General features: G+C 58.6%; 52 protein-coding genes and 2 pseudogenes (2 of these 54 only partly in view). 23 read left to right on the plus strand and 31 right to left on the minus strand.

Annotated features, from left to right (window positions below):
* A protein-coding gene (locus GS620_RS07485) for an indolepyruvate ferredoxin oxidoreductase family protein (RefSeq protein WP_171614961.1) crosses the window boundary here: on the plus strand, positions 1–1,705 show its end. The gene continues 1,757 nt to the left of window position 1, outside the view; only the last 1,705 of its 3,462 coding nucleotides appear in the window; its start codon lies off the left edge, out of view; its stop codon occupies positions 1,703–1,705.
* A gap of 280 nt (positions 1,706–1,985) precedes the next feature.
* Here GS620_RS07485 and GS620_RS07490 read toward each other — a convergent pair whose 3' ends face one another.
* The 15 genes from GS620_RS07490 to GS620_RS07560 form a co-directional block, all read right to left on the minus strand.
* Positions 1,986–2,681, minus strand: a complete 696-nt coding sequence (locus tag GS620_RS07490) for an RraA family protein (RefSeq protein ID WP_171614963.1) — start codon at positions 2,679–2,681, stop codon at positions 1,986–1,988.
* A complete protein-coding gene (locus GS620_RS07495; RefSeq protein WP_171205936.1) occupies positions 2,678–3,373 on the minus strand; it encodes an alpha/beta fold hydrolase in 696 nt (231 codons plus the stop codon). Before GS620_RS07495 ends, GS620_RS07490 begins: the two co-directional genes overlap by 4 nt.
* Entirely contained in the window at positions 3,370–4,494 is a 1,125-nt protein-coding gene (locus tag GS620_RS07500; protein ID WP_171614965.1) for a cobalamin-independent methionine synthase II family protein, read from the minus strand. The genes GS620_RS07495 and GS620_RS07500 overlap by 4 nt, the downstream gene beginning before the upstream one ends.
* A 10-nt stretch (positions 4,495–4,504) precedes the next feature.
* Positions 4,505–5,107 carry a trans-aconitate 2-methyltransferase gene (locus tag GS620_RS07505; protein ID WP_171118386.1) on the minus strand — a complete coding sequence of 201 codons (603 nt, stop codon included), beginning with the start codon at positions 5,105–5,107 and terminating at the stop codon, positions 4,505–4,507.
* A complete protein-coding gene (locus GS620_RS07510) occupies positions 5,104–6,069 on the minus strand; it encodes a cupin (RefSeq protein WP_171205938.1) in 966 nt (321 codons plus the stop codon). Before GS620_RS07510 ends, GS620_RS07505 begins: the two co-directional genes overlap by 4 nt.
* Positions 6,070–6,260: 191 nt before the next feature.
* Entirely contained in the window at positions 6,261–7,250 is a 990-nt protein-coding gene (locus GS620_RS07515; protein WP_171205939.1) for an ester cyclase, read from the minus strand.
* Positions 7,247–8,290 carry a LacI family DNA-binding transcriptional regulator gene (locus GS620_RS07520; RefSeq protein ID WP_216597841.1) on the minus strand — a complete coding sequence of 348 codons (1,044 nt, stop codon included), beginning with the start codon at positions 8,288–8,290 and terminating at the stop codon, positions 7,247–7,249. Before GS620_RS07520 ends, GS620_RS07515 begins: the two co-directional genes overlap by 4 nt.
* Positions 8,290–9,054 (minus strand): SDR family NAD(P)-dependent oxidoreductase, encoded by a 765-nt coding sequence (locus GS620_RS07525; RefSeq protein ID WP_171614967.1) that lies wholly within the window; start codon positions 9,052–9,054, stop codon positions 8,290–8,292. Before GS620_RS07525 ends, GS620_RS07520 begins: the two co-directional genes overlap by 1 nt.
* The gene (locus GS620_RS07530; protein ID WP_171170232.1) at positions 9,054–10,106 is read right to left on the minus strand and encodes an ester cyclase; all 1,053 of its coding nucleotides are present in this window, start codon (positions 10,104–10,106) and stop codon (positions 9,054–9,056) included. The genes GS620_RS07525 and GS620_RS07530 overlap by 1 nt, the downstream gene beginning before the upstream one ends.
* Positions 10,103–11,434 (minus strand): histidinol dehydrogenase, encoded by a 1,332-nt coding sequence (gene hisD, locus GS620_RS07535; RefSeq protein ID WP_171170235.1) that lies wholly within the window; start codon positions 11,432–11,434, stop codon positions 10,103–10,105. The genes GS620_RS07530 and hisD overlap by 4 nt, the downstream gene beginning before the upstream one ends.
* Before the next feature lie 11 nt (positions 11,435–11,445).
* Positions 11,446–11,976, minus strand: coding sequence for an ester cyclase (locus tag GS620_RS07540; protein WP_171118397.1), 531 nt, complete (start codon positions 11,974–11,976; stop codon positions 11,446–11,448).
* A 127-nt stretch (positions 11,977–12,103) separates the two neighbouring features.
* On the minus strand, positions 12,104–13,258 hold the full coding sequence (locus tag GS620_RS07545; RefSeq protein ID WP_171205943.1) for a carbohydrate ABC transporter permease: 1,155 nt from the start codon (positions 13,256–13,258) through the stop codon (positions 12,104–12,106).
* 1 nt (position 13,259) lies between these two features.
* Positions 13,260–14,282, minus strand: coding sequence for a carbohydrate ABC transporter permease (locus tag GS620_RS07550; protein WP_152460108.1), 1,023 nt, complete (start codon positions 14,280–14,282; stop codon positions 13,260–13,262).
* A 66-nt stretch (positions 14,283–14,348) separates the two neighbouring features.
* Complete coding sequence (locus GS620_RS07555) at positions 14,349–15,560, minus strand: ABC transporter substrate-binding protein (protein ID WP_152460109.1); 1,212 nt, start codon at positions 15,558–15,560, stop codon at positions 14,349–14,351.
* 75 nt (positions 15,561–15,635) lie between these two features.
* Positions 15,636–16,682, minus strand: coding sequence for an ABC transporter ATP-binding protein (locus GS620_RS07560; protein ID WP_152460110.1), 1,047 nt, complete (start codon positions 16,680–16,682; stop codon positions 15,636–15,638).
* A gap of 152 nt (positions 16,683–16,834) precedes the next feature.
* Here GS620_RS07560 and GS620_RS07565 point away from each other — a divergent pair, with 152 nt between their 5' ends.
* Together GS620_RS07565 and GS620_RS07570 are read left to right on the plus strand one after the other, a co-directional pair.
* Positions 16,835–17,848: a nuclear transport factor 2 family protein gene (locus tag GS620_RS07565; RefSeq protein ID WP_171614969.1), complete on the plus strand. Its 1,014-nt coding sequence runs from the start codon at positions 16,835–16,837 to the stop codon at positions 17,846–17,848.
* On the plus strand, positions 17,845–18,717 hold the full coding sequence (locus tag GS620_RS07570) for an amidohydrolase (protein ID WP_171614971.1): 873 nt from the start codon (positions 17,845–17,847) through the stop codon (positions 18,715–18,717). Before GS620_RS07565 ends, GS620_RS07570 begins: the two co-directional genes overlap by 4 nt.
* A gap of 98 nt (positions 18,718–18,815) precedes the next feature.
* On the opposite strand, the gene GS620_RS07575 is transcribed toward GS620_RS07570, so the two are convergent.
* Genes GS620_RS07575 through GS620_RS07590 form a run of 4 tightly spaced genes read right to left on the minus strand, consistent with a single transcriptional unit; the run spans position 18,816 to position 24,425 of the window.
* A complete protein-coding gene (locus tag GS620_RS07575) occupies positions 18,816–19,853 on the minus strand; it encodes an ACP S-malonyltransferase (RefSeq protein ID WP_171614973.1) in 1,038 nt (345 codons plus the stop codon).
* Positions 19,850–22,039: a thiamine pyrophosphate-dependent enzyme gene (locus GS620_RS07580; protein WP_171614975.1), complete on the minus strand. Its 2,190-nt coding sequence runs from the start codon at positions 22,037–22,039 to the stop codon at positions 19,850–19,852. Before GS620_RS07580 ends, GS620_RS07575 begins: the two co-directional genes overlap by 4 nt.
* 11 nt (positions 22,040–22,050) lie before the next feature.
* Positions 22,051–23,253: an acyl-CoA dehydrogenase gene (locus GS620_RS07585; RefSeq protein ID WP_171614977.1), complete on the minus strand. Its 1,203-nt coding sequence runs from the start codon at positions 23,251–23,253 to the stop codon at positions 22,051–22,053.
* Entirely contained in the window at positions 23,250–24,425 is a 1,176-nt protein-coding gene (locus tag GS620_RS07590; protein ID WP_171614979.1) for a pyridoxal phosphate-dependent aminotransferase, read from the minus strand. Before GS620_RS07590 ends, GS620_RS07585 begins: the two co-directional genes overlap by 4 nt.
* Before the next feature lie 98 nt (positions 24,426–24,523).
* Between GS620_RS07590 and GS620_RS07595 the strand changes: the two genes are divergently transcribed.
* Positions 24,524–25,420, plus strand: coding sequence for a LysR family transcriptional regulator (locus tag GS620_RS07595; protein ID WP_171614982.1), 897 nt, complete (start codon positions 24,524–24,526; stop codon positions 25,418–25,420).
* A gap of 44 nt (positions 25,421–25,464) precedes the next feature.
* Here GS620_RS07595 and GS620_RS07600 read toward each other — a convergent pair whose 3' ends face one another.
* Complete coding sequence (locus tag GS620_RS07600) at positions 25,465–26,340, minus strand: LysR family transcriptional regulator (RefSeq protein ID WP_171614983.1); 876 nt, start codon at positions 26,338–26,340, stop codon at positions 25,465–25,467.
* 132 nt (positions 26,341–26,472) lie between these two features.
* Between GS620_RS07600 and GS620_RS07605 the strand changes: the two genes are divergently transcribed.
* The 13 genes and pseudogenes from GS620_RS07605 (at position 26,473) to GS620_RS07665 (ending at position 37,849) form a co-directional block, all read left to right on the plus strand.
* Complete coding sequence (locus tag GS620_RS07605; protein ID WP_171205952.1) at positions 26,473–27,438, plus strand: NAD(P)-dependent oxidoreductase; 966 nt, start codon at positions 26,473–26,475, stop codon at positions 27,436–27,438.
* Between the two features lie 35 nt (positions 27,439–27,473).
* A complete protein-coding gene (locus GS620_RS07610) occupies positions 27,474–27,686 on the plus strand; it encodes a hypothetical protein (RefSeq protein ID WP_171205953.1) in 213 nt (70 codons plus the stop codon).
* A 98-nt stretch (positions 27,687–27,784) separates the two neighbouring features.
* Positions 27,785–28,816, plus strand: coding sequence for a sterol desaturase family protein (locus tag GS620_RS22260; protein WP_171614985.1), 1,032 nt, complete (start codon positions 27,785–27,787; stop codon positions 28,814–28,816).
* A gap of 168 nt (positions 28,817–28,984) precedes the next feature.
* Positions 28,985–29,800: a PaaX family transcriptional regulator C-terminal domain-containing protein gene (locus GS620_RS07620; protein WP_152460121.1), complete on the plus strand. Its 816-nt coding sequence runs from the start codon at positions 28,985–28,987 to the stop codon at positions 29,798–29,800.
* A 234-nt stretch (positions 29,801–30,034) separates the two neighbouring features.
* Positions 30,035–31,237, plus strand: coding sequence for a 3-oxoadipyl-CoA thiolase (gene pcaF, locus GS620_RS07625; protein WP_171614987.1), 1,203 nt, complete (start codon positions 30,035–30,037; stop codon positions 31,235–31,237).
* 15 nt (positions 31,238–31,252) lie between these two features.
* The gene (paaA, locus tag GS620_RS07630) at positions 31,253–32,230 is read left to right on the plus strand and encodes a 1,2-phenylacetyl-CoA epoxidase subunit PaaA (RefSeq protein ID WP_171118422.1); all 978 of its coding nucleotides are present in this window, start codon (positions 31,253–31,255) and stop codon (positions 32,228–32,230) included.
* Positions 32,231–32,253: 23 nt separating this feature from the next.
* Positions 32,254–32,538, plus strand: a complete 285-nt coding sequence (gene paaB / locus GS620_RS07635) for a 1,2-phenylacetyl-CoA epoxidase subunit PaaB (protein WP_171118424.1) — start codon at positions 32,254–32,256, stop codon at positions 32,536–32,538.
* The gene (gene paaC / locus GS620_RS07640) at positions 32,538–33,296 is read left to right on the plus strand and encodes a 1,2-phenylacetyl-CoA epoxidase subunit PaaC (protein WP_171331284.1); all 759 of its coding nucleotides are present in this window, start codon (positions 32,538–32,540) and stop codon (positions 33,294–33,296) included. The genes paaB and paaC overlap by 1 nt, the downstream gene beginning before the upstream one ends.
* A gap of 6 nt (positions 33,297–33,302) precedes the next feature.
* Positions 33,303–33,761, plus strand: coding sequence for a 1,2-phenylacetyl-CoA epoxidase subunit PaaD (paaD, locus tag GS620_RS07645; protein WP_171118426.1), 459 nt, complete (start codon positions 33,303–33,305; stop codon positions 33,759–33,761).
* Positions 33,762–33,774: 13 nt separating this feature from the next.
* Positions 33,775–34,848: a 1,2-phenylacetyl-CoA epoxidase subunit PaaE gene (gene paaE / locus GS620_RS07650; RefSeq protein ID WP_171614989.1), complete on the plus strand. Its 1,074-nt coding sequence runs from the start codon at positions 33,775–33,777 to the stop codon at positions 34,846–34,848.
* 13 nt (positions 34,849–34,861) lie between these two features.
* Positions 34,862–35,623 carry a Phenylacetic acid catabolic protein gene (locus GS620_RS07655; protein WP_171614991.1) on the plus strand — a complete coding sequence of 254 codons (762 nt, stop codon included), beginning with the start codon at positions 34,862–34,864 and terminating at the stop codon, positions 35,621–35,623.
* Between the two features lie 15 nt (positions 35,624–35,638).
* Positions 35,639–35,962, plus strand: a pseudogene (locus GS620_RS07660) (transposase); the annotation flags it as partial.
* Between the two features lie 255 nt (positions 35,963–36,217).
* Positions 36,218–37,849 carry a bifunctional aspartate transaminase/aspartate 4-decarboxylase gene (locus GS620_RS07665; protein WP_171614995.1) on the plus strand — a complete coding sequence of 544 codons (1,632 nt, stop codon included), beginning with the start codon at positions 36,218–36,220 and terminating at the stop codon, positions 37,847–37,849.
* 117 nt (positions 37,850–37,966) lie between these two features.
* On the opposite strand, the gene aspT is transcribed toward GS620_RS07665, so the two are convergent.
* From aspT to GS620_RS07680, 3 genes and pseudogenes are all read right to left on the minus strand, one after another.
* Positions 37,967–39,667: an aspartate-alanine antiporter gene (gene aspT, locus GS620_RS07670; RefSeq protein WP_171614997.1), complete on the minus strand. Its 1,701-nt coding sequence runs from the start codon at positions 39,665–39,667 to the stop codon at positions 37,967–37,969.
* A gap of 182 nt (positions 39,668–39,849) precedes the next feature.
* Positions 39,850–40,504, minus strand: a pseudogene (locus GS620_RS07675) (IS5/IS1182 family transposase).
* A 205-nt stretch (positions 40,505–40,709) separates the two neighbouring features.
* Positions 40,710–41,801 (minus strand): zinc ABC transporter substrate-binding protein, encoded by a 1,092-nt coding sequence (locus GS620_RS07680; protein ID WP_171614999.1) that lies wholly within the window; start codon positions 41,799–41,801, stop codon positions 40,710–40,712.
* Positions 41,802–41,858: 57 nt separating this feature from the next.
* On the opposite strand from GS620_RS07680, the gene GS620_RS07685 reads away from it, so the two are divergent.
* Genes GS620_RS07685 through GS620_RS07695 form a run of 3 tightly spaced genes read left to right on the plus strand, consistent with a single transcriptional unit; the run spans position 41,859 to position 43,911 of the window.
* The gene (locus GS620_RS07685) at positions 41,859–42,371 is read left to right on the plus strand and encodes a Fur family transcriptional regulator (protein ID WP_171119062.1); all 513 of its coding nucleotides are present in this window, start codon (positions 41,859–41,861) and stop codon (positions 42,369–42,371) included.
* Between the two features lie 2 nt (positions 42,372–42,373).
* Complete coding sequence (locus GS620_RS07690; RefSeq protein ID WP_171615001.1) at positions 42,374–43,114, plus strand: metal ABC transporter ATP-binding protein; 741 nt, start codon at positions 42,374–42,376, stop codon at positions 43,112–43,114.
* Entirely contained in the window at positions 43,114–43,911 is a 798-nt protein-coding gene (locus GS620_RS07695; RefSeq protein WP_171232476.1) for a metal ABC transporter permease, read from the plus strand. The genes GS620_RS07690 and GS620_RS07695 overlap by 1 nt, the downstream gene beginning before the upstream one ends.
* Before the next feature lie 123 nt (positions 43,912–44,034).
* Here the strand turns inward: GS620_RS07695 and GS620_RS07700 are convergent, their stop codons facing one another.
* The 8 genes from GS620_RS07700 to GS620_RS07735 all read right to left on the minus strand — a co-directional run bounded on the left by GS620_RS07700 (position 44,035) and on the right by GS620_RS07735 (position 53,764).
* The gene (locus GS620_RS07700; protein WP_152460134.1) at positions 44,035–45,108 is read right to left on the minus strand and encodes a BMP family ABC transporter substrate-binding protein; all 1,074 of its coding nucleotides are present in this window, start codon (positions 45,106–45,108) and stop codon (positions 44,035–44,037) included.
* Between the two features lie 31 nt (positions 45,109–45,139).
* Positions 45,140–46,060 carry an ABC transporter permease gene (locus GS620_RS07705; RefSeq protein WP_171615003.1) on the minus strand — a complete coding sequence of 307 codons (921 nt, stop codon included), beginning with the start codon at positions 46,058–46,060 and terminating at the stop codon, positions 45,140–45,142.
* A gap of 3 nt (positions 46,061–46,063) precedes the next feature.
* On the minus strand, positions 46,064–47,146 hold the full coding sequence (locus GS620_RS07710; RefSeq protein WP_152460136.1) for an ABC transporter permease: 1,083 nt from the start codon (positions 47,144–47,146) through the stop codon (positions 46,064–46,066).
* A gap of 63 nt (positions 47,147–47,209) precedes the next feature.
* On the minus strand, positions 47,210–48,727 hold the full coding sequence (locus tag GS620_RS07715) for an ABC transporter ATP-binding protein (RefSeq protein WP_171172721.1): 1,518 nt from the start codon (positions 48,725–48,727) through the stop codon (positions 47,210–47,212).
* Positions 48,724–49,659 (minus strand): xanthine dehydrogenase accessory protein XdhC, encoded by a 936-nt coding sequence (gene xdhC / locus GS620_RS07720; protein WP_171615005.1) that lies wholly within the window; start codon positions 49,657–49,659, stop codon positions 48,724–48,726. The genes GS620_RS07715 and xdhC overlap by 4 nt, the downstream gene beginning before the upstream one ends.
* Positions 49,659–52,061 (minus strand): xanthine dehydrogenase molybdopterin binding subunit, encoded by a 2,403-nt coding sequence (gene xdhB / locus GS620_RS07725; protein WP_171615013.1) that lies wholly within the window; start codon positions 52,059–52,061, stop codon positions 49,659–49,661. Before xdhB ends, xdhC begins: the two co-directional genes overlap by 1 nt.
* Positions 52,058–53,419, minus strand: coding sequence for a xanthine dehydrogenase small subunit (xdhA, locus tag GS620_RS07730; RefSeq protein WP_171615015.1), 1,362 nt, complete (start codon positions 53,417–53,419; stop codon positions 52,058–52,060). The genes xdhB and xdhA overlap by 4 nt, the downstream gene beginning before the upstream one ends.
* Before the next feature lie 180 nt (positions 53,420–53,599).
* A complete protein-coding gene (locus tag GS620_RS07735; protein WP_171615017.1) occupies positions 53,600–53,764 on the minus strand; it encodes a hypothetical protein in 165 nt (54 codons plus the stop codon).
* Here GS620_RS07735 and dnaE point away from each other — a divergent pair.
* From dnaE to GS620_RS07750, 3 genes are all read left to right on the plus strand, one after another.
* Positions 53,763–57,263, plus strand: coding sequence for a DNA polymerase III subunit alpha (gene dnaE, locus GS620_RS07740; RefSeq protein WP_171615019.1), 3,501 nt, complete (start codon positions 53,763–53,765; stop codon positions 57,261–57,263). The genes GS620_RS07735 and dnaE overlap by 2 nt on opposite strands.
* A gap of 85 nt (positions 57,264–57,348) precedes the next feature.
* The gene (locus GS620_RS07745; protein ID WP_171119082.1) at positions 57,349–57,567 is read left to right on the plus strand and encodes a hypothetical protein; all 219 of its coding nucleotides are present in this window, start codon (positions 57,349–57,351) and stop codon (positions 57,565–57,567) included.
* 16 nt (positions 57,568–57,583) lie between these two features.
* Positions 57,584–57,671, plus strand: partial view of a hypothetical protein gene (locus GS620_RS07750; protein WP_253283557.1) — the start only. It continues 281 nt past the right edge of the window; 88 of the gene's 369 nt are visible here — the first part of the coding sequence; it begins with the start codon at positions 57,584–57,586; its stop codon lies beyond the right edge, outside the window.

Raw genomic sequence — 57,671 nt, forward strand, 5'->3', positions numbered from 1 at the left:
GGATGCCGTGCAGCGTGAGCTGCGTGACATCCAAGGTGTGACGGTTTTGATCTACGAGCAGACCTGCGCCACCGAGAAACGCCGTCGCCGCAAGCGTGGCAAAACAGAAGACCCCAAGCGGTTTGCTTTCATCAACCCAGCAGTGTGCGAAGGCTGCGGCGATTGCTCGGTCGAAAGCAACTGTCTGAGTATCGAACCCTTGGAAACCCCATTGGGCCGCAAGCGAAAGGTCAACCTGAACTCTTGCAACAAGGACTTTTCCTGCCTGAACGGGTTTTGCCCCAGTTTCATTACTGTGGAAGGGGCGGTGCGGCGAAAGGAACCCAGGCAGAAACTGGATATCCCGTCGCTTCTTGCCAAGGTTCCCGACCCGCAGCTTCCTGACCTGCACGCGCCGTACGATCTTTTGGTCGGTGGGGTCGGCGGCACCGGTGTCGTAACGGTGGGCGCCGTTCTGACGATGGCGGCGCATTTGGAAGGCAAAGGCGCCAGCGTGCTGGATTTCACCGGGTTCGCCCAGAAATTCGGTACGGTTGTCGGCTATGTTCGCATTGCCCGCACGCCCGAAGAAATCAATCAGGTCCGAATTGAGGCCAAAAGCGCCGACGCCGTCATCGGGTGTGACGTGGTCGTGTCTTCGGCGCCCAAAGCCTCGGTTCACTACCGCAAGGGCACAAAAGTCGTACTGAACCGTGCGGAAATGCCAACAGGCGACCTTGTTCTGCACCGCGATGCCCAACTCAAGGTCGACGAAAGAGAAGCGCTGATACGCCGGACCGTCGGCGAAGAAAATGTCTTCGCGTTGGATGCAAACCAGTTGGCCGTGGATTTGCTGGGGGATTCGGTCTTTGCCAATACCTTGCTGTTTGGTGTCGCGTGGCAGCTGGGGAACATTCCGATCAGTGAGGTTGCAATCAAACAGGCGATCAAGCTCAATGGAACCGCGATCGAGGCCAACATCATGGCCTTTGATCTGGGGCGGGTGATCGCTGCAAACCCGCAGATGCTGAATGCGAAGGAGAAGAGCTTTTCGCAAGAAACATCGCAGCAGATAATCGATTACCGGTCCGATGATTTGGCGACCTATCACGATGACGCTTATGCGCAACAGTACCGGGATCGCCTGACCCGTCTGTCAGCAGCACTGCCTGACCAGATACGCGAGGAAGCGCTTTCGCTTGCGGCAAAATCCCTGTTTCGCCTCATGGCAATCAAAGACGAATACGAGGTTGCTCGGTTGCTGACATCGCAACAATTCGAGAAACAATTGCGGTCCGAGTTCGAAGGGGATTTTCGGATCAAATACCACCTCGCGCCACCGGTTCTGAGCGGTCGCAAGGATGCACGCGGGCGACCGCGTAAGCGAAGCTATGGTGGTTGGATGACCCCCGTTCTGAGGCTTCTTTCGCGTGCACGCAGGCTTCGCGGCGGCTGGCTTGATCCATTCCGGTTATCAAGGGACCGCAAGCTTGAAAACGAAACCCTGGCCTGGTTTTTGGCTGTCTTGGATCGCATCGAAGAAGTCAGCCCCGAGCTGGAGGCGGAAACCTGCCTGAAGATCCTGTCAGCGCCGCTGGATATCCGCGGTTTTGGCCCGGTGCGCGAAGCAGCAACACAAACCGTACGTGCAGATGTAGATGCCATGCTGAACGTGATCGGAGAACAGCGAAGGGATGCGCAGGGCGCCGCTTCTCACAAGGTTTGATTGTTCTTTCGGGAAACTGTCTGGAAACGCGGATTGTACGCGGGGCTGAACGGATCTGAACCCCCTTACGCTCCGGTGTAATGGACTGCTGTCTGAAACGGTCCGGTTTGCGTTCGGGCTTCACCGGCAGCGGCGCGACGCCGCCACCGGACAGACAGATTTGGGTAACCCTTTGTCACGGGCATTGCGTTGGCAGAGGCCGTCCTGCTCTGGGTGGACGAGCAAGGGGCTTGTAAGTGCATTTCACCCAGCCGGCTTTCATTGTCTCCGACCCTTGTGATCAGACCCGTGCTTTTTCAAAGGCGGCCCAGGCGGTTTCGAATGCTTCGAAATCAAACGCGGGCTCGCGGGCTGCGTCCAGAACAATACGTTCTGTCGCCAAAAGCTTATGGATTGCAGCTTCCAATTGATCAACGACATCATTCGGTATGACCAATGCGCCATGACGATCGGCGTGAACAAGATCACCGGGGTCAACTGTCAGACCAAAAATCGAAACCTGAGTGTCAATCTCGCGGACGTGGACGAAACCATGGCTCGGTCCGATGGAACCAGCGACAACCGGGAACCCTTGGGGCAAATCCCCGAGATCCCGCATGACACCATTGGTCAGAGCGCCAGACATGCCGAAACCCTTGTGAACCGTCGTATTGATCTCACCCCAATAAGCGCCGATGCAATCGGGATAATCCAGATCCTTGATCACGGCGATTGAAGGGCCGGGTGCCTCGGCCATGTACTTGTAATAGGCCATACGTCGGGCTTTGATGACTTCGGGCGGTTCGGTCGGGGGATTGACCGCAGCAATTTTGGCGGTGCGCGCATAGCCGACGATGGCAGGCCCTTCGGGGGCCGAGCTGAGCATGGTGCCACGCGTGAACCTGTCGAACCCGCGCCTGCCCTGTGCCACCTCGATGGCATTGCAGACAGTTGGCGTATCGACTTTGCGAAGCAAAGACAAAAGGGACGGTGTCATGTGTCCTCCAGCCAGCGGGACAGCGCCGCTGTTGTTTTTTCAGGTTGTTCCAATGTCGGGAGATGGCCCGCGTCGCCGATGATCTCAAGCGCGCTTCGTGGCAGCAGATCATGCATAAGTCGGTGGCGTTCAACTGGGCAAAGCCGGTCTTCACGTCCGCACAAGACCAGAGCCTTTCCGGTATAAGCCGTCAGCGTCTCGCTTTGGTCCGGTCGGTTCATAAGCGCCTTGGACTGACGTATGAAAACGTCAGGGCCCAGGTCGGTGGCCATTGCCATGCACAGATCCAGAATCGCCCCCCGGTTCGGTCCGTCAGCCAGATAACCGGGCTTCATCTCGTCACGCATCACGGTCCTCATCTGACCGTTGCGAACGGCGGATATCTGCGGCGTGCGACGCGCTTTTACCTCTGGCTTTTCTGCCATTGGATTGGTGTCAAGCAAGGCCAGACGCGAAACACGTTCGGGGGCTTGGCGCGTTACCTCCATGGCCACGATACCCCCCATGGACAGCCCGGCCAGCGCGAAGACCGGCGGCGCATTTCCAAGGATATCCTGGGCCATGGCCTCTATGCTGTCGTGATGAGACAACGGAAAGGTCATCACGGGCATTCTGCCCGACAGAGCATTGATCTGGGGGCCAAAAAGCCGGGCATCACACATCATGCCCGGCAACAAGATCAGAGGTTTCATGCCGAAGCCAGCTTTGCCCCTTCGGACAACGCCGCCAGCTTGGCATAGGCGATCTGGGGATCGACGGCGCCGAAACCCGCAAAAGTGCCAAAGCCGCAATCGCTGCCCGCGATCACCCGGTCCGGTCCCACGATTTCCGTGAACCGGTCAATCCGTTGGGCCACAAGTTCGGGATGTTCGACGAAATTGGTCGTGGTGTCGACCACGCCGGGCACCAGAACCTTGTCATCGGGAATCTCGGCCTTGCGGTCCCGGAAGACAGTCCATTCATGGGCATGCCGCGGATTGGACGTTTCGAACAGGACATAGCGCGACTTGGTTGCCATCAGGGTGCTGAAGACCTTGTCCATGGCGATGTCACAGCAATGCGGGCCTTCGTAGTTGCCCCAGCAAATATGTACCCGTACCCGATCCTGCGGGACGTTCTGAAGCGCATGGTTCAGGGCCTCGACATGCATGTCGGCAATCTTGATGAACGCCTCATCCGACAGGTCGGTGAACAGCATGTGGCGCGACAGGGCAAGATCGGGGCAATCCAGTTGCAGGTCCAACCCGGCGGCGACGATGGTTTCGTATTCGTCCTTCATCGCGTCGGCCAACGCTGCCAGATAGGCCTCTCGCGTAGGGTAGAAATCATTCTGCAAAAACAACGAGATCACTCCGGGAGACGCGGCATTCATGAAACCGCGCTCGGCCCCGTGTTGAGCCATGGCCGCTTTGAGGTTGGCGATGTCCTTTTGTAACTCACCATGCCCTTTTGATCGCACCTCACCCGTGCACATCGGCCTTGCGTATTGTGGCGTACCGCCGTCATCGGCCAGTCTTTGCAGAAAGCCGGGGAACATCTTCAAGTCTGCCGGTGCATTGCGAGGGCTGTCGCCCGAAAACCCGGTGTAGCGATCTTTGACATAGGTCGCATAGGAGATTTTCGAAGTTTCGCCGTCGCTGACGATATCAACACCGGCTTCGACCTGTTTGCGCACCGTTTCGGCCACGGCGTTGGCCATGCAGGTATCAAAGGCGCCTGTGTCATAAGGTTCGCCGTTTTCGCGGGCAAAAATAAAATCCACGACGTCCTGCGTTCGGGGCAGAGAGCCAACATGTGTTGTTTTTACGGTCATGGGGACCTCCTTAAATTTTTCGTGCCATCAGGATCGTGTGGCTTTGGGCCTCTGGATCTTCGGCCAGGTATCCGGTCATTTGCAGCCCGTTTTTCTCAAGACACCCGGCGTAACCGGCCGGGGACAGCGAGGCGTGGTAGACAAGCTCTGATCCCACTGTGCCGCTGACCTCTCCGGCACGAGGTCCGACGGTCAGCATGAGCATTCCCTTGGGTCGCAAATGGCGCGCCATCCGGGCGATACAGTCTTTCTGCTCGTCCGCCGTAAGGTGGAAAAAGCTGTTCCAGGCAATGATGCCGTCGAACTGTTGATCCAGTTCAAAACTCCGCATATCCGCGTTGCGCCAGTCGCCATCGGGCCAACGGTCGCGGGCAATGGCAAGCATGGCGTCGGAAAAATCGATACCCGTGACGTCAAACCCTTCGGCCATGAACCAACGGGCAATCGGGTCGCCCGAACCACAGCCCAGGTCCAATACGCGGTCACCCGGCTTCAGGCTGGCCGTGAAGCGCGCCAACCAGCGCGCTTCGAACAGGGCCTTGGAACGGCGCCTGTCATATTCGGTCGCCTGCCGTTCATAAACGGCGTGGGTGTCATTCGGGTCCGCGTTCATCCTGTCCAGGTCGCTCCTGCCGGGTCATCGGTTGCGGTGATGCGGTACAGGCCCGCCTGTCCGGTCATAGATGGCTGAATACCATAGGTTTCGCCGGGAAGAACCAAGGCCGTGTCGCCCACCGAGATCGAGGTTTCGTACCCGTCGATCGAAACACGCCAGTGACCGCTGGCCGGCATCAGAACCACTGGTTTCTCGGCAGCGATCGGTTGGGTCACTGCGGATCCGCGCCCCAGAAAATCGACCTCGAATCCGGGTTTGTCCTTGATCAACGCGTTTTCGCCAATCACCTTTGCGGGCTTTTTGGCCGACAACGCCATTAGATCCCAATACCGCGCAACGTATTTGCCGACCACATCTTCGACAGGAACTTCGGGATAGCTTTTCAGCTGTTCTTCGGTCAGCAAAGGCATCGGGCGGACATTGTGGGGCAGTTCCTGGCCCAGTTTGGAGTCGTACAGAACGCCATTGTCGCCCAGCATCAGACCATGTGCCTGCGCATCTTCGATCACCTGAGGCGCCCAGGTGACGCCGCCACCCGCATCGTCTCCGCCCAGGATCGACATGATCATTCCGTAATCCTGGCCGACATTCTCAAAGCCCCGGAAAATACCCGTTGGAATGTTGAAGATGTCTCCTTCCTCGGCGATGAATTCCCCGGCCGTACCATAGCGGCCCCAGAAAAACCGCCAACGACCCTTGGCAACGAAAAAGACCTCGGCGGTGGTGTGGCTGTGCAGTGAGTTGCGGCATTTCGGCGGCTGCCCGGCCGCTCCGATGTTGAATCCGATCTTGTCCGTGATGTGGACATGCTGGTCCGGAGATTCCGAGACGCCGCCGCCGATTATCGTGAAGTTCTCTTTCTGGTCGCTGCCGGGAGTATGGGCATCGATAAAAGCGGTTTTACAAGGTTGAAGCTCGCCATAGCGGACTATGCGGGAAGGGATGGATGATTTTGTCATGACGTACGATCCGATTGAACGTTTTTGGAAAGAAAGCTCGTGTGCCCAAGCAGGACAGGCCCTTACTTTCCGGGCGGGCGCAGGTTCAGTCGCCGCGCCCTCAGGCTTTGACGGTACATATGGAAAAGCCGAACGGTCCGGGGCTCGGACAGACCGCCCGACAGGATGCGATATGAGACCGGGCGGCCCACTCAGACCTCGCCGTTCTGCAACAGGATCTGCTTCCAGACCGAGGTTTCATCGAACAGGGTGTATTCACGGCGCAACTGCGGCTGCCCTGTAATAAGCGCGCCGAATTCAGCGTGGCTGATCCCGAGGACATAAACCTGCGCACCAGTCGGCGCGCCAAACACGCCCCAGCCGTCATGCTTGCCCCAAAGGCTCCAGCGAATTGCCGCGCGCGGAGGCATATCGGGGTCATCTCGCCCGATCTGATGCTCGATCTTGAATTCTGCATTCGGAAAACTCGCCCGCAGACCCATCCAGAAGCGATCGATGGCCTGCCAGCCATGCCCTGTTACGCCACCCACATATTCTGACTGAACAGCGCGGTCATATTCTGAACCGATCACGCCCATATCTGCGTTCATGATCCGCGTCAGAATATCGGCGTAGCGCTGCCCCCATTCATTGTCATTCCCATGGCCTTTGTATGGTCCAGGCTGATCGATTTTGGGCGTCAGAGGTTTAACGCAGTTCTCTTTGCCGCCTTCCCGGGCAATCAGATCAGCGGCGTATTCTTTGGGATCCCAGCCCATCTGGCGCACAATCGCGCCCTGATCGCGGATCAGCCATTCATCGTTGATCTGATTGTCGATGGCGTGACAATCCGCAAGAATCCGGTAACGCAGCTTGGTGCCGGTGGGCTTGCCATAGACACCCTCGGCCAAATGCGTGGCCGTTGAAATGATCCGATGAGAGCTCAACATGCCCTCTTCCGGTGTGCCGGACCAAATCACGTCTTCGCCCAGCAGCTGCCGATCCGGAAACTCGGCCAGCGTTGCCATTGTGGCCCCAATGACATTCTGATTGCCCAAAACAACCGAACCAGGCGAACGGACGACGATGTCATCGCTGTAATACTCATGCAGCGTGGCGATCCCCCGATCTTCCCAGATCTCTTTGGTGATGCCGATGATGTAGTCCGGAAAATCCCGGAATTTCGGATCGAAGCCTTTCATGTCTCTGTCCTTTGTGGGGCCCACCCCTTTGGCAATCGGGCCGAGGTCCGCACAACCAGTGGTCCATCAATGGCCACTTTGCGCGGTTCGGCTTTCGCCGGGGTGTCGATATGTTCGAAAAGGGCGGCAACGGTTTCGGCCACCATAAGGTTGGCCCGCTGCCGGATCGTTGTCAAATTGTAAGCTGGCCAACCGGCCGGCGGCACGTCGTCATAGCCCACGACCGAGACATCCTCGGGGACGCGCAGGCCAAGTTCAAAACGGATCACATCCATAGCCGCCAATGCCATGTGATCATTGGCCACAAATACGGCATCCGGCCGTCGTTCAGGGGCGACATCGAACATCCGACGGGCTGCTGTACGGGCGTTTTCCGTGTGAAACTCCCCTACTTCGTGGGCAAACAGTTCCTGCCCGGCCTCGGCCAGTGCGGCGCGATACCCGGCTTCGCGGTCCCGCTGCGTCGAGGCCCCTTGCCAACCTGCGATATAGGCAATCCGTTGGTGCCCACCGGCTAGCAGAAATTCCGCGACTTTGCGGCCCCCGGCATAGTTGTCGGACGTGACCGTGGTGATGCCCTCGATGTCCTGGCTGCGGTTGAACAGCACCACTGGCACCCCGGCCTGTTGGCAGCGCATGGCGATATCCGACGACATGGGCACCGAGGCCAGGATGACGCCATCCACCTGATAATCAAGAATCTCTTCCATCACATCGTCGATGTTCCCGGCCGATCGTGAGGCCATGAAGATCAGCACGTGATAGCCTTGCTCCTGAAGGGCGTTGGACAGCTTCTCGAGCGCTTCCGGATAAAAATAGTTATCCAGGTAGCCTACCACCAAACCGATAATCCGGCTTTTCCCGGACACCATGGCGCGGGCCAGAACGTTTGGACGATAGCCCAGTTCAGCAGCGGCTTTGCGCACCTTCTCTTCGGTCTTTTTGCTGACGGACGCGCCGGGCGTGAATACGCGGCTGACGGCGGACTGGCTGACACCAGCCAGTTGGGCGACCTGAAGGGATGTTACTTTTTCCGCCATCAATCTGCCGTCCAACCCCCGTCGATAAGCATTGACGTGCCGGTGACCAGTGCAGAGGCGTCTGACGCGAGATAACGCACCGCGCCCATGATGTCTTCGACTTCTCCGACCCGGTCCAACTTGATCTTTTCCATGATCCACGCGGCGCGTTCAGGATTGTCGAAAGTGGATTGGGTCAGGGGGGTTCTGATGAAAGTCGGGCAGACAGTGTTGATCCGAATGCCTTGTTTGCCCCATTCGATGGCCATGGATTTGACCATGCCCTCAAGCCCATGTTTGGTCGCACAATAAAGCGCCCGGTCGACCCCACCGACATGCCCCATCTGGCTGGAGATGTGGATGATCGATCCCGGCTTTCCTGCCAAGATCAAAGCGCGGGCGGCGTAGGCCGACAGGAAATAGGCCGAACGCAAATTGACGTTGGTGACAACATCAAAGTCATCGGGCGTGGTTTCGATGGCCGGGCTGTGGCGCGCCACGCCCGCTGAATTCACCACGATATCGAAGGTGTGGTGATCGAAAAGCTTTTTCAGGGCATCCAGATCACCCTGATCCATCACAAGCGCTTCGGCCGACCAGCCGTGATCTCGCAAGGCGGAGACGGTGTCGTTCAACCGGTCCGCCCCTCTGGCCGCACAAACAACATGCGCGCCTGCCTCGGCCAAAGCCACCGCACAACCCTGACCGATACCCGACGAGGCTCCGGTAACGAGGGCTGTTTTTCCGTTCAGAGAAAACGAAGGGGTGCGTGGCAATTCCGTCATCAGCGCATTCCATCCGGTATTTCAATACGGCCCAAATTGCGGGCCTTGTTGAATTCCCGCAGGCGGGCAAAGACGTCAACGCCAAGCTGCCGGTAGGCATCCAGCAAATCAACCAGCACCCAGTTTTCCCGGATCCTGCCGTTTTCCAAACGCCAGAAATCGAGGCTGCGCATGGTGATCTTCTTGCCTGACGGAGCGATGCCCATCCAACCATCGTCTGTGACGGTCTGGATCATGTTGGGCCAGCCCGTAACAGCTGCATATTCCCCGTCACCGAAGAAGTGATAGGTGATGTCGTCCACGAACTGCCCGCGATCCGGCATACCGTTCAGAAATGGGATCTGATGCCAATTTCGGAACCCCGCGTACCCGCGCCCGGTGCCGATGCCCGAAGGGCCGTACCAGTTCATGCGCGGGTGCCAGAACCGTTCCATCTCCATCACTTCGGGGCCGCCTTGGGACGGGTGTTTCTTGAGATGCTCCAGCATGTCGATGATATGCTGGCAGGTCTGTTTGCCCTTGGCTTCATCATAAGGGCCGGGGACAAACCCGTCCTGAGTGGCAGGGCCGGGGATGTGCCATTCTCGGCCCAGGCTGGGTGCCATCGGCCAGGCATTCGCCTGCATCATGACTTCGGGGATGTCCCAAAGGGCCTGCATCTCGACGATCTTGCCGTTTTCGAAGCGGTAAAATTCATGAAACCGCATCGTGACCTGATGACCCGTCGGCGGGATGTCCAGCCAGGGGCCGGTAAAAACACCGGTGTAATACCCACCACACCCGACCCAATCTGCGCCGAACTCATCCGGGCCGGCCATGACGATGTAATCCCGTCGTTCAAGATCGGGCCAGGCCGCCAGTAAGTCTTTGTAGCCAGTGTCATAGAACGCATCACTGCCGACGCTGTCCCCAAAGGGATGACACAGACGGAACACGGCATCCGGTGACGTGACCTCCGCCAAAGCCCGGCGTACGCCGGCCTCATCGAAATCGTACATCGCAGCCCTGAGCGGTTCGACCAGGGCCTTGTGATGTGTGTGTTTGTCACTCATTCAGCAGCGTCCCGGTAAGGGGCGGGCGCACCGTAGGGAACATTGATTCCGCCATATCGGCGCACACGAACGTTGCATTGTTCCGCGTGGCCAACGAACCCTTCAAGCATGCACAGGCGCGAGCCATACTCGCCGATCAGCGTCGCGGCCTCATCGGTCAGAACTTTTTGATAGCTGTGCGTCTTCAGGTATTTACCAACCCAAAGACCACCCGTGTAACGCCCGGCTTTTTTGGTGGGCAGCGTGTGGTTGGTGCCAATCACCTTGTCCCCGTTCGAAACATTGGTGCGCGGCCCAAGGAACAACGCCCCATAGCAGGTCATGTTTTCAAGGAACCAGTCGTCTCGGTCGGTCATCACCTGTACATGTTCCGAGGCGATGTCATCGGCAACCTGCAACATCTCATCATAAGTGTCGCAAACGATCACCTCACCATATTCGTCCCACGACACCTTTGCGGTATCTGCGGTTGGCAGGATGCCCAGCAGCCGGTCGACCTCGGCCAAGGTGTCATTGGCCAGATTGCGTGAGTTGGTCAGCAGAACGCAGGGGCTGTTGTATCCATGCTCGGCCTGCCCCAGCAGATCGGTTGCGCACAGCTCCGCATCTGCGGCGGTCTCGTCGGCAATGACCATCGTTTCGGTCGGCCCTGCAAAAAGATCGATCCCGACACGACCGAACAACTGACGTTTGGCTTCCGCGACAAAGGCGTTGCCGGGGCCAACAAGCATGTGAACCGGATCGATTGTTTCGGTGCCCAATGCCATGGCCCCGATGGCCTGAATGCCGCCCATGACATAGATCTCATGCGCGCCACCCAGGTGCATAGCGGCAATCACCGCTGCATTGGGTTTGCCCTGAAACGGGGGTGTGCATGCTATGATGCGCGGAACACCGGCGACCGAGGCGGTCGCCACCGACATATGCGCCGAGGCGACCATGGGGAACTTGCCGCCCGGAACATAGCAACCCACGGATTGCACCGGGATGTTCTTGTGCCCCAGAATGACACCGGGCAGGGTTTCGACCTCGATGTCCAGCATTGAATCCCGCTGCGCCTGCGCAAAGTTGCGCACCTGTTCCTGCGCGAATTTGATATCGGCCAGCTCACGATCGGACAATTGCCCGATCAGGTCATCAATTTCCTGCTGGCTCAGGCGGAACGAGGCAGGTGAGTAGTTGTCGAACTTCTCACTCAACTCGCGCACCGCGGCATCCCCACGGGTTTCGATGTCTTTCAGCGTCGCTTCAACCACGGCGCGGGTCTTGGCATCATCTTCCGCCCGATCCGCATCGGATTTGCCGCGTTTAAGATACTCGATTGCCATCTTTCCAATCCTCAGTTTTCCGGCCGTGGCGGAGTCTTCTCGCCGCGGTCAAATGCTTCCCAGCCTTCGCCGTTGAACAGGTCCACGCCCAGCTGCGCCGCAACGTGGGCAAAGTCGACATTCACCCAGTTGTCGACAATTTTGCCGTCGACCACTTTCCAGAAGTCCATGTACCTGATTTCGACACGCTTGCCTGTGGGGGCAATGCCCAGAAATTCGCCGGAATGCGTGGCTTCCTGGCGGCCGAAGGCGGCGGCCCATTCACCCATGTAAAGGCGCGCTTCGTCAACACAGACCTTATCCGAAAACGCGGCTTGAAACGGGCGCTGCCAGTTATCCTGAAATTCCTGCAGGCCGGTCTTGGTGCCGCAGCCCTGATTGCCCATCCAGCGAAAACCTTGGGCGAAGAATTCACCGATGTCATCAATGCGGTGATCATTCAGACCATCAACCATCGTTTCGATCACGCGGCGCGTGTCTTCCGTCTTGCTCATGTCCGTGTCGCGGGTCAGAACCGCTTGTTCGGGACGGGAACCTTTCATTTTTCTATCCTTTGAGGTTGCCGAAGGGAGGGATTGGGACGTGCGGCCCCAATGCTCAGAAAGTCCCTCGGCATCCTGTTCAGCGCCGGGTGGCGCGACATGGCGTTATGTCGGGCGTTCTTGCTCATCAGCCTTTCACTGCCCCGGCTGTCAGTCCGCTGACAATCTGGCGCTGGAAAATCAGCACAAGGAAGATCAGAGGCGCGGTGATCGACACGGCAGCGGCAACCGCAACGACCTGATCGGTTGTCGTCGTCTCGCGATTGAACATGCCGACGATGGCGGGAACCATGGTCTGGTTCTGCGCATCAAGCAGCAGCGCGGTGACTAGAAAATCGTTGTACGCCAGCAAGAAGCTGAACAGCCCCGTAGTGATCACGCCTGGCCACATCACCGGCATGATGACACGGCGGAAGGCCTGAAAGTGGCTGCACCCATCCACGCGGGCGGCCTCATCCAGCTCGGCCGGGATGTTCTGGAAGAACGAACGCAGCATCCAGATCGTGAAGGGTTGATTGATCGCAACCAGAACAGCGATCACCGCAAAAGGCTTGCCGTACAAGGTTGGTGCGTTTTCCCCCAAGATCGGGCTGAGCCATTCGGCCGAGTTGATGAACACCGGCAGATAGCCTGCCACCAGAACCGAATGGGGCAATGCCCGGAACACCAGTGCGACGATCAGGATCCAGAAGGCCAACGTTGATCCTGACCGCGCTAGACCGTAGCCCGCCAATGTGCCCACGGTCAGCGACACTGTCACCACGCCCGTCGTTACGATCAGCGAGTTCTTGAAGTTGTTTGAAAAGCCCCGGTCGATCCAGACGGTTTTGTAATGCTCGGTCGTCAGACCAAGCACATCCCGTCCCAGTGGGCCAAACAGCGGGTTCAACACGTTCAGGATTGCAGGCAGGACCACGAAGAACACCAGCAGGAAACCCACCAGCAATACCAGAACACCGATCAGCCATCCAAACCATTCCTGACCGGGCTTGGTGTAGGACTTTATCATCGAAGGCAGTGTTTTGGTGGCAGCGAAGATCGTGCCCCAGATAACCGCGATGCCCAGAATGATATCCAGCAGCGACAAGCCCTTTCCGACGCTCAGCGTGGCCGGCCCGAAGATCACGTTCAGCGCGTTGCTGTCGAACGCATCGACGGGTGACTTGAAGCTCATGACCACGATCCAGAAGATCGGAAAGGCCGCGATCAGGCACCAGAGTGCAAGGAAGATGTTCGAGGTCAACCGCAGGCTTAAGGGCTGGCGAAGCGCACGCGAGGACATGTCAGTGACCTCCTTTATGGTCGCGCCATGTACGGCGCAGCGGCAGGATAAGCAGGATGACGACACCGATCATGGTCAGCATCGAGTTGGCGGACGCCCGGCTGATCGACCGGTTGCCGGCCTGATCCGGCGTCAGGTAGTCGAAGGTCAGCCACTGTAGCGAGATGACGTAGCCCTGGCTCGAAAAACCGACGATCTCTTCGAACACGCGGTAGCTGTCCATAAGGTGGATCATCGACACGAAAATGATCAGTGGCATCAGGTGTGGAATGACGATGTATTTCAGGCGCTGCCAACGGGTCGCACCGTCAATCACGGCACTTTCAAGACTATCCTGATTGACCGTTTGCAGCCCAGCGTAGAAGACGATTGCGGCAAAGGGTGCCACGTGCCAGACGCGGTAGAGCATCATCAGTATTTCGATGGTCCAGGCTTGGGCGAAAAGGGCGATGTCCCGGTTCAGCCACCATTCCATCATTGCGGTAAGGATGCCGTCGCCCCGGAACAGCCAGTTGATCGACAGCACTCCGATTACGGGTGTGATGATGAAGGGCAGCAAGGACACAAAGATCACCGGCCCGCGGATGGACCGCGCCGCGTTGTTGATCAGTATTGCGATCCCAAGCCCGCACCCGACCACCAGTGGCAGAGTGATCAATGTGAACGTCAGCGTGAACCGAAGCGCTTTCCAGAAGTTGATCGTAGACAGCACATGCCAACTGCCGTCGCTTATGGCGCGCCATGCGCGTTCAGGCTCCAATACGTTGCGATAGCTTTGCAAGCCGACATATTGGGTTTGGGTAATGACCTCGCCATGTTCGTCGAGCTTTGGCTGCGAAACCATCTCGGTCACGCAGGTCTGCGTCAGGAAACCTGGCGTGCAGGTTTCCTTTTCGACCGTCTCATAGATCGGCTGTGTCACGTAAAAACTCTGCTTGAACACGCTGACCAGAGGAAACGCGATAAAGAGAAGCATCATAAAGACAGAGGGGCCGACAAATGCGGCAAATGTCCGGAAATTCATGGCTCTGCCTTTCTCATGACTCTCGAGGGGAAGGGGCGGGAGGGCCGTAGCCCTCCCACGGGAGGATCAGTTGCTGATCAGACCTGCTTCTTTCGCGGCAGTGATGTAATCTGCCTCGATATCCGCCAGCGTTGTCTGAGCATCCTTGGCGCCGGTCAGGTAGTCGGCCAGACCGTTGCCCAGGGCGGTGTGCATGATGCCCATCGGGCCAGATGCCGGGTACGCCTTTGCGCCCGCTTCAGCCGAAGCGGCTGCTCCTGCCGCCAAAGCACCCGCTGAATAGGCAGGGCTCAGCCAAACAGCGACGTCGTTGTTTGCGCTGACCATTTCGCCGTCCATGCCCTCAAGCGCGACGCGGAATGCAGCGTCGGCCTCTTCGTCGCTCATGTTCGAAGCGAGAACGATGCCATCCCACCAGATGGTGGTCGCCGGCGCTGCCGAACCCATAGGAGCGGCTGCCATGGTGACTTTGCCGACGACCTGGCTTTCGGCCTCATCATTCATCGCGGCGGCACGGCTGGCCCAAAGGTTCGCCATGGCGATCTTGCCCTGTTGGAACTGTTGCTGCACGTATGTCGAGTCGGAAACCAGATATTCCGGATCCATGTACTCGGTCATGGCTTTCAGTGTTTCCAGCGCAGCGACGCCCTGCTCGTTGTTGATCGTTGGAACGTTGCCGTCGCCAAAGAACGAGCCGCCTTCGCCAAGGTACATGTTGACGAATTCCTGGCCGAGGTTCCAACCGGTCTTGAACGTTCCCCCGATTGGATAGTCCATGACGCCGGCTTCTTTGATCTTGGCGGCCGCTGCCAGGACGTCATCATAGGTTTTTGGTTCTTCGATGCCCAGTTCAGCCAGAACATCATCGCGATACATCAGGTGCTGCGCATTCACCATCATCGCAATAGCCATGGTCTTGCCATCGACCTTGATCAACTGGTTGGGAAGCAGGTCCTGGCCGTATTTTTCGACCAGATCATCCAACGGACGGATCGTGCCTGCGTTCAGCAACGGCACCAGGGTCGCGTTTGAAACACCGCCGATCTGATAAAGCGCGGGATCCGCAGCAAATGCTTCGGGCTGCTTTTCGCGGAATTCCTGATCCAGCGATGCGCTGAAATTGCCGCATTCTGCCATCGCATCGGTGACGGCTTTCCACGCTTCAAAACCGGCGGACAGCGATTTTAGCGGCACTTCGTTTTCAAATGCGCAATCTGCCCACGCGCCGGTGGCGGCGATGGACATGGCACCGGCCATGAGGATCGTCTTGAGTTTCATAGGTTTCTCCCTGTCAGGATCGGTCCGTCGTCGACGTCCGGACCGGTGTTATGCCCTTGCGGGCCGTTTATGGGGTTAGCCCCCGATCCGCGCACCGCTTCCAGCTTCGAAGAGGTGACAGATATCCGTCGGCACCGAGAACGAGACCGTTTCGCCAATCTCGGCGCGGAATGCTTTGTCTGCTTTCACCGAAACCAGAGCTCCGCCGACCCGAACCGAGATCATGGTCGCGTCGCCCAGCAGTTCCAGCGTATAGATCGGAGCGGTGATCTGACCTTTGCCATCGGCAAGGCTGGCATCCTCGGCCCTGAAACCCAGTGTCATTGGGCCATCCGGTGCATCCACCGCAATTTCGACATGTTCGGCGCGGAAAATTCCGCCGGCCACTTCGCCATCCATCAAATTCATGGCAGGTGAACCGATGAAGCTGGCGACAAAAGTATTGGCGGGACGGTCATAAATTTCGGTCGGGCTTCCGACCTGCTGAACCACGCCCTGTTTCATCACGACGACGCGGTCCGCAAGGGTCATGGCCTCGATCTGGTCGTGGGTGACGTAAATGGTGGTGACAGCCAGCTCATGGCTCAGGTTCTTGATCTGGGCCCGAGTGGAAACCCGCAGCTTGGCGTCCAGATTGGACAACGGCTCGTCCATCAGGAACACGTTGGGTTCGCGCACGATGGCACGTGCAAGTGCCACACGCTGTCTCTGACCACCCGACAACTCGGCTGGCTTGCGATGCAGGAAATCGTCCAGTTCAACCATGGCACTGGCGCGGCGCACTTTCTCGTCGTGTGTTGCCGGGTCGATACCACGCACTTTCAGCGGAAAGCGGATGTTCTCGTAGACGTTCATGTTGGGATATAGAGCGTAGCTTTGGAACACCATCGCCACGTCACGGTCCTTGGGTTCCAGATCATTGACCACGTTGCCGTCGACAAGGATTTCGCCCTCCGTCACGTCTTCGAGGCCGGCGATCATGCGCATGGTGGTTGTCTTGCCGCAGCCTGATGGGCCGAGCAGCACCAGAAACTCACGATCTGCAATCGTGAGGTCGAAATTGTGAACCCCAACGAATGAGCCCCATCGCTTGCCGACGTTCCGCAATTGAATTTCCGCCATGGTGCCCCCTGCAAGGAATCGTTTTGCATACGTTTGCAAAACTGTAATTCGCATGTATCAAATCAGGCAAGACTTTTTTGCATACGTATGCAAAAATAACGGAGAAATCCGACTCAACCTGGCTTCGCGCCGCTCGCAAAACTTTGACTACAATGGTAAAAACTGTGAACTTTCAGACAGAAAAAAAACTGGTCTCTGCGTTTCACACCGCATTGGAATCCGCCGCAGTGACGGAAACTCCCAAGGTGATGAGCCAATTCTGCGCTCCGGATTCGAGGTGGCGCGGCTTTCATCCGTTCAACGAAATCAACGGCGCCGAACAGGTTGCCCGGCAATTCTGGCAGCCGCTGAAGGGCAGCCTTGCTCATTTGCAGAACCGAGTGGATGTTCTGTTTGCGGGGCAAAACTCGTTGCGGAAAGAAACCGACGTTTGGGTTGTCGCCATGGGCCATCTGATGGGGCTGTTCGACCGACCGTGGTTAGGTATTCGCCCGACCGGCAAGATGGCGTTCCTGCGATATTGCGCGTTCTACAAGGTGGCCGGCGGAAGAATTGTCGAAACGGCGATGTATTTCGACATCCCGCACCTGATGGTCCAGGCTGGCCAGAATCCGTTTCCCCCGCAGACCGCGGCACATTTGGTGCAGCCCGGACCAAGGACCCATGATGGTTTGCTGATTGATGAGCAACCCGCACACGAAGGCGAAAAAACGCTGGCGGTCATCAACGCGATGATCGCGGATCTGGGCCGTTGGGACAGCGGACTGTCGCTGGAAGAAGAATTGGCGCGCACGTGGCACCAGGACATGATCTGGTGGGGCCCCGAAGGAATTGGCGCGACCTACACGATCGAACGCTATGCCAGGCAACACTCCGGACCGTTTCGCGCCGCCTTCACGGACCGGTCAAAGACCAATCACGTCTGCCGTCTGGCCGAAGGGCATTACGGTGGCTTCTTTGGATGGCCCAATTTTACTGCCACGCCCACAGGGGGTTTCATGGGGATGCCAGCCACCGGAAAACCCGGCGAATTCAGGGTGATCGATATCTATCGCCGCGTCGAAGACAAGCTGGCCGAAAACTGGATCTTCATCGACTTGCTGCATTTCTGGAAAGGGCAGGGTGTGGATATTCTGGCGCGCACCACCGGGATTGAAGCATCATGAGGATAGATGCGCATCACCACCTGTGGGACCTTTCGGCCGTGCACTACCCCTGGCTCATGGAGAAAGGTATCGTTCGGTTTTTCGGCGATCCGTCTTCCATCCAGCGGGACTATTTGCTCCCGGAGTTTCGCGCAGACGCCGAAGCCATGGGGTTCGGCGCTTCGGTTCACATTCAGGTCGGCGCCGCTGACCCCTGGGCCGAGGCGCAGTGGGTACAATCCGTTGCCGACCAGTTCCCTGACTGGCCGTTGGTGCAGGTGGCATTCTGCGATCTGACCTCGGATGATCTGGATGCACAGCTCGACCGTCTTCAAACCCTGCCTTTGGTGCGTGGCGTTCGTCAGATTATTGGCCGCGCTCCGGGTGAAGACGCCTCAACTGGCACGAACGCGATACTTGAAGACCCAAAGTTCTTGGCTGGTCTGAAGCAACTGGGCGCGCGCGGTCTTTCCTTTGATCTTCAACTGCTGCCAGAGCTGATGGGTCAAACCGCGAATATCCTTGCACAGGCCCCGGAGACCCGGATCGCTCTTTGCCACGCAGGTTCGCCTTACGACCGGACTCCGCAAGGGTTGCGACGGTGGGCAGATGAATTGACGGCCCTGTCAAACCTGCCACATGTCTTTTGCAAACTCTCCGGCCTGGGAATGTTCGACCACGATTGGAATGCTGAGAGCGTCTCGCCGATCGTTTCAACCTGCCTGTCCAAGTTTGGCGCCGATCGCTGCATGTTCGGATCGAATTTTCCGGTCGACAGCCTTACCTCGACCTACAAGGAAACCGTTTCCCGGCATGAGACGCTCATCCCGGGGTCGATGCTGGACGACGTCTTTCGCGGCACGTCAGAACGTTTCTATCGCATTGAATAGCGCCGGAAACGACAAACCGGACTTCCTGCACCGGTTTTCTTAAACGGCTTGGCAATCCCGGCGCGCCGGCTCTGAGGCTGACCGGCGGGCCCGCAGGTTCATGTCACCTGTTTCCTTTGATCATCCATGCCCATCGAACACAGAATCGGGCTGTTTCTTTGGCGAGACTGAAATGTCGACTTGTCCGACAGTCCGGACCAATTGGTCCGGATCAGGCTTTGCGCGACGGCACCGCCCAGCGTGGTGCCGGGACCCGTAACAACGAAAAGATCCGGTGCGAACTCATGCGCGGCCTGTGCGATGGCATGGGTGAAATCATAAGTTTCGGTCACTTGATGGCCCAGGGTGTAATCCCAAAGCGCATTCGGGTCGCATGCTCCGGGCCACCATATCCGGCCACGCCCGTCGATCAGGGGCAGGTCCGGCTGCCGGAACAGGCCAGCGCTCAGTTGTGTGCGGCCCTGCGCCGAAACCGGAGCCTGAAGATGCGAATGGAACCCGGCATGGTTGGCCAATCGCATGGGAAAACGTTCCTGGACCACCGGTACCGCCTTTTCGAACGCGGCCAGACCGGCGTCGTCGCCTGCAAGCACCAACATGCCGCCCAGATCAATCGACAGGGTCAGCGTTGCATCGGTTCGGTCAATGTCATCCACCAAGGCAAGCAGCTCTGCCTTGCGGGCCTGGTCAGGATGCCAGTCGGAATCCATGAAAGGATAGATCAATTGTCCACCGATCATGTTTTCCTGCATCAGAGTGCCCATGGTGTTGACCACCTCGAACCCTCCTTCGGCTGACAGCGCACCGCCGCAGGCCAGCGCCGAATACCAGCCCATCGAATTTCCTGTCACCGCAACCACTTCGATTTTGTCAGGATTGATGGCGCGGAAATCACCCAAAGTCGCCGCATAGATCAAAGCAGATGCATTGTCGCCGCGCGTGTGCCTGGCAATGGAATATCGGGCCGCACCGTCCAGTTCGCTGAGCGTGTCTTGCCCCTGCGCGCGCCGCATGTCATCAAAGCGTCGCAACAGGGCCTTGTCGCTGAATTGCCGGCCCAAGACACCCAGTTCTGGTTTGTTGTAGGTACCGCGGCCAGGGCAGATGACGACGGCAGTCTGTTTGGCGGAACTCATGTGCCGGCCTCCATCAAGGATCGCGCGGCGGCTTCGATACTGTCCTTCGATGGCATGGTCGCAGCATAGGCCGGGCCTGTTGCGATAAAGCTGTCTTCTGCGGTGATGCGGGCCAGCGGCACATCGCTTGTTTCATGAAAATGCGCCATCAGAGCTTCGGCCACGCCGCCATGGTGGCGGGTTTCGTCGACGATCAGGATGCGTTCGGCCCCGGTCACGGCCTGTGTCAGTGCCGCTTTGGGCAAAGGGGACAACCAGCGCATATCGATGATCCGTGTCTTGATCCCGTCGGCCTGCAAGGCCGTGCGCGCCTGATGGCTGAGATAGACGCCATTTCCAAAGGTGACGATGGCCAGATCGTTGCCTTCACCGTCCACGCCCACCTCGCCGAAGCCGATCTTTTCAGAAGGGTCGGGATAGGTTTGCATCCAGCCGCCATCTCCGGCCTCGTGCAGGTCCCGCATCGGGTAGAGGGCGATGGGTTCGAGGAAAACGACCAGCCGCTGTTCTTCACGCGCGAGGCGCACGCATTCACGCAGCATCCGCGCGGCGTCGGCACCGTTCGACGGGCAGGCCAGGATCAGGCCCGGAATGTCGCGCAATACAGCGACCGAGTTGTCATTGTGGAAATGTCCACCAAACCCTTTTTGATTCCCCAGCCCGGCAATGCGCACGACCATCGGGTTGGTGTATTGACCATTCGAGAAAAAGGGCAGGGTGGCGGCCTCACCTCGCAGCTGATCCTCGGCATTGTGAAGATAGGCCAGAAACTGGATTTCCGGCATTGGCGTGAATCCGTTCTGAGCCATGCCGATCGCAAGGCCCAGGATCGACTGTTCGTCCAGCAACGTGTCGATCATCCGGTCAGGGCCAAACCGTGTTTGCAGCTTTTGGGTCACGCCGTAAACGCCGCCCTTGCGCCCGACATCTTCGCCCATCATGACGATCTCGCCATGTTCCAGCATCAGATCGGTCAGTGCCCAGTTGATCAATCGCGACATGATCTGCGGTTCGGAATGGGCCTTGAGATCGCCGCCGAACACCTCGGCCCGACGCTCGGGTGTTGGGCCATTGGTCGGCGCGCAGGGGCGTGTCGGCGGGATCAGGCTGGCCATCACCTCTTTTGCGTTTTGCAGGCGAGGGCGCGTGATGGCCTGTTCGGCCACGCGGGCGACCCGGGCGCAGGTATCATTGTAGACGCTCAGCGCCTGTTCCGGGCTCATCGCGCCGAACTGATCCAACAGGCGCACGGAATGCAGCAGCGGGTCGTTGGCTTCTTCGGCCTCAACCTCGGCTTTTGGCATATAGGTGGTTGGCATATCGGCCCCGGCGTGACCGTACAGGCGAACAGTCCGAACATGTAGGAAAGCAGGTTTCCTGCGGCTGCGCACATAGTCGGCCGCCTGTTGCGCAACGCGATAGGTGTCGAACAGATCCAACCCGTCGCACGAGAAATACTTCAGGCCCGGACGGTTGGCGAATGTGGCCGCGATCCAGCCTTTCGGCGTTTTGGTCGAGATACCGATCCCGTTGTCTTCGCAGCAGAACAGAAGGGGCAGAGGCACAGATTGAAAGGACGTCCACTGCGCCGTGTTGAACGCGCCCTGTGCGGTGGAGTGGTTGGCCGAGGCATCCCCGAACGAGCAATAGACGATGGCATCCTCGGGCATGTCTGCATGTTCAGGGCGATGACGCCGTGCAGCCGCGACGGCATATGCCGCGCCGACCGCCTTCGGCAGATGGCTGGCGATGGTCGAGGTCTGCGGCGGAATGCACAGCGCTTTCGATCCCAGAACCTTGTGACGCCCGCCACTGATCGGATCCTCGGAAGACGAGGCAAAGGACAGCAGAATATCCCATGTCGGGCTTTGGCCCGGCACCTGATCCGCGCGGGCAATCTGAAAGGCCGCATCGCGGTAGTGCAGAAAGGCCGGATCGGTCTGGCGCAGGGCCGCGGCAACGGCCGCCATGCCCTCATGCCCGGATGACCCGATCGTATAGAAGCCCTGGCCCGCCTTCTGCATCGCGCGGCTTTGCCGGTCCAGCGCGCGGCTCAGGCATTGCGCCCTGTAAAGCGCGACGGCTTCATGACCGCTCAGCGGCCCGGCCGGTGCGGACCCTTCGGGAAAGTCCCGCGCCGCAACACGGCGCAGGAAATTGTCATGCACGATTGCGGCGCGATCCATGTCAGATGTCCTTAGGCGAAGGCTTGCAGACCTGTCTGCGCACGGCCCAGGATCAGGGCATGCACATCATGGGTGCCTTCATAGGTGTTGACGGTTTCAAGGTTCACCATGTGGCGGATCACGTGGAAGTCCTGACTGATCCCGTTGCCACCATGCATGTCGCGGGCATGGCGGGCGATCTCAAGGGCCTTGCCGCAATTGTTCCGTTTGATCAGGCTGACCATCTCGGGCGCGGCGCGGGCTTCGTCCATCAGGCGACCCACGCGCAACGCGGCTTGCAGGCCCAGCGTGATTTCGGTCTGCATGTTGGCAAGCTTCAGCTGGAACAGTTGTGTCTGCGCCAGTGGACGGCCGAACTGTTTGCGGTCAAGCCCATATTGCCGGGCCGCGTGCCAGCACGCCTCGGCGGCGCCCATCGACCCCCAGGCAATGCCGTAACGCGCACGGTTCAGACAGCCGAACGGGCCTTTCAAACCTTCGACATTGGGCAGCAGGGCGTCCTCGCCGACCTCGACATTGTTCATCACGATCTCACCGGTGATCGAGGCGCGCAAGGACAGCTTGCCTTCGATCTTGGGCGCCGACAATCCAGCCGTTCCCTTGTCCAGGACAAAGCCCTTGATCTTGCCGCCATGCGCCTCGGATTTAGCCCAAACGACGAACACATCGGCGATCGGGGCGTTCGAAATCCACATTTTCGACCCGTTCAGCAAATAGCCGCCCTCGGTTTTCTTCGCGACAGTCTTCATCGAGCCGGGGTCCGAACCGGCATCGGGTTCCGTCAGCCCGAAGCAGCCGATAAATTCGCCGGTTGCCAGTTTGGGCAGATACTTCTGGCGCTGCTCTTCGGTGCCGTAAGCGTAGATCGGATACATCACCAGGCTGGACTGCACCGACATCATCGAACGATAGCCGCTGTCCACACGCTCGACCTCGCGCGCGACCAGACCATAGGTCACATAGCTGGACCCAATACCGCCGTATTCCTCGGGAATGGTTGTTCCCAGCAAACCCATCTCACCCATCTCGCGAAAGATGGCCGGGTCGGTTTCTTCATTGGCAAACGCGGCAGTTACCCGAGGCAGCAGCTTGTCCTGCGCGTAGGCATGCGCAGCATCACGAACCATGCGTTCGTCTTCGGCCAACTGGTCTTCCAGCAGGAACGGATCGTCCCAGGTGAAGGGGCCAAGGTGCGGGGCGGATTGAGGTTTCATGCAAGTTTCCTTTCCACAGCGGTTTTCAGACGCGCAAGGCCCGCTGCAATTGTATCTTCAGCATATGCGAATGACAGGCGAAGATGGCCCGGCATCCCAAAGGCGCGGCCGGGCACCAGGGCAACGCCGGCATCTTCCAGCAACCACGTGCAGAATTCCGCGTCGCTGTCAAATGGTCCGCCTTGTTCCTTCAACAGGCCAGTGCAGGACGGAAAGGCGTAAAACGCCCCGTCCGGGGTGGAACAGCGCAGCCCGGGTACTGCGTTCAACCCGTCGACGACCAGATCGCGGCGCGCGGCAAAGAGGGCGCGACGCTCGTCCAGCAACTCGGGGTCGCAAGTGATGGCGGCCAGCGACGCCCATTGCGAGATCGAGCATGCCCCCGATGTGACCTGACCCTGAACAGCGACCATGGCGCTTATCAGATCGGACGGTCCGATCCCCCAGCCGATGCGCCATCCGGTCATCGACCACGCCTTGGCCACACCGTTGACGATCAGCATGCGATGGGTCAGCGCCGGGGCGGCTTCGGCCGCGGACGTGAAAGGTGCAAAGCTGAGATGGCGATAAATCTCATCGGCCAGAACCCAAACCTGCGAGTGACGCTCCAGCACTTTTGCCAGCCCCGCAAGTTCTTCCTTCGAGTAAATCGCGCCCGACGGGTTCGAGGGTGAATTCAGCATCAGCCAGCGCGTGCGCGGTGTGATGGCGGCCTGCAATTGTTCAGGCAGCAGTTTGAAGCTCTGCTCCATCGGGCAAGGCAGAACAACCGGCACCCCACCTGCCATCCGGACAATATCGGAATAACTCGTCCAATAGGGGGCGGGCATGATGACCTCGTCGCCGGGGTTAAGGCTGGCCAGCATCGCATTTGCAATCACCTGTTTCGCGCCTGTTGATACGATGACCTGAGCCATCTCGGCACCTGCCTGTCGGGCAATTTCCGTGCGCAGTTCCGGCACACCCGCAGTGGGCGGGTACTTGGTTTTGCCCTCCAGTGCCGCTGAATGCGCAGCTTCGACCACATGGGGCGGCGTCGGCAGGTCCGGTTCGCCGGTTGACAGCGCCAGAATATCACGCCCTTGGGCGCGCAGGCGGGCGGCGGCCTCTGAGATCTGGACGATTTCCGACAATTCGATACCGTTCAACCGGTCAGCGCGCTGGAACACCATGAACCTTCCTCTGCAAACAGGTTCGGTTTTAGCCACAAAGTCACTTGATAAAAATACGCCAATGAGTATCTTTTCAGTGACTAAAACTCATGAGTTCCATGCCCCGGATCAACTCACTGCCATCGCTGGCTCTTATGCGCAGTTTCGAAGCCGCCGCGCGCCATGAAAGCTATACCATGGCGGCCGAAGAGCTTGGCGTGACGCAAAGCGCGATCAGCCGCCAGGTCCGAGAGCTGGAGGCCGCGATTGGCGTTACGCTGTTTCGGCGGGTTGGACGCGCAGTGCGCCTTTCCAAAGCGGGGCGGGCCTTGCGGGACGAGCTGGCAGGAGATCTTGAACGTCTCAGCGGCACGATCAACCGTGCGATTGCAGCCGGAGACGGTGCGTCGCTTTTGACCCTGGCCGTCCTGCCCACCTTTGCGACACGGTGGCTGGTGCCGCGCCTGCCGGATTTCAAAACGCGCCATCCCGGGATCGAACTGGATCTGCACTCTTACACGACGCCTTTCAGCCTTGAAGAACGACGTATGGATCTGGCCATCCATTTCGGGCAGGAGGATTGGCCGGGCGCGCAATTGCGCAGGTTGTTCCCCGAGCATCTGGTGGTCACGGCAGCACCCGCGCTGCTGAGATGTCACAGGTTGGACACCCGCGCGCAGACCTTTGAGCTGCCGCTTTTGCATCTGACCTCGCGCCCCGAGCTGTGGTCTACCTATCACTCTCAGCTCGGGCTGGATCCGGGAGCGGTTTTTCCGGGGATGCGGTTTGATCAGTTCTCGATGCTGATCGAGGCCGCCGTCGTCGGTTTGGGTGCCGCCATTCTGCCCTCGTATTTGATTGAAGAAGAGCTGGCGTCCGGCGATCTGACCGAAATCGGCCAGATCGCCAACACGTCGAACAGCGCCTATTACATCGCGACGCCAACAGGTCAGAAGAACGACGCCGTTCAAGTTTTTGCAAACTGGATCAGCAAGCAGACGCGGGCACGCGCGTAACTGGTCAAATACAGAAGATCGAACTCATTGCCCGCAGGCACATCTCAGGCGAAAATCTGTTTGAGCCAGGTTTCAAACATCTGTTTGGCGGCAGAGTTCGCGTTTGATCTCTGACCATCGACAAGGAAATGGCTCTGTTCGATTGGAACGGCGTCCCCGACAATCGCGATGGACTTTCCGGCCTTGATTGCGGTTCTGGCAAAGCGCTCAAGGATTACTGCGTAACCTCCACCTTCCGCCACGATGTCCACGGCGGCAATTGTCGTGTCCACGGTGAAGCAAGACGCCGCAGGAGAATATTCTGTGCCGAAAGCGGAAAAATACCGGTGCCACATGTCCTGAAATCCCAAAATCTGTATCTGGGGTTTGACCAGCAGTTCTTCCGTCGAAGGCCATTTCCGATCTCGTGATCCGGCTGCAACCGGAACGATACGCTCATCCGAGATCTTGCTGAACGGCCCGTCGTTCCATTCCCCGTTTCCCAAACGCAGCTCGACATCGACGTTTTCCCTGCCCGCGGATTCTGCCCAGATATTTGAAACCAACCTGATCGATACACCCGGGTGTGCGCGTGAAAACTCGGGCAATCTGCCGGCAAGGAACAAGCTGGTCGTGGAAATCGGCACACGCACGACCAGCTCGTGCTTGTGACTGGAGCCAAACAGGCTTGCGGTCGACAAGTCGATGTCGCCCAAGGCACGCCGAACTGAAAACGCATACGCCTGCCCGACCTCTGTCAGGCTGAGGTTGCGCGCGGCACGAAAGAACAAAGGGCAGCCCAGCTGTGATTCCAATGAGCGGACGTGCAGGCTCAAGGCCGTCTGTGTGATGCCAAGCTCTTCTGCCGCAGCAGTAAAGCTCATATGCCGTGCGGCACAGTCAAAAGACCGCAGCCAGACCAGATTGGGCGATTTTGACATTTCCAGCACCAAAAAATTTTATGGATACTGGCGATATTTATTCGTTTTACATGCTGCATTCAACGCCCGTAGATTTCATCAGGGAAAAACAGCGCTGGTCCTCTGATTGGCCACCGGAAAGGGAACGCAGGTATGAAAGTTGGATTTATCGGCCTTGGAAATGTCGGCGGGAAACTCAGTGGCAGTTTGCTGCGCAATGGCGTTGATTTGACCGTACATGATCTGAACTCTGACCTGGTGTCAGGTTTCGTCGACCGCGGGGCAAAGGCTGCCGAGAATCCGGCACAACTGATGCGGGATTGTGATGCGGTGATCACCTGCCTGCCTTCTCCGGCGGCTTCGGACGCTGTGATGCAGGACATGCTGCCCGAAGTGACCGCGGGCAAAATCTGGATGGAGATGTCCACCACGGATGAAGCAGAGGTCAAGCGTCTGGGTGCGATGGTGAAGGAACGCGGTGGCGCAGCCGTCGATTGTCCGGTCTCGGGGGGGTGTCATCGGGCGGATACCGGCAACATTTCGATTTTTGCCGGATGTGATCGCGCCACGTTCGAACGTATTCTGCCCTTTCTGACCACGATGGGGCGTCGCATCCTTCATACCGGTGAGCTGGGATCTGCTTCGGTGTTGAAGGTGCTGACCAACTATCTGGCCACTGCAAACCTGATCACCTGTTCAGAGGCGCTTGTGGTCGCCAAGGCCGCCGGAATGGATTTGAATACGGCGTATGAGGCAATGAAGATCAGTTCGGGAACATCCTTCGTGCATGAAACCGAAAGTCAGGTCATCCTCAACGGATCTCGCGATATCTCGTTCACGATGGACCTGGTGTTGAAGGATATCGGCCTGTTTCAGGAGGTGGCGGATCGCGCCGGGGTGCCGCTGGAGGTCAATCCGCTGATGATCGAGATTTTCAAGGACGGGATCGAGAAATACGGCCCTCGTGAGTTTTCCCCCAACATCATCCGCCGGCTCGAAGACAAAACCGGGCTGGATATTCGCGCGCCGGGGTTCCCATCGGAAATGCTGGACGATGAACCCGAAGAGCCAGGTTACGAAGTGATCCCGCAAGGATCTGACCTGAAGGCCGCCGAATAGGGCGGTGCGCGGCGGGCAGGAAACGGATCTACAGCATGGCGGATCATCATTCTTGCGCCGTTACATTCGCCGACATGGGGGGATCCTGCACCACGCCTGAAGCAAATCGGCTGGAACGTCTGGCCGTTTTTCGTGCCGCCGTTTCTGAGGGGAACGGTTCGCTTTCCGCTGCCGGTGTCCGCAAGAAACCGGATGGGCGGGGCAGGTTACGCAAGGCGCTCGATAACCACCGCCCGTTCCACGAATAGGTCACATCATGTATCGCCGGCCATCACGCAAATATCCTTACGAGCCGCCTCCGGCCTGGTCCTGAAAAAGGCGACTTTATTCAGGAAAGGACAATCACGTGACGACCCAAGACGCGAACCCTCAGGACACCACCAAGGCGCCGCCCGAGCCCGGCCCCATGAGCCGCGAATGGCATTGGCACCCGGACTTGCCGGTGAAATACGCCCCGTACTGGAACTGGCCGCCGAAAATCGGCGTCCTGGCGAAATGGGTTTGGAAGAACTGGCTTCAGTTCTCGGACCGCTCGATCTTTCTGGCCTTGGCCTTCCTTGTGGCCTTCTGGGTACAACCCGTCGATGCCGGGCAGGCCTCGTTTGCCCCGGGTTGGATGTCATGGGTATTCATTCGGAACTGGGTGCTGCTGTTGATCGTCGCCGGTGGTCTGCACATGTGGTTCTACGGCGTTGACGGGCAGGGAAAGCTGCTGAAATACGACCCACGGACTCACATGAAGCGCAAGAACGCTTTGTACAAATTCGGCTATCAGACCTGGGACAACATCTACCATTCGATGGTCTTTGGCGCGACATTCCTGTCGATGCTGGAGTGCTTTCTGCGCTGGATGTACGCCAACGACTATATCGCCACGCTCAGCTTCGCGGCGCATCCGGTCTGGTTCGTGCTGCTGTTTCCGATCCTGGCGATCTGGCAGAGCTTTCATTTCTACGTGGTGCATCTGTTTCTGCACCAGCCGTTCATCTACAGACATGTTCACGCCGTGCATCATCGCAACGTCAACACCGGCCCATGGTCGGGCATGTCGATGCATCCGGTCGAGGCTTTGGGGTATCTCAGTGCCATCCTGATCGTGCTGGTGCTGCCCAGCAACCCGGTGCACATGATCTTTCTGGGGTATTGGCTGATGTTAGGCGCCGCCTCGTCTCATTCCGGGTACGAGGCCATCTGGGCGCGCGACCGTCAGGCGTTGTTGATCGGGGCGTTTTTCCACCAATTGCTTCACCGGTATTACGAATGCAATTACGGCAACGCGGAAATGCCCTGGGACAAGTGGTTCGGAACCTATCATGATGGCTCGGAAGAGGCCACGAAACGGACTCGCAACCGCAAACGTGACATGCACGCCAAATAGAGCGGCAGGCAACGCGGGCCGCGCGCAGGTGGCGCTGCCTCGGCCCATCATTTGTCTGGCCCGACACCGCTTGACTGAACCGACCCCGTTGGCGCAATCCAGACCCTGAACGAAACTGGGCGCGCGGGGCCGGATGGCATTTCCTTCGGGCCCGATTATACTGGGCAAATGAAAGATACCGCTCCAGACTGGTTTGAAACCTGTGTCAGCCGGCTGACCACGACAAGCACCCAGCGGGTGTGGTCTGTTCTGGTCACGATTTTCGGCGATCTGGCGCAGGATGGATCAGATCAGATCAGCGGATCACTCATCACCGCGCTTACGCGTCTGGCGGGGATCAGGGCCGAGGCCACGCGTGTTGCCCTGCATCGGTTGCGCAAGGAAGGCTGGATTGAAAGCACGCGGGTCGGTCGGAACAGTGTGCACAGGCTGACCAGCTTTGGCCGCCGTCAAAGCGTTGCAGCCGCACCGCGTATCTATTCCCGCGACCCGAACATGCCGGATATCTGGCATGTCCTGATCGCCAGCAACTCGGAAAGCTCCCGAAAGGAACTGTCGGACCTGATGCTGACAGGGGATTACTTCTCGTTGAATGCGACCACGGCCATGGCGCCCGGGCCAATGCCGGATGATCTTGAGGAGCTTCTGGGTTTCGAGAGCGACACGATGTCCGTCCCGAACTGGCTTCGCGACCTGTGCGGGCCGGAGCCGTTGAAAACCGCCTATGATCAGTTCTGGGATGCCATTCAGGTGGTTGAGCGGCTTTTGCCCGCAGAGGGGGCGGGCGATCCGATGCGGTCGGCGGTTCTGCGCGTACTGGTGGTGCATGCCTGGCGACGTATCGTTCTGCGCCACCCAAGCCTGCCACCGGTTTTCCTGCCGGACGACTGGAAAGGCGCCGCGTGCAGAGAAGCTGTCTCACACTTGTTGGACAGGCTGCCGCGCCCCTCGCTATCGAGCTTGGAAGCCGAGCTGATGGACTGACCCACAGCGGGGCAAAGTTCGGGCGAGCTGCTGGATGTCCTGCCATTGTTAAGAAGGGCTGCGTCGTCTTTTTTGCAGTCAAGAAAACCTCTTTGGTCAGCAGTCACCTTTAATGTTACAAGATGTGCGATACATGAGAAGATTGAGTAACATAAGACTTGCATCGAATCAGGGGAAGATTTATTAACCGACCAGACGGTTGATATTGTTCCGTGGGAACAGGAGTACTCTAAGATGGACGCTTTCATTTGTGACGCGACGCGCACTCCGATCGGACGCTACGGAGGAGCGCTTTCGTCGGTCCGCACAGATGATCTGGCTGCTCTGCCGTTGGCGGCATTGAAGGCGCGCAACCCTCAGGTCGACTGGGCCAGTGTTGACGACGTGATCTATGGCGATGCCAATCAGGCGGGCGAGAGCAACCGAAACGTTGCGCGTATGGCGGCGCTGTTGGCGGGTTTACCGATTGATGTGCCGGGAACGACGGTGAACCGTCTGTGTGCCAGCGGCATGGATGCCGTGGGAATGGCGGCGCGCGGCATCAAGGCGGGCGACTATGATTTGGTCATTGCTGGTGGCGTGGAAAGCATGTCACGCGCGCCGTTCGTCATGCCCAAGGCAAGCTCGGCGTTCACTCGCAGCAACGCGGTTTACGACACCACGATCGGATGGCGTTTCGTGAACCCGAAGATGAAGCAGGCATACGGCGTCGATTCCATGCCGCAAACGGCCGACAATGTCGCCGAAGACTATGGTATCAGCCGGGAAGACCAGGATGCCTTTGCCGCGCGCAGCCAGTCCCGCTGGGCCGCCGCGCATGCGGCTGGGGTGTTCAAGGATGAAATCACCCCGGTTTCGGTTCCCCAGCGCAAGGGCGATCCGATTGTCGTTGATACGGACGAGCACCCGCGCCCGGGAACTACGGCAGAAAAACTCGCGGGTCTGAAAGGTGTGAACGGGCCCGACAAAACCGTGACGGCGGGAAATGCGTCCGGTGTGAATGATGGAGCGGCGGCGATCCTGATGGCGAATGAGGCCACGGCAGCCCAGAACGGTCTGACCCCGATGGCCCGTGTGGTTGGCATGTCGGTTGCGGGTGTTGCGCCACGTGTGATGGGCATCGGCCCGGTGCCGGCCAGCCGCAAGGTGTTGGCCCGGGCAGGGCTGAGCGTGGATCAGATGGACGTGATCGAACTGAACGAGGCGTTTGCGTCTCAGGGCGTTGCCACTTTGCGCGAGCTGGGTCTTCCCGACGACGCGCCCCACGTGAACCCCAACGGTGGCGCAATAGCGCTGGGCCATCCCCTTGGCATGAGCGGTGCGCGTCTTGTGCTGACCGCGGCCTATCAATTGAAACGTACCGGCGGGCGCTATGCCCTGTGCACCATGTGTGTGGGTGTCGGGCAGGGTGCGGCCCTTATACTTGAACGCGTGTAACGGAGGAGACGGGACATGTATGCTCAGATGGTAGAATCCGAAGCGTCGAATGAAGATCCTGACAAGCTTGCTGAATTCCAGGCGCGGATCGACGCGGATATCAAGATCGAGCCAAAGGACTGGATGCCGCACGGGTATCGGAAGACGCTGATCCGTCAGATTGGACAGCACGCTCATTCCGAGATTGTGGGCCAATTGCCCGAAGGCAACTGGATCACGCGCGCGCCGACGCTGGAGCGGAAGGCGATCCTTCTCGCCAAGGTGCAGGACGAGGCCGGGCACGGTCTTTACCTGTATTGTGCCGCCGAAACGTTGGGCGTCAGCCGCGATGAACTGACCGAGATGCTGCTGGATGGCCGCATGAAATACTCGTCGATCTTCAATTACCCGACCTTGAACTGGGCCGATATCGGTGCCGTCGGGTGGCTGGTTGACGGGGCGGCGATCATGAACCAGGTGCCGCTGCAAAGAACGTCCTACGGGCCGTATTCGCGCGCGATGATCCGCATCTGCAAGGAAGAAAGCTTTCACCAGCGTCAGGGTTACGATGCCATTCGCAAAATGGCCGAAGGTACGCCCGAGCAACGCAAGATGGCGCAGGATGCGATGAACCGCTTCTGGTACCCGTCACTGATGATGTTCGGCCCGTCCGACAAGGACTCGGTGCATTCGGCCCAGTCGATGGCTTGGAAGATCAAGATCAATACCAATGACGAGCTGCGCCAGAAATTCGTCGACCAGACTGTGCCGCAGGCTGAATATCTGGGTCTGACAATCCCTGATCCGGATCTGAAGTGGAATGAAGAGCGGGGGCATTACGACTTTACGGAACCCGACTGGTCGGAATTCTTTGACGTGATCAAGGGCAACGGCCCCTGCAACGTGGATCGGCTGGCCGCGCGCAACAAGGCATGGGACGACGGCAAGTGGGTCCGTGACGGGCTGTTAGCCCACGCCCGCAAGAAACAGGCCGGCAATCTGGCTGCTGAATAAGCTTACCCTGAGGAGGATACCCGATGAATACCGAATGGCCCCTGTGGGAAATCTTCATCCGCGGTCAGCATGGGATGAGCCACCGACATGTCGGTTCGCTACATGCCCCTGACGCGGAAATGGCAATCAAGAACGCGCGCGATGTCTACACCCGCCGCAACGAAGGCGTCTCGATCTGGGTGGTCGAAGCCAACAACATCTCGGCGTCGTCACCCAGCGACAAAGGCCCGCTGTATGAACCGAGTCAAAGCAAAGTTTACCGCCACCCGACCTTCTTCGACATTCCCGATGAAGTGGGGGCAATGTGATGACCCGGGACGAGGCATTTCTGCAATTCCTGCTGCGGATGGGGGACAACACCCTGATCCTCGGCCATCGTGTCAGTGAGTGGTGCGGCCATGCGCCGGTTCTGGAAGAAGACATAGCGCTGGCCAACACTGCGCTGGACCTGATTGGTCAGACCCAGATGTGGCTGGGCCTTGCCGGAGAGGCAGATGGTGGCAAAAGCGCCGACGATCTGGCCTTCCTGCGCGACGCCTGGGATTTCCGCAACGTGTTGCTGGTCGAAGTGCCGAACGGCGATTTCGGCCGTACGCTGATGCGTCAATTCCTGTTCGATGTGTGGCACTCGATCATGCTGGGGCGGCTGATGGCTTCCTCGGACGAGCGGGTCGCGGCAATCGCCGCCAAGGCCAGCAAGGAAGTGACCTACCATCTGGAACGTTCGGGCGACACGGTTGTCGGGCTTGGCGACGGAACCGAGGAAAGCCATGCCCGGATGCAGGATGCACTGGATTACCTGTGGCCCTATGTGGGCGAGATGTTTGCCAGCGACGAGGTGGACGCCCAGATGGTCGCCGCAGGGATCGCGCCGAACCCGGCGGATTTGCGAGAGGAATACGACGCTCTGGTTGAGCGGGTCCTCAATCAGGCAACTCTGACCATTCCGGAAAGCCGTTTTGCCCATAAAGGTGGCCGCGACGGGCGCATGCATACCGAACATCTGGGCCATCTGCTTACGCAGATGCAATGGCTGCAACGCGCCTATCCCGGAGCAAAGTGGTAAAAGCGGATGCGGGTCTCGACTGACCAGATCTGGAGCTGGCTGGATGCCGTGCCCGATCCCGAAATCCCGGTGATTTCCGTCGTGGATTTGGGCATTGTGCGCGATGTGCGCTGGGACGCTGACACGCTGGTCGTAACCGTCACGCCAACGTATTCCGGTTGCCCGGCGACATCCATCATCAGTATGGATATCGAAACCGCCCTGCGCGATCACGGCATCGGGGATCTGCGCATAGAAACCAGCATTTCACCCGCCTGGACCACCGATTGGCTCAGCGAAAAAGGCCGCGCCAAGCTGGAAGACTATGGAATTGCGCCGCCGCAACCCGCGGGCGGCCCGGATCGCTGTCCCCATTGCGGCAGTAAAGCAGTCGAAAAGGTCAGCCAGTTCGGCTCGACCCCGTGCAAGGCCCATTGGCGCTGCGCGGACTGTCTGGAACCCTTTGACTATTTCAAGTGCATCTGAGGAGGAGCACCGGATGGCACGTTTTCACGACCTGAAAGTCACCGACATCCACAAAACCATCCGCGATGCGGTTGTCGTTACGCTTGAACCCGTTAACGGCGCAGCGGAACAGTTCGACTTCGCCGCCGGCCAGTACCTGACTTTCCGGCGCAAATTCGACGGTGAAGAACTGCGCCGTTCCTACTCCATCTGTGCCGGCAAGGATGACGGTGTTCTTCAGGTTGGCATAAAACGTGTCGAGGGTGGCGCATTCTCAAGCTGGGCAAATGAGGACCTCAACATAGGTGACGTCGTGCAGGCGATGCCGCCAATGGGCAATTTTCACGTGCCCATCGATGCGGATGCGGAAAAACAATACGTTGGCTTCGCCGGCGGATCGGGGATCACGCCTGTTCTGTCGATCCTCAAAACTACGTTGGCCCGCGAACCCAAATCCCGATTTACGCTGATCTATGCCAACAAGGGCATCAACACGATCATGTTCCGTGAGGAACTGGAGGATCTGAAGAACCTCTATATGGGCCGGCTGAACGTCATCCACATTCTGGAAACCGACGCGCAGGAGATTGACCTGTTTACCGGTCTGGTAACGCAGGAAAAATGCCGTGAGCTTTTCAAGCACTGGATCGATGTCAAGAATACAGACACCGCATTCATCTGTGGCCCAGAGCCGATGATGCTGGGTATTGCCGCCGCTCTGCGGGAACACGGACTTGAGGACAGCCAGATCAAGTTCGAACTCTTCGCAAGCGCCCAGCCGGGTCGGGCCAGGCGCAAGACAGACGCCGCCGACGCAGGCACGCAGGCAAACCAGACCAGTGCTTCGATCACACTGGACGGCGCGACGCAGACCGTCACCTTGCCGAAGGATCAGTCCATTCTGGATGCCGCCCTGGAAAACGCCATGGACGCACCTTACGCCTGCAAGGCCGGGGTCTGTTCAACCTGCCGCTGCCGTGTTCTTGAGGGCGAAGTCGAGATGCTCGCCAATCACGCGCTGGAAGATTACGAGGTCGAAAAAGGTTACGTGCTGAGTTGTCAGGCTTACCCGGTGACCGACCGCGTGGTCGTGGACTACGACCAGTAAAGGGAGAGGATCAATGACCGACGCCATGACACTTGACAGCTATCTGGCCGCAGGCGGAGTGCTGACCAATCCGACCAACGTACCGCCGCGTTACCGCGCCGAGCTGATGAAACTGATGGCTACGTTTGTAGACAGCGAACTCGCAGGTGCCGCAGGGTTTGCTGATGTCATCAACCAGGGCCCCGGCATAAAGGAACGCATCGCGGCGGCGAAGATCGTGTTGGAAAAGACGGACCATGCGGATCGGGTTCTGAAAATCATGGGTGAGTTCGGCGCCGACACGGATCGTTATGCCACGCATCACCCGTGGACTGCCCGGTTGGATCGAAAAGCGGATATCGGCGCGACCCGCAGCGAACATGACATGCGGCTTGCGGTGTTCAATTATCCGATTTCCGGTTGGACTGATGCCGTCGTCATGAACCTGCTGATGAGCCTTGCCGTGGCAGAGCAACTGGCGGAGTTTTCGACCGTCTCTTACCAGCCACTGGCCGAGGCTTTCCGGCAGATCGCACCGATCGAGGCGCATCACGGCGAACTGGCGTTGGAAGGTGCTGTGAAGCTGGTTGAAAACGGAGAGTCGCAAGATATGCAAGACGCTGTGGACTATTGGTGGCCCCGCGTCGCTGTGTCTTTCGGGAGGGATGACCCGAAACGATTTGAGCATCTGAGATCACTTGGCTTGCGCCATAGTACCAACGCTGCCCTTCGGGAACGTTGGGCTCGGTCAGCGGACAAAGCTCTGAATAGGCTGGGTTTGAAATCACCTTCGTAGTGCTGCGATGCATCCATTTTCACGGCACTTCAGGGTACACGTCCTAGAAAACAGAGCGGTGAAACGGGTGATCCTTTCTGGTTGACCGACGAGCAGGTGGCCAGGCTCGCTCCCTTCTTAGCGGAGTCGCTTGGCACGCCTCGGGTTGATGACAAACGGGTATTAAGCGGGATTATTTCCATCAACCGCAATGGTTCGCGGTGGCGCAACGTTCCCGATAAATACAGAGCGCACTACGCGCTTCACAGCCGGAGAAAGCGTTGGTGCGAGAAAGGTATCTTCGCCGGAATGCTGGCCGACCTTGTTGCCGGGCAGGGCGAGAAGAAGACTGTGATGATCCCTCTCGTGACATCATTGGCGTGCTACCCTGTTGGGCAATAGGCGCGACCTGTTCCAGGATCTTTCAATCAGCGATCGCACCCGCAGCAACAGTCGTTTACTGGTTAGGAATCGCGACCCCAGAGCCTGTTTTGAAGTTCATGGTTTTCTTTTCGTCGGTCGCTCCATTCTGATAGTTCTGTTTACATTTGCGCATCACCTTGCATACGATCCGGTTGAATTCTTTCGATTGTTCTAACGCAAAGGTTTGATGCCATGGCAGAAACGCTGGACCTGCATAAGTTCGAGAACCTAAGTCCTTTCCAGATCAAAGACGAACTCATAAAGCTGGCGCAGAGAGAGTCGCGCCAAATGGCGCTGCCATATTTGAACGCAGGGCGCGGCAACCCGAATTGGATCGCTACCAAGGCGAGAGAGGCGTTCTTCCTTTTGGGTCAGTTCGCGATGACCGAAGCACAGCGACATCGCAATGAACCACAAGTTGGACTAGCCGGTATGCCACAAGGGCCGGGATGTTACAAACGGCTCAAGGCATACTGCGCCGACACGTCGGAAAAAAACGGTCCTCCAGGCGCAGATACTTTGGTGGCCGTGGTGGACTTTGCGATTGAAAAATTTGGTTTCACAGCAGACGATTTCGTACTCGAATTGACCGACGGTATCATTGGCGACCACTACCCGATGCCGGACAGGTGCTTGGAACACAATGAGGCGATCGTCCACGAATACGTGATGTGGGCAATGTGCGCAGGCCATCGGCCCGACGCAAAGTTCGATATCTACGCAGTAGAGGGCGGAACTGCTGCGATGTGCTATGTTTTCAAGGCACTCAAGAACCAGCGGTTGCTTAATGCAGGCGACACAATTGCATTGGGCACGCCGATCTTCACGCCTTATCTGGAAATGCCGCTGCTTGAAGATTACGGGTTGAATACTGTGGATGTGTCTTCTGCTGAAGAAGATCATTTTCAACTTAACGACAACGATTTTGAACTGTTGGCCGATCCCAAAGTCAAAGCGCTGTTCTTGGTCAACCCAGGGAATCCATCCTCTGTCGCGATCAGCCCCGAAGTCATGACCCGACTTGTGGACTTCGTTAAAACCCGCCGTCCTGACCTGATCATATTGACAGATGATGTCTACGGCACCTTCGTACCTGACTTTCAATCGGTGATGGGGCATCTTCCTGAAAACACGATCGGAGTTTACTCCTACTCGAAGTATTTCGGTTGCACGGGCTGGCGTCTGGGCGCAATTCTGGTGGCCGAGAACAACATCTTCGACAAGATGATTGCTGAGGCACCGGACGAGACCAAAGCTGTGGTGAACGCCCGGTATGAATCGCTGACCCCCGACCCGTCCTCGTTCAAGTTCATTGATCGGATTGTCGCCGACAGCCGGGATGTCGCACTAAATCACACTGCGGGTCTGTCGGTGCCACAGCAAGTGATGATGACATTATTCTCGCTTGTTGAATTGATGGACCAAGAGAAAGTTTATCAGAAATTCTGTTGGGGTATCTTGAAGCACCGTTTTGATGAACTGGTCGATGGATTGGGCGTTGAAGTCGCCGACAACCCGTTGTTCGACAAGTATTATGGCATCATAGATTTGGAGTTCTGGCTGCGGAAATACGTCGGCGAAGATGTGGTCGAATGGATCAAGGAAAACGTTCACCCGTTGGATATCTCGTTCAAACTGGCACAGGACCACGGGATCGTGCTGTTGAACGGCTCTGGTTTTGATGCGCCCAACTGGTCTGCACGCGTGTCTTTCGCCAATTTGGACGACAGCGCCTATCGCCAGATCGGTCGCGCTGTACGGGCTGTGGCCGTTGGATATGTGCAGGCTTATCGCGCGTCAAAAGGATTGCCGTTGCACGGTTAAAAACATGGCCGCTGAGGACGCAGGCGACCCAAACTATCAGCCTGTCTTCTCAGCGGGTCATGTCCTAGCCGCATGCCACATGGTCGCGATCGAAAGTTGAGGTAATTCTGAAGCGACTTACGGTACGAACGCCACAACGAGCGGGCCCCAGAGCGTCAAAAAGATATTTGCAACCGCATAGGTCATGGTGAACGCTGGCGTGGGGGTGGAGTTCCCTGCCTTTTCAAGCAACGTGGCAAACCCAGGGTTCCCGGACCGGGACCCGGTAACAACCGCGCAGGCTTCGACCGGGTTTTTGATGCGCAAGACATAGTAGTTAATAGGGAATTGAACAATCATTGGCATCATTGTGACCAGGACTCCCAACAGAAGCAGGGTAACGCCGTACTGTTGAATTGCTTCCAGAGCAGGTTTACCGGCATTCAAACCAACAACCCCGACGAATACCGCCAATCCGAAACTCTGCAGAAAATTTGCTGCCCCATGGTTGATCCCGCCGATCTTTGGTCGGCGAATACGCAAATACCCGATTATCAACCCTGTCACGAGGCACCCAAGGCCCGAGCCGAGCGACACTTTGGTTCCAGCGATCACGAAGCTGATTTCGCCAATCAAATAGCCAATTGCCACACCAATCCCCAGCGCGATGAAATTTGTGGCCGAAGCCAATGGCGGTACGTATCCCGCCTCTTTTGCCGCTCGGTTCAAGTCGTCTTTGTGGCCGACGATGCAGATCTCATCGCCTGCATGAATTTCGGTATTTTGCAACACCGGCACTTCGTGACCCATTCGGGTAATTTTTGAGATGTGAACGCCGCGTCGTTGATCGGCTGTCAGGGCTTCGCGTAATTCGGCAAGAGTTTTACCTGTCAGTTTCCGATTAGTGACAACAACATTTCGACGTTCTTCCACTACCGTCAATTCAGGTGGGTACTCACCAATTTCTCCGCTTGCACTACCTTCGAAACGGGTCAGGGTTGTAACAAGCCCCGATACAACGATGACGTCTCCTGGGCTGATAATCATGTCCGGTTTGGGATCTAACGGCGCACCTTCATGCAGAATTTTCTCGACGATCAGGTCGCCGTCGTAAGTGTTTTCGATGGATTTAACTGACTTTCCTGCGATCGAGGCGTCGGAACCTACCTGATAGGCGCGGGCGTTAAAGCGGTTCATTGGGAGGAACTCGCCTTCTTCCAGTTTGCGGCCACCTCCGCTGAGTTTTTGGGCCAGCTTAATCGCCTCTTTACGCAGATCCACGCGCATTATGATTGGAATGACACTCACCGCCAAAATTGGCCCGATCGAGCCGAAGATGTAAGTGACTGAATATCCCACGGCGATGTTGGTTTTGAGCTTTTCCGCTTCGTCAGCGGCCAGCCCAAGCAGGTCGATGGCATTTCCAGCGGTACCAATGATTGCGGATTGCGTAAGCCCTCCTGCAGCCAGCCCGGCGGCCAACCCTTTGTCCAACCCAGCCAAACGGGCGACGACCACCACAAAGAAAAGTCCCCAGACAGTCATCATAAATGCAGCCAGTAACTTGGTAAGTGCCGTTCGGTTCAGAGCTGCAAAAAATTGAGGGCCACCATTATAGCCGACCATAAAAATGAAGAGAGAGAAGAAAATATTCTGGACATCGGTGCTCAGGTTAATGCCCCCGATTTGACCTACAAGAACGGCCACCAATAGGGTTCCGGCGATGCCACCAAGTTCGAACTTGCCGACCCTAAACTTTCCAACGCCGTAACCTAAGCCCAGACAAAGAAACAGTGCCATAATCGGGAAGGTACGAAGCTGCTCAGAAATCAAGTCCATTTTGAAATCTCCTGCGTCTCTCTTCAGGGTCGTTCCGATCAAGATACAGTGACTAACTATATTGAAAACAAAAAAACAATGTGACTGACGTAGCGCGAGGATTTAAGAGCACAGCGCTTCGCATCTCTATTCCGGCGGAAAGGTTTCGAAAAGTGTTATTGTAATTTGGTCAGGATTCCTAATCAGTGGATGACGGTTTCTGTGAGTGCGATCGCTGATTGGAAGACCCCGGAACAACGGTGATGGCGGGTTGCCGCACGCCTCCAGTTCTTAAACCCGCCAAACATAGTCTCGATGCAGTTTCGACCCTTGTACCGCGCTTGTTTTCCTTGACTAACATCACGGCCAGGTTCCTCAAGCAGCCAATCCACATTTGGGATGCTACTGAGCAGAGCCCGGGCGTCGATGCAATCACTGTCGCTCCCGGCGGTCACGAACAGGTTGAGCGGGCGACCCTGGCCATCGCAGGCGGGCATCAGCTTGGTATTCATGCCGCCCTTGGTGCGCCCGATCAGGCGGCCACGCCCCCCTTTTTTCGGCCATACTGGTCTCGGTGCCGTTTGCCATGAGATAGGTCGCGTCCATTGCCCGGCAGGGGATCGTGGTCTTCCTTTCGCCGTGCCCGGCAACCAGTTCGGCCAACATCCGGGCGGAGATACCCTTCTTGCACCGACGCTTCCACCGGCTGTTAAGCGTCTTGTGAGTTCTGTATTCCTCGGGAGTGTCGCGCCACCGCGAAACATTGCAGTTGATGAAGATAATCCCGCGTAACATCGGTTTGTCATCAACCCGAGGCTTGCCGTGCGACTTCACGAAGAAGGGGGCGTGCCTAGCCATCTGCGCGCCGGTTAACCAGAAAAAATGACGTGTGTCACCGCTTCGTTTTTCAAGCCGTGAACCGTGCCGCGCAGTGAATACGGATGCTTCATGGCATCATATATGAAGTAGCTGCCGATTTTTTCGGTCTGGGAGTTGATCCGCCCTGTCTTCTGGAAAGCTGAACCCGGCCAGTTTCTCAAACTGAACCGGGCTTGCAACAGGGTCAGAGACACTCGGCCAGAGTTTTTGCCATGTTGAGAATAACTTGCGGGTAGAGACCGGCTCCGGGTTCCAGATCAGAGCCCAGCGGATCGATTACGCCCGTTTTCGCCTCGGTCCCGTCTAGCACGGTTTTGACGATACCGGGGTTGAATTGCGGCTCGGCGAGAACGCAGTTGATACCTTCTTCGCGGATACGGGTTTGAATCTCGGCGATACGAGCCGGGCTCGGGTCCGAGGCGTCGGCGATGGAAATCGCACCTGCGGCCGGAAAGTCAAATGCATCCTCGAAATAATGGTAGGCGTCGTGGAACACGACGAAGCTTCCTCCGCGTACCGGTCCAAGCGTCTCGGCCACTTGTTCAGACAGCGCGGCCATTTCAGCGCGCGCGGCTGCGGCATTGGCAAAATATGCACCTGCATTGTCCGGGTCGGCAGACGACAGCTGCGCGGCGATCAGATTCAGCCAGGTTTCTGCATTTGCCGGTGAAAGCCACGCATGTGGGTCGTGCGCGCCATGCGCGTGATCATGATGCTCATCATGCTTGTCTTGATCGGCATGTTCTTCGTGATCGTGATCATCATCCTTGGCGTGGTCGTCGTGATCATGCTCGTGGTCATCATCCTTTGCATGGTCGTCGTGACCATGTTCATGATCATCATGATCGTGCCCGTCGTCTTCGATGTGCTCATCATCATGATCATGTTCGTCTTCGCCGCCATGATCGTGTGCCTCGAAAACAGCGCTTTCGCGGAACTCCAGAAGAACCGTACCATCCGCGTCAAGAAGGGACGTGACCGTCGCACTGTCGGCAAGGGTTTCGATGGCACTTTCCATCCAAGGTGTCAGGTCTTCTCCTACCCAGAACACCAGATCGGCATCCTGCAATGCGGCCGCCTCGGACGGGCGCAGGTTGTATTCATGGGGCGAGGCACCGGGTGCGACGATCAGGGCCGGTGTTCCGACGCCGTCCATAACCCGGGAAACGAGCGAGTGGATCGGTGCGATATCGACCGCGACGTTCGGAACGTCCGCGATGGCCGTTCCTCCCATCAATGCAACCGTGATCGAAACTGGAAGAAGCTTTCTGGACATCAGACCCTCTGTGTGATTTTATAACGTTACGAGTGGCAATACATGATATGAAATAACATGACAAGCGATACGAACCCTGTCTCTGTCGATGAGGCGGCCCCGGTCGGGTTTCAGGAACATGACCATCAGAGTTGCGTCAAAACTGCGTTGGTATCCGCCGAGGCGCGCTGCAAGGGCGAGGGGCTGCGCCTGACGCCGGTTCGCCGCAAGGTCTTGGAAATGCTGCTGCAAGAGCATCGGGCCCTTGGTGCCTATGCAATTCTTGACCGCCTGCGAGAGGAAGGGTTCGGATCTCAACCTCCGGTCGCCTATCGGGCGCTTGATTTCCTTGTTCAAAACGGGTTCGTTCACAAGATCGAGCGGCTGAATGCATTCGTTGCCTGCTCTCATCCCGGCGCGTCGCATTCGCCGGCATTCATGATTTGCAGAAAGTGCGATGCCGTTGCCGAGGCGCAGTCCACGCCGGCCAAAGGTGTTCTGGGTGCCGCTGCGCGCGCAGCGGGTTTCGAGATCGAGCGAACGGTTGTAGAAGCCGAGGGACTTTGCCCCGACTGCACCGAAAAGGCCTGAAAATGACGCTTGTCTCTGTCGAGAATCTCAGTGTTCGCTATGGTTCAAACACTGTTCTGAGCCATGTGGACATGGCTGTCGAACCCGGCGAGATCGTCACCATCGTCGGGCCGAACGGGTCGGGCAAAACCAGCCTGTTGCGCGCCATCATCGGTGCGACCAGGCCAAGTGCCGGGCATGTATCGCTGAAACCCGGATTGAAGATCGGGTACGTGCCGCAGAAACTGCACGTGGATCCCACCTTGCCAATCTCGGTCGAGCGATTCATGCGACTGACAGACCGTGTCTCCGGCCGTCAGTGCGTCGAGGCATTGGAAAAAGCGGGCGTCCCGGATCTGTTGAAACGTCAGATGTCGCAACTGTCCGGCGGGCAGTTTCAGCGTGTGTTGCTGGCGCGGGCGCTGATTAACCAGCCTGACCTTCTGCTGCTGGATGAGGCAACCCAGGGGCTGGACCAGCGCGGATCGGCGAGTTTCTATCAGCAGATTGAGGCCGTGCGCCGCGAAACCGGATGTGCAATTCTGATGATCAGTCACGAATTGCACGTGGTCATGAGCGCCTCGGACCGGGTGATTTGTCTGAACGGCCATGTGTGCTGTCAAGGATCGCCGGCGGTGGTCGCTTCGGCACCGGAATACCGGGCCTTGTTCGGAACGGGAACAGGCGGAGCGCTTGCCCTGTACCGGCACGAACATGATCACCATCACGACCATGATGCAAATCCTCAGGAAGCGGCGGAATGATGCTTGACGATTTCATGATGCGTGCAACGCTTGCAGGTATAGGGGTTGCGTTTGCGGCGGCGCCTCTTGGATGTTTCGTGGTGTGGCGCCGCATGGCGTATTTCGGTGACGCTACCGCACATGCCGCGATTCTGGGCGTGGCCCTGTCACTGACCTTTCAGATGTCGATCTTCACCGGTGCGCTGGCTGTTGCGTTGATTATGGCGCTGACGGTCACTTTGTTGGCGGGTCGTGGCTATGCGATGGACACGCTGCTGGGGGTCCTGGCGCATTCCGCCTTGGCTTTCGGTCTGGTTGCCGTTTCGTTTTTGTCCGGCGTCCGCATTGATTTGATGGCATATCTATTCGGCGATATTCTTGCGGTATCCCGTTCGGATCTGCTTGTGATCTGGGGCGGCGCGGCGCTTGTCGTGGCGCTGATCGCCTGGCGATGGGCTCAGCTTTTGACGGCTACATTGAACGAGGAACTGGCCTATGCCAGTGGGTTCGACCCGAGGCGGGAACAGTTGATTCTGACACTGTCTCTGGCGGTGACCGTGGCTGTTGCGATCAAGGTCGTGGGGGTATTGCTGATCGCGGCGATGCTGATCATTCCCGCGGCGGCGGCACGAAATCTGGCCCGATCGCCCGAATCAATGGCGTTGATAGCGGCAGCAATAGGCGCGATGTCCTCAGTTGCGGGGTTACGGGCAGCTTATGTGTTCGATACTCCGGCGGGGCCATCAATTGTCTGCGTCGCCGCAGTCTTGTTTGCCTGTCTCAGCGTGGTGGGGTGGCGAAGACAGGGCAGGGCGTGATGGATCTGAGCTCGATTGCGCTGACCAGGTAATCTCTTCGTTGTTCGGCACCTCAGGTGCGCACAGCACAAAAAAGGGCCCGCACACGGATTGCGGGCCCTTTCCGTTCCTTGACGATACAGCTTACTGCGGAATTTCGCCTTCCAGCCCTTCAACATAGAAGTTCATGCCTGCCAGCGTGCCATCGTCGGCGGTTTCGCCTTCAGCCAGCCAGTCGCTGCCGTCCTGCTTCTTCAGCGGACCGGTGAACGCGTGATAGCTGCCATCTGCAAGCGCCGCCTTCAGGGCCAGAGCCTCTTCCTTGACATCTGCGGGAACCGCGTCCGAAATCTCGCCGATTTCAACCATTCCTGCTCCGATACCGTCCCAGGTGTTGGAAGACGTCCAGGTCCCGTCCATTACCGCTTTTGTCCGCGCGATGTAATAGGGGGCCCAGTTGTCGATGATCGATGACACACGCGGAAGAGGTGCGTACTCGCTCATGTCCGACGCCTGACCGAAGGTGATCACATTGCCGGCCTCTTGCGCTGCTGCTTGCGGCGCTGTCGAATCGGTGTGTTGCAGGATTACGTCCGCGCCCTGTTCGATCAAAACAGTGGCGGCGTCAGCTTCTTTCGCCGGGTCGAACCACGTGTAGGCCCAGACGATCTTGAACTCGACATCCGGGTTCACCTTCTTGGCGTGGATATAGGCCGAGTTGATGCCGCGGATCACCTCGGGGATCGGGTAGGAGCCGATATAACCGATGATGTTCGACTTGGTCATTTTACCGGCGATGTGGCCCTGAACCGCGCGACCTTCGTAGAAACGGGCCGAGTAGACCGAGACGTTGTCGGCGGTTTTATAGCCGGTTGCGTGCTCGAACTTCACGTCCGGGAATTTCTTGGCCACGTTGATGGTCGGGTCCATGTAGCCAAACGAGGTGGTAAAGATCAGATCCGCGCCTTCCAGCGCCATCTGGGTCATCACACGCTCGGCATCCGGGCCTTCGGGAACGGATTCAACGAATACGGTTTCAACCTTGTCGCCGAACTCTTTTTCAACGGCCTGCCGGCCCTTGTCATGTTCATAGGTCCAGCCGCCATCGCCGACCGGGCCGACATAGACGAAACCGACCTTGGTCTTGTCTTCGGCCATGGCCCCCGAGGCCAGGCCCAGCGCCATGGCGGCGCTCGTCAGAAGTGTAGTGAATTTCATGTGTTACTCCCCAAGTTGGTACTGTTGGCCCCTAGTGTGAGGCATGGAAGGTCCGGCCCAGCGAGGCAGGTGCGCTGCTCTTGTCGGCCGAAAGGATCACAAGCACAAGGATCGTGATGATATAGGGCGACATTGCCAGATACTCGACGGGAATGGCAACGCCCGCTGCCTGCAAATTAAGCTGCAACACGGTAATGCCGCCGAACAAATAGGCACCCAGCAGGACCCGCCACGGCTTCCAGCTCGCAAAGACAACAAGGGCCAGTGCGATCCAGCCGACACCGGCGGTCATGCCCTCGGTCCACTGCGGCACGCGGATCAGGCTGATATAGGCCCCGCCCAGACCAGCGCAGGCGCCGCCGAACATGATGGCCAGAATGCGGATCTTGATCACCTTGTAGCCCAGCGCGTGCGCGGCATCGTGGTTTTCACCGACTGCCCGCAGGATCAGACCAAGACGGGTGTATTTCAGCACCGCCCAGACGGCCGCCGTGATCGCGATGCCGACATACAGGATCGGGTCATGTTGAAACAGGATCGGACCGACAACCGGGATATCGCTGATCAGCGGAATATGGATGTCGCCCATACTGGGGGGTTTGATCCCCACATAGCTTTGCCCCATCAACGCGCTGAACCCCAGACCAAACAGTGTCAGTGCCAGACCACTGGCCACCTGATTGGCCAGCGCAAACTGCGTCAGCAAGACGAACAGCAGCGATAGAACGGAGCCGCCGATCGCGGCAGCAACAAAGCCCAGCCAGGGCGAGCCGGTCTCGACCGAAATCGCGAAGCCGCTGATCGCACCGACAATCATCATGCCTTCGACGCCTAGGTTCAGAACGCCTGCTTTCTCAACGACCAGCTCTCCGATCGCGGCCAGTAGCAAGGGGGTCGCGGCCACCATCAGTGAAGCGACCAGAAGTACGGGATTGATTTCACCAAGGTCCATGGGTCACGCCACCTCGTTACGGGCCGCACGGATGCGGTAGTTGGTCAATAGGTCGAAGGCCAGCAGGAAGAACAGCAGCATGCCCTGGAACACCTGAATGGCAGCGGCAGGCAGCCCCAGCTGCGACTGCGCGATTTCACCGCCGATATAGGTCAGCGCCATCAGTCCACCGGCCAGCAGAATGCCCACAGGGTGCAGACGGCCCAAAAAGGCCACGATGATGGCAGTGAAACCGTAGCCCACGTTGAAATCGATGCTGACAACGCCTGAAGGGCCGGAAACCTCGAACATGCCTGCAAGTCCTGCAAGCGCGCCGGACAAACCCAGACAGAACAGGATCAACCGGGCCGGGTTCACACCCGCAAATTTCGCGGCGCGCGGTGCTTCACCGGTCAGGCGGATGTGAAAGCCCAGCATGTGCCGGTTCAGCAGGACATAGGCAAAGATCACTGCGATCAACGCGGTCACAACACCCCAGTGCATGCCGGATCCGGCGATCAGTTCGGCATTGTGCGCACTGTCATAGGATTGCAGATTGCGGGACCCCGGAAAGCCGAACCCTTCGGGGTTCTTCAGCAAACCCAGAGAAACCGAGGCCAGCATCTGCTCGGCCACATAGACCAGCATCAACGAGACGAGAATCTCGTTGGTGCCGAAACGCACCTTCAGGAAGGCGGGGATCATGGCCCACAACCAGCCGCCGAAGGCGCCGGCAATCACCATGATCGGAAAGATATAGAAGGCATCCAAAGGGTAAAAGGCCAGCCCGGCACCCGCACCGAAGATGGCGCCCATAATATACTGCCCCTCGGCCCCGATGTTCCAGATGCCTGCACGAAAGCCCAGCGACAGACCGATGGCGATAAGCACCAGCGGAGCGCCTTTCACCAGCAGCTGTGGGCGATAATAAAAGGCGAATTCACCAAAAAGAGGTTCCCAGAAGATGGTGCCGATGGCCTCAACCGGATTCTTGCCCAGTATGGCGAACAGTACTCCGCCAAAAAACATCGTCGCCAAAACTGCAACCAACGGCGTTGCATAAGACCAGACCCTGGAAGGCTGAGGACGTTTCTCCAGCACAATCATCAGCTCGTTCCCCTAACTTCTTCATCTTTTTTCAGATGCTCTCGCCGAAGGCGGCCCAACAGATCAAACATGCGCCACCTCCATTCCGTGGGCACCGCCCATCATCAGCCCGATTTCGTCCACTGTCAGTCCGGTTGTCGGACGTGGCGCGCTCAGGCGGCCCTCGTTCAGCGCAGCAAAGCTGTCCGAGATTTCCATCAACTCATCCAGATCCTGAGAGATGCAGACAACCGCCGTTCCCTTTGCCGCCAGGTCGAGGATTGCCTGCCGGATCGACGCGGCCGCCGCAGCATCCACGCCCCAGGTTGGCTGGTTCACCACCAGCACATCCGGGTTTTGCAGCACTTCGCGTCCGATCACGAATTTCTGCAGGTTCCCCCCGGACAAGGACCGCGCCGCGTTGTCCGGGCCTGGTGTCCGGACGTCAAAAATCTCGATGATCTTCTCCGCAAAGCTCTTGGTCTCGGCCCATTTCAGAAAGCCGTTGCTTTCCAGACCCTCTCGAACCGACCCGGTCAAAAGGGCGTTTTCGGTCAGGCTCATGTTCGGGGCAGCGGCATGGCCCAGCCGTTCTTCGGGCGCGGTCAACACGCCAAGTTTGCGTCGCGCGGTCGGGCCCAGCTTGCCGATCGCCTGACCGTTGAACTTGATCGCGTCGGCAGATGTCAGAATTTCACCGGACAGGACGCCCAGCAATTCATCCTGCCCGTTGCCCGCAACGCCGCCAATGCCCAGAACCTCGCCCTTGCGGACGGTCAAATGCACGTTGCGCAATGCGGTGCCGAATTCTGACGGAGAAGGCACCGACAGCCCGCTGACATCCAGCGTCACTGCGCCAAATTCACGCCCCGAACGTTCCGGGGTTTGCAGGGCCGTTCCTACCATCAGTTCGGCCATGTCGCGGGCCGAGGTCTCAGCGGGGACACACTCGCCCACATTCTTGCCCAGACGCAGGATCGTGGCGTGGTCACACAGGGTCCGAATCTCTTCCAGCTTGTGCGAGATATACAGGATCGACGTGCCTTCGGACCGCAACTTGTTCAGCGTCTCGAACAGGATCTCGACCTCCTGCGGGGTCAACACCGAGGTCGGTTCGTCCATGATCAGCAGTTTCGGGTCTTGCAGCAGGCAACGGATAATTTCAACACGCTGGCGTTCCCCGGCGGACAGATCGCCGACAGTGCGGAACGGATCCAGCGGCAGGCCGTAGGTTTCCGATACTTCGCGGATGCGCGAGGCCAGATCACCCATGGCGGGCGGGTTTTCCATCCCCAAGGCGATGTTCTCGGCCACGTTCAGGGCGTCAAACAGCGAAAAATGCTGGAACACCATTGCAATTCCGTCTGCCCGCGCGGAGCGGGGTTCGGGCGGCGCAAAAGGCTGACCGCGCAACAGCATGGTGCCACTGTCAGGTTTCACCAGCCCATAGATCATCTTGACCAGCGTGGATTTCCCGGCCCCGTTTTCCCCCAACAGGGCGTGAACTTCGCCCTCTCCGATGTCAAAGGACACCTGATCGTTGGCCACGACACCGGGATAGGCTTTGGTCAACCCTTGCAGGCTCAGCAATGGAGTGGTCACGCGCTCAGGTCCTTCTTCAACTCATTCTGCCGGGCCGGACGCAGCAGTTGCGCTGCGACGCCCACGGCGATCATCTGCGGGTGTTTGCCCAGCGACGTTTCACCAATCGGGCAGGTAATCCGGCTTATCCGGTCGGGCGGATGCCCAAGGGCCGCCAGCCGCGATCGGAACCGCGCCCATTTGGTAGCCGAGCCGATCAGTCCCGCAAAGCGGAAATCGTGCAAAAGCAGCCTGTTGCACAGTTCTAAATCCAGATTGTGTGAATAAGTCAGCACAAGGTGCTCGGCATTGGGCGGTGCATGTCGCACAAGTTCGGCCGGTTTCGTCGCTGGCAGATCGGTCACGCCTGCAGGAATCACGTCCGGAAAGCGCTCGGGGCCGGTATCGACCCAAGTGATCGCAAGATCGGGCAGGGGGGACAGAACATCCACCAGCGCCCGTCCGACGTGACCTGCGCCCCAGATCCACAGGTTTCGTGCCGGTTTATGCACCGGTTCGATCATCCAGCCGTCGATCAGGCGTGGTTCGGGTGCAATGCCCTGACTGCGTGCTGCCGCCAGCACTCGCTTGACCGAAAGAGGCGTGGCGCCACCGGATGCTGATCGTGCAATGATCGTATCATCCAGCGTTTCAACCTTCTTGAGATCATAGACTTCGCTGAACAACGAGACCGCTCCGCCACAACATTGGCCCATGTCCGGTCCCAGCGTGTGATGCGTCAGGCGCGTGGCCACTGTTTGCGATCGTGCGGCCTCTGCGGCCTGGTATTCCAGCGTACCTCCACCGATGGTTCCGCTTTGCCCATCTTCCCAGACCAGCATCGCAGCACCCACCTCGCGCGGGGACGACCCTTTGATCCCGGCGATGACCACCCGAACCACTTTCCCGTGGGTTTTGACCGCCTCCCTCAAAGCCTCAAGGTCAAATCCCATCAGATGCCTCCCTTCATCCTCTGGACCCCGCGCCAAACCTCTTCGGCCGTGGCCGGAGCGTTCAGGGCCGGGTATCTGTCTCCGCAGGCGGCAACCGCGTTCGACAGCGCCAGCCAGGCCGAGATCCCCAGCATGAAAGGCGGCTCGCCCACAGCTTTCGAACGATAGATGGTGTCCTCACGGTTTTCGCCATCCCAAAGCGTGACGTTGAAGATGTCCGGCCGGTCCGAGCAGGCCGGAATCTTGTAGGTCGAGGGCGCGTGCGTGCGCAGGTTGCCCGTGTCATCCCAGACCAGCTCTTCGGTCGTCAGCCACCCTGCACCCTGTACATAGCCGCCCTCAACCTGACCTATGTCCAAAGCCGGATTCAGCGACGCGCCCGCGTCATGCAGGATATCCGTTCGCAGAATGCGGTTTTCACCGGTCAGAGTGTCCACCGCCACCTCGGTAACGGAAGCGCCGTAGGCAAAGTAGAAGAAGGGGCGACCGCGCCCGGCGATCCTGTCCCATTCGATCTTGGGCGTCTTGTAGAACCCGGTCGCCGACAGGCTGACGCGCCCCTGATAGGCCAGTGCGGCGGCTTCGGCGAAGGTGTAGCGTTCTTCTGAGGCCGAGACACGCCCATCCGAGAACGTGACCGTTGATGGATCGGCCTGATGACGTTCGGCAAGATAGGCGGCCATCCGGTCGCGGATCGTGTCGCAAGCGGCCTTCACCGCCATACCGTTCAGGTCACTTCCCGAAGATGCCGCCGTCGCAGACGTGTTTGGTACTTTCGCCGTGTCGGTTGCGGTGATTTTCACCATCTCCAGCGGTATGCCAAAGCGCGACGCGGCGACCTGTGCGACCTTCTGGAACAGGCCCTGGCCCATCTCGGTGCCGCCGTGATTCAAGTGGACTGATCCGTCCTGATAGACATGCACCAGCGCACCCGCCTGATTGAGGTGGGTCAGCGTGAACGAGATACCAAACTTGACCGGGGAAAAGGCGATGCCCTTTTTGATTACACTGTTCTCGGCATTCCATTTCGCGACAGCCGCCTTGCGCGCGGTGTAGTCGCTGGATTTCAGCAACGCCTCTGTCATGTCGTGCAGTTCGAAATCGCTGACCTCCATCCCATAGGGTGTGGTGTTCCCGCCGGCGGGCAGAGGACGCACGGGTGCGTCACCCATTTCAACGGCGCCGCGGCTGGTCAGGTCTTCGTGCGGATCGGCATGCACCAGTGGTTTTTCTGTCGGTGTGCTCTCGGCCACAGCGTGCGCGGGTGCATAGTAATTCCGGCGGCGCAGCTCGACGGGATCCAAACCCAGCGCATGCGCGGCATGGTCCATGACCCGTTCGATGCCGACCATGCCCTGCGGGCCGCCGAACCCGCGATATGCGGTGGCAGATTGGGTGTTGGTCTTCAACCGGTGGCTTTCGATCCGGGCGTTCGGCAAAAGGTAGGCGTTGTCCGAGTGCAGCATCGCCCGGTCGGCCACGGGCAAGGACAGGTCCTGCGCCCAGCCGCAGATCGCATAGTGGAGGAATGAGACGCCCTGTATATGTCCATGCTCATCGAACCCGGCCTTGTACGAAATGCGGAAAGCGTGGCGTTTGCCCGTGATGATCATGTCATCGTCACGGTCATAGCGCATCTTGCAGGCCTTGCCGGTTGCGCGGGCGGCCACGGCGCAGGCCACTGCCAAAGCGTTGCCCTGACTTTCCTTGCCGCCAAACCCTCCGCCCATGCGGCGGGTCTCGACCCGGACGGCGTGCATCGGAACACCCAGAGCGTCGGCCACTTTGTGCTGAATCTCGGTCGGGTGCTGGGTCGAGCTGTGCACCAGCATATCCGCACCTTCATTCGGCACGGCCAGCGCGGCCTGACCTTCCAGATAGAAATGCTCCTGCCCGCCCAATTCAAACGAACCTTCGATCACATGCGGCGCACTGGCAATGGCCGCATCCGCATCGCCCTTGGCATAGATGCGTGGACCATCTTCAAACCGGCTGTTGGCAGCCAGCGCTTCTTCGATCGTCAGGATCGGCGTTTCCTCGGCATAGTCGACCTTGCCCAATCGCGCCGCTTTGCGGGCGGCCAGATGGCTGGTGGCAACGACCAGGAACACGGGCTGACCGATATAATGCACCGTGCCGTCCGACAGCAGCGGCTCATCGTGGATCGAGGGCGAGACATCGTTGGCAAACGGCAGTTCCTCTGCCGTCATGACCATCACGACACCCTCGGCGTCTTTGACAGCCGACAGATCCATGGCGGTGATCTTGCCCTTGGCGATCGGACTCAGGCCAAAGGCCAGGTGCAGCGTGCCCTTGGGTGTCGGGATGTCATCCACGTACCGCGCCGCGCCCGAAACGTGCAGAGGGGCGGCGTCGTGGGGCAGGGCTTGCGTCACACTCATGCCGACACCTCCAGCACATTGGTGATCTCGCCCTGATCTTCCAGGAAATACCGTTGCAGCATCGCCTTGGCGGTTTCCAGTCGATACAGGGCCGAGGCGCGCATATCCGTGAGTGGCGAAAAGTCGTCGGCAAACGATGGCAGCGCGGCGTCAACGGTCTTGCGCGTCCACGGTTTGCCGATCAAAGCGGCCTCGACATGGGTTGCCCGTTTCGGAACAGCAGCCATGCCACCATAGGCAATGCGCGCCTGTGTGACGCTGCCCTCCGAAACGGTTATGTTGAAACAGCCGCAGACGGCCGAGATATCCTGATCGAACCGTTTGCTGAGCTTGTAAGCCTTCAGGCGATCTGGCTGGCGGGGGAAGCTGACGGCTTCCACAAACTCGCCCGGAACCCGATCCTGTTTGCCGTAGTCGATGAAGAACTCTTCCAGCGGGATCGACCGCCGCTCGTCGCCCTTGCGCAGGTGCAGTGTCGCGTTCAATGCGATCAGCGCAGGCGGGTTGTCCCCGATGGGCGAACCGTTTGCGATATTGCCGCCCACGGTGGCCGCATGGCGGACCTGAACGCTGGCATAGCGGCGGATCATCTCGGCATAGGACGGATGCAGATCGACCATAGCCGCGCCCATGCGATTCATGTCTACCATTGCGCCAAAGCGGACTTCTTCACTGCCGAGCGTGATCTTCTTCAAATCATCGCAGCGGTTGAGGAAGATCACCGGGTCAAGTTCACGCAATTGTTTCGTGACCCAAAGGCCCACATCGGTCGCACCAGCGACCAGAGTCGCATTCGGGTTCTCGGCATACACGGCGGCCAATTCGTCGGATGAGGTTGGCAGCATGCGCGAAGTGGCAATCGTTGCAGGTGGGCTATCTTTGACCCAAACCGGAACGGGCTGTTCCTCGGCCGCTTTCGCCGCGCGAATGATCGGCGCATAGCCGGTGCAGCGGCAAAGGTTGCCTGCAAGCAAAGTGTCATGGTCCGTTGCACCATTCGTGTGCCCGGCGACCATCGACATGACGAACCCGGGTGTGCAGAAGCCGCATTGCGAGCCGTGCAGATCGACCATTGCCTGCTGGACCGGGTGCGCTTCGCCATTCGGGCCACTTGCGCCTTCAACTGTTCGGACGGCCTTGCCATGCAGTTGCGGCAGAAACAGAATGCACGAGTTCAGGGCCTTGGCGCCTTGGTCATCCGTCACCATCACGGTGCAAGCCCCGCAATCGCCTTCGTTGCAGCCTTCCTTGGTGCCGGTCAGACCGCGATCTTCGCGCAGCCAATCCAGCAGGGTGGCTGTCGGATCAACATCAGCCAGCTCCACTGTCTCTCCGTTCAGAAGAAACGCGATGTTCATTCGAGAAACCCGTCGCCTTACCCGGTTGCGCCCTTGTGGCCCTCCTTCGATGCGACGTAGAAAGAGTGGCGGGCGAATTGCTTGCCATGAGATGTTAGAAACAGCGCGGCTTGTCTGGCAAGAAAAACCGCCTCTGTTATACACCATTAGACGTATACGGCCTGTGACCGTCTTTTCTGATTAATGGGCAGCCACTTGTAAATAAAGCGGTTTTTGATTGCGACGCCCAGTCAATCCCGAAGCACCTTCTGAAAAAGCCGAATAATCAATGGCTTTTTTTTTGCGGCAAACGTAACGCGGTTCAGCCTTTTGCCGCGCAGCCGGCTGGGGTAGCTTGGGCGTCATGAGCAGTTCTCCACGATTCATCCACCTCCGCGTTCACACTGAATATTCCCTTCTGGAAGGCGCCGTGCGGCTGAAAAAGCTGCCGGGCCTGTGCGAGAAGATGGAAATGCCGGCGGTCGCCGTGACGGATACCAATTCGATGTTTTCGGCGCTGGAATTCGCGGTCACCGCAAGCGGCGCCGGGGTACAGCCGATCATGGGGTGCCAGGTCGATCTGACCTATGTCCAGGCCCAGCCGGGCGAGAAGCCAAAGACGCCCGCGCCTCTGGTGCTGCTGGCGCAGTCCGAGACCGGGTACGAAAACCTGATGAAACTCAGCACGTGTCTCTACGTGGACAAGGGCGGGCAACTGCCTCAGGTCACTTTGGAAGAACTGGCCGACCGATCTGAAGGGTTGATCTGCCTGTCCGGTGGACCTGACGGCCCGGTGGGAATGCTACTGCAACAGGGTCATCGCCCGGCGGCCGAAGCGTTGGTCGATCGGCTGGCGGCAATGTTCCCCAACCGGTTTTATATCGAGCTTCAGCGCCATCCGGGTGAAGATGGCCAGCCCGAGGCCGAACGCCTGACAGAACGCGGCCATGTCGAGATGGCCTATGCCAAGAACCTGCCGCTGGTCGCCACGAATGACGTCTATTTCCCGACGCCGGACATGTACGAAGCTCATGACGCGCTGATCTGCATATCGGAAGGGGCCTATGTCGACCAGCAGGAAGGCCGCCGTCGGCTGACGGCGCAGCACTACTTCAAGTCACAACAAGCGATGGCGACCCTGTTCGCCGACTTGCCCGAGGCCATCGAAAACACCGTCGAGATCGCCAGACGCTGCGCGTTCATGGCCTATCGACGCGACCCGATCCTGCCAAAATTTGCGGATGACGAGGTGGCCGAGCTGCGGCGCATCGCCAATGACGGCTTGCAGAAACGTCTGGCCGTGATCCCGCATGCCGTGACGCCCGAGGAGTACCAGGAACGTCTGGATTTCGAACTGGGCATCATCGAAAGCATGGGTTTCCCCGGCTACTTTCTGATCGTCGCAGATTTCATTCAATGGGCCAAGGATCACGACATTCCGGTCGGGCCGGGGCGGGGCTCGGGCGCGGGCTCGCTGGTGGCCTATGCGCTGACGATCACCGACCTTGACCCGCTGCGCTACAGCCTGCTGTTTGAACGGTTCCTGAACCCCGAGCGGGTCTCGATGCCCGACTTCGACATCGACTTTTGCATGGACCGCCGTGAAGAAGTGATCCGCTATGTGCAGCAGAAATACGGCCGCGACAAGGTGGGGCAGATCATCACCTTCGGTGCGTTGCTGTCGAAGGCTGCCGTGCGCGATATCGGGCGGGTGCTGCAGATGCCTTACGGGCAGGTGGATCGTCTGTCCAAGATGATCCCGGTTGAAGGCGTCAAACCTGTCTCCATCGAAAAGGCGTTGAAAGACGAACCGCGTCTGCGCGAAGAGGCGCGGAATGAAGAGGTTGTTGACCGTCTGCTGACCTATGGCCAGCAGGTCGAGGGGCTGTTGCGCAATGCCTCGACCCACGCGGCCGGTGTGGTGATCGGTGACCGGCCGCTGGATGCGCTGGTGCCGCTTTATCAGGATCCGCGCTCGGATATGCCTGCGACCCAGTTTAACATGAAATGGGTGGAACAGGCCGGGCTGGTAAAGTTCGACTTTCTGGGTCTGAAGACCCTGACCGTGATTCAGAACGCAATGGACCTAATTTTCAAATCCGGGCGTCCCTTGCACATCGCCGCCGATGGCACCGAACTTTATGAGCCCGCTGAGGGGGCTGAAAACCAGATCAACGCTATCCCGCTGGATGATGAGGCGACGTACAAGCTTTATTCCGCAGCCAAGACCGTGGCGGTGTTCCAGGTGGAAAGCTCGGGCATGATGGACGCGCTCAAGCGCATGAAACCCACCTGCATCGAGGATATCGTGGCGCTTGTGGCGCTCTACCGCCCCGGCCCGATGGAGAACATCCCCACCTATTGCGAGGTCAAGAATGGCCAGCGCGAGATCACCTCGGTCCACCCGCTGATCGATCATATCCTGGAAGAAACGCAGGGCATCATCGTCTATCAGGAGCAGGTGATGCAGATCGCGCAGGTCATGGCGGGATACAGCCTTGGCGGCGCCGACCTGCTGCGCCGCGCGATGGGCAAGAAGATCAAAGAGGCGATGGACGCCGAACGCCCGAAATTCGAGGCCGGCGCGGCCAAGAACGGGGTGGACGCCAAGAAGGCCTCCGAGGTATTCGACCTGCTGGAGAAATTTGCCAACTACGGCTTCAACAAGTCGCACGCGGCGGCCTATGCGGTGGTCAGCTACCAGACCGGCTGGCTCAAGGCGAACCACCCGGTCGAGTTCATGGCCGGGGTCATGAACTGCGATATCCACCTGACCGACAAGCTGGCCGTGTATTTCGAAGAGGTCCGCAAGGGGCTGGGCCTGCCTTACGTGCCGCCCTGCGTGAACCGCTCGCTGGCGACCTTCGACGTGGTGGATGGTCAGCTGGTCTATGCGCTGGGCGCGCTCAAGAATGTCGGCGTCGAGGCGATGAACCTTGTGGTGAAGGGCAGGGGAGACAAGCCTTTCGTCAACCTCTTTGACTTTGCCCGCCGGGTCGATCTGAAGAAGGTCGGTAAACGTCCGCTGGAAATGCTGGCGCGTGCCGGCGCTTTTGATGAGCTCGACAAGAACCGTCGCCGCGTGTTCGAAAGCCTTGACCGTCTGGTACAGTATTCGGCGGCGATCCATGAACAGAAAAACTCCAATCAGGTGTCTCTGTTCGGTGAGGCAGGCGACGACCTGCCCGAACCGCGCCTGTCGCCGACGCCCGACTGGCTGCCGGCCGAGCGCCTCAGCGAAGAATTCAAGGCCATCGGCTTCTATCTCTCGGGGCATCCGCTGGACGATTACATGCCCGCGCTGAAGCGCAAACAGGTGCTGACGCTGGATGAGGTTACGGAAAAGGCCCGGTCTGGTCCGCTCATCGCAAAGATGGCAGGGGTTGTCGCCGGGCGGCAGGAACGGAAATCGGCCAAGGGCAACCGCTTTGCTTTCGTTCAAATGTCTGATCCCACCGGCGCCTATGAGGTCACGCTGTTTTCGGACACGCTGGAGAAGTGTCGCGAGTTTCTGGAAACCGGCGCGGAAGTCGTGCTGACTGCCGAGGCAACGATGGAAGCCGATCAGCTCAAGCTGCTGGGCCGCTCTGTTGGCCCTGCGGATTCCTTGGTGGCCGAGGCCGGAGCAACTGGGCTGCGAATCTACGTTGACGAAGCACAGGCCGTACCAACGGTAGCCAAGGTGTTGGAAGACGCCGCCTCTGCCGCGAAAGGGGCTGCACGGGGACCAGTCCAGTTCATGTTGCTGGACCCCAGCCTGCCCGGCGATGTTGAGATGGAACTGGGACGTGAATTCCCAATCAACCCGCAGATCAAGGGCGCGATCAAATCCCTTGAAGGCGTCATGACCGTCGAAGAGATATGATACCGCTTTGTTGCCAGACTGTTGGTGCCCCGCTAGGCTGACTTGACAGAGATGTCTTTAGGTCATGCCACAGGAGGGCGTTGTTATGACAATAACGGGTCTCAAGTTCAGAAAGATTGTATTCGGCGCAGCAGCGACGCTGGCTTTGGTTTCGGCCTCAGCTGGTCTGGCGGATGACAAGAAAAAAGAAAACACGATCAAAGGCGCCGTGATTGGCGCGGGTGTCGGCGCGCTGATCGGCGACGGCAAAGGTGCCGCCGCCGGAGCGGTGGCCGGTGCGCTGATCGGCGCGAATTCCAAGTAGGCGGAGGAGCATCCGGATGAGGACGAATTTGCTTAAGCCAGCCGCCACCGCCTTAATGCTTGCAGCGCCCGGATTGGCCCTTGCCGACGAGGAAGCCGAACAGA

The sequence above is a fragment of the Ruegeria sp. HKCCD6428 genome, from assembly GCF_013110595.1.
Classification (GTDB): domain Bacteria; phylum Pseudomonadota; class Alphaproteobacteria; order Rhodobacterales; family Rhodobacteraceae; genus Ruegeria.

Coding starts and splice junctions, on each gene's coding strand:
- GS620_RS07700 (WP_152460134.1), bottom strand. CDS start 45,108: ATGAAATTCACTACACTTCTGACGAGCGCCGCCATGGCGCTGGGCCTG.
- paaB (WP_171118424.1), top strand. CDS start 32,254: ATGAATACCGAATGGCCCCTGTGGGAAATCTTCATCCGCGGTCAGCAT.
- GS620_RS07570 (WP_171614971.1), top strand. CDS start 17,845: ATGAGGATAGATGCGCATCACCACCTGTGGGACCTTTCGGCCGTGCAC.
- GS620_RS07605 (WP_171205952.1), top strand. CDS start 26,473: ATGAAAGTTGGATTTATCGGCCTTGGAAATGTCGGCGGGAAACTCAGT.
- GS620_RS07565 (WP_171614969.1), top strand. CDS start 16,835: ATGGTAAAAACTGTGAACTTTCAGACAGAAAAAAAACTGGTCTCTGCG.
- GS620_RS07745 (WP_171119082.1), top strand. CDS start 57,349: ATGACAATAACGGGTCTCAAGTTCAGAAAGATTGTATTCGGCGCAGCA.
- aspT (WP_171614997.1), bottom strand. CDS start 39,667: ATGGACTTGATTTCTGAGCAGCTTCGTACCTTCCCGATTATGGCACTG.
- GS620_RS07695 (WP_171232476.1), top strand. CDS start 43,114: ATGCTTGACGATTTCATGATGCGTGCAACGCTTGCAGGTATAGGGGTT.
- GS620_RS07540 (WP_171118397.1), bottom strand. CDS start 11,976: ATGAAAGGTTCCCGTCCCGAACAAGCGGTTCTGACCCGCGACACGGAC.
- GS620_RS07590 (WP_171614979.1), bottom strand. CDS start 24,425: ATGGTGTTCCAGCGCGCTGACCGGTTGAACGGTATCGAATTGTCGGAA.
- GS620_RS07530 (WP_171170232.1), bottom strand. CDS start 10,106: ATGAGTGACAAACACACACATCACAAGGCCCTGGTCGAACCGCTCAGG.
- GS620_RS07545 (WP_171205943.1), bottom strand. CDS start 13,258: ATGTCCTCGCGTGCGCTTCGCCAGCCCTTAAGCCTGCGGTTGACCTCG.
- GS620_RS07490 (WP_171614963.1), bottom strand. CDS start 2,681: ATGACACCGTCCCTTTTGTCTTTGCTTCGCAAAGTCGATACGCCAACT.
- GS620_RS07520 (WP_216597841.1), bottom strand. CDS start 8,290: ATGGCGGAAAAAGTAACATCCCTTCAGGTCGCCCAACTGGCTGGTGTC.
- hisD (WP_171170235.1), bottom strand. CDS start 11,434: ATGGCAATCGAGTATCTTAAACGCGGCAAATCCGATGCGGATCGGGCG.
- pcaF (WP_171614987.1), top strand. CDS start 30,035: ATGGACGCTTTCATTTGTGACGCGACGCGCACTCCGATCGGACGCTAC.
- xdhC (WP_171615005.1), bottom strand. CDS start 49,659: ATGGGATTTGACCTTGAGGCTTTGAGGGAGGCGGTCAAAACCCACGGG.
- GS620_RS07735 (WP_171615017.1), bottom strand. CDS start 53,764: ATGACGCCCAAGCTACCCCAGCCGGCTGCGCGGCAAAAGGCTGAACCG.
- GS620_RS07585 (WP_171614977.1), bottom strand. CDS start 23,253: ATGAAACCTCAATCCGCCCCGCACCTTGGCCCCTTCACCTGGGACGAT.
- GS620_RS07500 (WP_171614965.1), bottom strand. CDS start 4,494: ATGACCGTAAAAACAACACATGTTGGCTCTCTGCCCCGAACGCAGGAC.
- xdhB (WP_171615013.1), bottom strand. CDS start 52,061: ATGAGTGTGACGCAAGCCCTGCCCCACGACGCCGCCCCTCTGCACGTT.
- paaC (WP_171331284.1), top strand. CDS start 32,538: ATGACCCGGGACGAGGCATTTCTGCAATTCCTGCTGCGGATGGGGGAC.
- GS620_RS07495 (WP_171205936.1), bottom strand. CDS start 3,373: ATGAAACCTCTGATCTTGTTGCCGGGCATGATGTGTGATGCCCGGCTT.
- paaD (WP_171118426.1), top strand. CDS start 33,303: ATGCGGGTCTCGACTGACCAGATCTGGAGCTGGCTGGATGCCGTGCCC.
- GS620_RS07560 (WP_152460110.1), bottom strand. CDS start 16,682: ATGGCGGAAATTCAATTGCGGAACGTCGGCAAGCGATGGGGCTCATTC.
- GS620_RS07600 (WP_171614983.1), bottom strand. CDS start 26,340: ATGTCAAAATCGCCCAATCTGGTCTGGCTGCGGTCTTTTGACTGTGCC.
- GS620_RS07515 (WP_171205939.1), bottom strand. CDS start 7,250: ATGAAAGGCTTCGATCCGAAATTCCGGGATTTTCCGGACTACATCATC.
- GS620_RS07595 (WP_171614982.1), top strand. CDS start 24,524: ATGCCCCGGATCAACTCACTGCCATCGCTGGCTCTTATGCGCAGTTTC.
- GS620_RS07510 (WP_171205938.1), bottom strand. CDS start 6,069: ATGACAAAATCATCCATCCCTTCCCGCATAGTCCGCTATGGCGAGCTT.
- paaE (WP_171614989.1), top strand. CDS start 33,775: ATGGCACGTTTTCACGACCTGAAAGTCACCGACATCCACAAAACCATC.
- GS620_RS07665 (WP_171614995.1), top strand. CDS start 36,218: ATGGCAGAAACGCTGGACCTGCATAAGTTCGAGAACCTAAGTCCTTTC.
- GS620_RS07610 (WP_171205953.1), top strand. CDS start 27,474: ATGGCGGATCATCATTCTTGCGCCGTTACATTCGCCGACATGGGGGGA.
- GS620_RS07690 (WP_171615001.1), top strand. CDS start 42,374: ATGACGCTTGTCTCTGTCGAGAATCTCAGTGTTCGCTATGGTTCAAAC.
- GS620_RS07680 (WP_171614999.1), bottom strand. CDS start 41,801: ATGTCCAGAAAGCTTCTTCCAGTTTCGATCACGGTTGCATTGATGGGA.
- GS620_RS07685 (WP_171119062.1), top strand. CDS start 41,859: ATGACAAGCGATACGAACCCTGTCTCTGTCGATGAGGCGGCCCCGGTC.
- GS620_RS07525 (WP_171614967.1), bottom strand. CDS start 9,054: ATGACGGAATTGCCACGCACCCCTTCGTTTTCTCTGAACGGAAAAACA.
- GS620_RS07655 (WP_171614991.1), top strand. CDS start 34,862: ATGACCGACGCCATGACACTTGACAGCTATCTGGCCGCAGGCGGAGTG.
- dnaE (WP_171615019.1), top strand. CDS start 53,763: ATGAGCAGTTCTCCACGATTCATCCACCTCCGCGTTCACACTGAATAT.
- GS620_RS07575 (WP_171614973.1), bottom strand. CDS start 19,853: ATGAGTTCCGCCAAACAGACTGCCGTCGTCATCTGCCCTGGCCGCGGT.
- GS620_RS07620 (WP_152460121.1), top strand. CDS start 28,985: ATGAAAGATACCGCTCCAGACTGGTTTGAAACCTGTGTCAGCCGGCTG.
- GS620_RS07555 (WP_152460109.1), bottom strand. CDS start 15,560: ATGAAACTCAAGACGATCCTCATGGCCGGTGCCATGTCCATCGCCGCC.
- GS620_RS07580 (WP_171614975.1), bottom strand. CDS start 22,039: ATGGATCGCGCCGCAATCGTGCATGACAATTTCCTGCGCCGTGTTGCG.
- GS620_RS07710 (WP_152460136.1), bottom strand. CDS start 47,146: ATGATTGTGCTGGAGAAACGTCCTCAGCCTTCCAGGGTCTGGTCTTAT.
- GS620_RS07505 (WP_171118386.1), bottom strand. CDS start 5,107: ATGAACGCGGACCCGAATGACACCCACGCCGTTTATGAACGGCAGGCG.
- paaA (WP_171118422.1), top strand. CDS start 31,253: ATGTATGCTCAGATGGTAGAATCCGAAGCGTCGAATGAAGATCCTGAC.
- xdhA (WP_171615015.1), bottom strand. CDS start 53,419: ATGAACATCGCGTTTCTTCTGAACGGAGAGACAGTGGAGCTGGCTGAT.
- GS620_RS07550 (WP_152460108.1), bottom strand. CDS start 14,282: ATGAATTTCCGGACATTTGCCGCATTTGTCGGCCCCTCTGTCTTTATG.
- GS620_RS07705 (WP_171615003.1), bottom strand. CDS start 46,060: ATGGACCTTGGTGAAATCAATCCCGTACTTCTGGTCGCTTCACTGATG.